This window comes from Rhizobium sp. PL01 (genome assembly GCF_033447125.1).
GTDB lineage: Bacteria > Pseudomonadota > Alphaproteobacteria > Rhizobiales > Rhizobiaceae > Pararhizobium.
This window is the reverse complement of the sequence record NZ_JAWQUM010000005.1, coordinates 395,610-439,837: the sequence shown is the minus strand read 5'-3', so window position 1 is coordinate 439,837 and position 44,228 is coordinate 395,610. Positions and strand designations below refer to the sequence as shown.

General features: G+C 57.9%; 43 protein-coding genes. 5 read left to right on the top strand and 38 right to left on the bottom strand.

What is annotated here, in order from left to right:
• Positions 1–94 precede the first annotated feature (94 nt).
• Together R6X40_RS15325 and R6X40_RS15320 are read left to right on the top strand one after the other, a co-directional pair.
• Entirely contained in the window at positions 95–304 is a 210-nt protein-coding gene (locus R6X40_RS15325; protein ID WP_318414639.1) for a hypothetical protein, read from the top strand.
• 96 nt (positions 305–400) lie between these two features.
• Positions 401–694 (top strand): hypothetical protein, encoded by a 294-nt coding sequence (locus R6X40_RS15320; protein ID WP_318414638.1) that lies wholly within the window; start codon positions 401–403, stop codon positions 692–694.
• Between the two features lie 33 nt (positions 695–727).
• Here R6X40_RS15320 and R6X40_RS15315 read toward each other — a convergent pair whose 3' ends face one another.
• From R6X40_RS15315 to R6X40_RS15270, 10 genes are all read right to left on the bottom strand, one after another.
• Positions 728–1,168 carry a hypothetical protein gene (locus R6X40_RS15315; protein WP_318414637.1) on the bottom strand — a complete coding sequence of 147 codons (441 nt, stop codon included), beginning with the start codon at positions 1,166–1,168 and terminating at the stop codon, positions 728–730.
• Positions 1,123–1,830 carry a hypothetical protein gene (locus R6X40_RS15310; RefSeq protein ID WP_318414636.1) on the bottom strand — a complete coding sequence of 236 codons (708 nt, stop codon included), beginning with the start codon at positions 1,828–1,830 and terminating at the stop codon, positions 1,123–1,125. Before R6X40_RS15310 ends, R6X40_RS15315 begins: the two co-directional genes overlap by 46 nt.
• Positions 1,831–2,068: 238 nt before the next feature.
• Positions 2,069–3,349, bottom strand: coding sequence for a virulence-associated E family protein (locus R6X40_RS15305; RefSeq protein ID WP_318414635.1), 1,281 nt, complete (start codon positions 3,347–3,349; stop codon positions 2,069–2,071).
• A gap of 926 nt (positions 3,350–4,275) precedes the next feature.
• Positions 4,276–4,641, bottom strand: coding sequence for a GFA family protein (locus R6X40_RS15300; protein WP_318414634.1), 366 nt, complete (start codon positions 4,639–4,641; stop codon positions 4,276–4,278).
• 94 nt (positions 4,642–4,735) lie between these two features.
• Positions 4,736–5,146, bottom strand: a complete 411-nt coding sequence (locus R6X40_RS15295; RefSeq protein WP_412178386.1) for a hypothetical protein — start codon at positions 5,144–5,146, stop codon at positions 4,736–4,738.
• Positions 5,147–5,288: 142 nt separating this feature from the next.
• Positions 5,289–6,377, bottom strand: a complete 1,089-nt coding sequence (locus R6X40_RS15290) for a sn-glycerol-3-phosphate ABC transporter ATP-binding protein UgpC (protein ID WP_318414633.1) — start codon at positions 6,375–6,377, stop codon at positions 5,289–5,291.
• A 64-nt stretch (positions 6,378–6,441) separates the two neighbouring features.
• The gene (locus tag R6X40_RS15285; protein WP_318414632.1) at positions 6,442–8,100 is read right to left on the bottom strand and encodes an alpha-glucosidase; all 1,659 of its coding nucleotides are present in this window, start codon (positions 8,098–8,100) and stop codon (positions 6,442–6,444) included.
• Positions 8,101–8,134: 34 nt separating this feature from the next.
• Positions 8,135–9,280 (bottom strand): carbohydrate ABC transporter permease, encoded by a 1,146-nt coding sequence (locus tag R6X40_RS15280; RefSeq protein ID WP_318414631.1) that lies wholly within the window; start codon positions 9,278–9,280, stop codon positions 8,135–8,137.
• A 1-nt stretch (position 9,281) separates the two neighbouring features.
• Positions 9,282–10,292, bottom strand: a complete 1,011-nt coding sequence (locus R6X40_RS15275; protein ID WP_318414630.1) for a sugar ABC transporter permease — start codon at positions 10,290–10,292, stop codon at positions 9,282–9,284.
• Between the two features lie 305 nt (positions 10,293–10,597).
• Positions 10,598–11,956: an ABC transporter substrate-binding protein gene (locus R6X40_RS15270; protein ID WP_318414629.1), complete on the bottom strand. Its 1,359-nt coding sequence runs from the start codon at positions 11,954–11,956 to the stop codon at positions 10,598–10,600.
• A 296-nt stretch (positions 11,957–12,252) separates the two neighbouring features.
• Between R6X40_RS15270 and R6X40_RS15265 the strand changes: the two genes are divergently transcribed.
• Positions 12,253–13,284 (top strand): substrate-binding domain-containing protein, encoded by a 1,032-nt coding sequence (locus tag R6X40_RS15265; protein WP_318414628.1) that lies wholly within the window; start codon positions 12,253–12,255, stop codon positions 13,282–13,284.
• Positions 13,285–13,299: 15 nt separating this feature from the next.
• Here R6X40_RS15265 and folD read toward each other — a convergent pair whose 3' ends face one another.
• Together folD and R6X40_RS15255 are read right to left on the bottom strand one after the other, a co-directional pair.
• Positions 13,300–14,199, bottom strand: a complete 900-nt coding sequence (folD, locus tag R6X40_RS15260; protein WP_318414627.1) for a bifunctional methylenetetrahydrofolate dehydrogenase/methenyltetrahydrofolate cyclohydrolase FolD — start codon at positions 14,197–14,199, stop codon at positions 13,300–13,302.
• Positions 14,200–14,416: 217 nt separating this feature from the next.
• Positions 14,417–16,480 carry a GumC family protein gene (locus tag R6X40_RS15255; protein ID WP_318414626.1) on the bottom strand — a complete coding sequence of 688 codons (2,064 nt, stop codon included), beginning with the start codon at positions 16,478–16,480 and terminating at the stop codon, positions 14,417–14,419.
• Between the two features lie 183 nt (positions 16,481–16,663).
• Between R6X40_RS15255 and R6X40_RS15250 the strand changes: the two genes are divergently transcribed.
• The gene (locus R6X40_RS15250) at positions 16,664–17,929 is read left to right on the top strand and encodes a lipopolysaccharide biosynthesis protein (RefSeq protein WP_318414625.1); all 1,266 of its coding nucleotides are present in this window, start codon (positions 16,664–16,666) and stop codon (positions 17,927–17,929) included.
• 5 nt (positions 17,930–17,934) lie between these two features.
• Here the strand turns inward: R6X40_RS15250 and R6X40_RS15245 are convergent, their stop codons facing one another.
• Genes R6X40_RS15245 through R6X40_RS15235 form a run of 3 tightly spaced genes read right to left on the bottom strand, consistent with a single transcriptional unit; the run spans position 17,935 to position 20,920 of the window.
• Entirely contained in the window at positions 17,935–18,813 is an 879-nt protein-coding gene (locus tag R6X40_RS15245) for a DUF6492 family protein (protein ID WP_318414624.1), read from the bottom strand.
• Between the two features lie 11 nt (positions 18,814–18,824).
• Positions 18,825–19,640 (bottom strand): WecB/TagA/CpsF family glycosyltransferase, encoded by an 816-nt coding sequence (locus R6X40_RS15240; protein ID WP_318414623.1) that lies wholly within the window; start codon positions 19,638–19,640, stop codon positions 18,825–18,827.
• Positions 19,637–20,920 (bottom strand): glycosyltransferase family 4 protein, encoded by a 1,284-nt coding sequence (locus R6X40_RS15235; RefSeq protein ID WP_318414622.1) that lies wholly within the window; start codon positions 20,918–20,920, stop codon positions 19,637–19,639. The genes R6X40_RS15240 and R6X40_RS15235 overlap by 4 nt, the downstream gene beginning before the upstream one ends.
• Before the next feature lie 160 nt (positions 20,921–21,080).
• Between R6X40_RS15235 and R6X40_RS15230 the strand changes: the two genes are divergently transcribed.
• Positions 21,081–22,070, top strand: coding sequence for a glycosyltransferase family 2 protein (locus R6X40_RS15230; RefSeq protein WP_318414621.1), 990 nt, complete (start codon positions 21,081–21,083; stop codon positions 22,068–22,070).
• A gap of 38 nt (positions 22,071–22,108) precedes the next feature.
• Here the strand turns inward: R6X40_RS15230 and R6X40_RS15225 are convergent, their stop codons facing one another.
• From R6X40_RS15225 to R6X40_RS15115, 23 genes are all read right to left on the bottom strand, one after another.
• On the bottom strand, positions 22,109–22,678 hold the full coding sequence (locus R6X40_RS15225; RefSeq protein WP_318414620.1) for a hypothetical protein: 570 nt from the start codon (positions 22,676–22,678) through the stop codon (positions 22,109–22,111).
• Positions 22,678–23,046 carry a hypothetical protein gene (locus tag R6X40_RS15220; protein ID WP_318414665.1) on the bottom strand — a complete coding sequence of 123 codons (369 nt, stop codon included), beginning with the start codon at positions 23,044–23,046 and terminating at the stop codon, positions 22,678–22,680. The genes R6X40_RS15225 and R6X40_RS15220 overlap by 1 nt, the downstream gene beginning before the upstream one ends.
• Positions 23,047–23,153: 107 nt before the next feature.
• Positions 23,154–23,717: a rod-binding protein gene (locus tag R6X40_RS15215; protein WP_318414619.1), complete on the bottom strand. Its 564-nt coding sequence runs from the start codon at positions 23,715–23,717 to the stop codon at positions 23,154–23,156.
• A gap of 121 nt (positions 23,718–23,838) precedes the next feature.
• Positions 23,839–24,252 (bottom strand): hypothetical protein, encoded by a 414-nt coding sequence (locus tag R6X40_RS15210; protein WP_318414618.1) that lies wholly within the window; start codon positions 24,250–24,252, stop codon positions 23,839–23,841.
• A gap of 4 nt (positions 24,253–24,256) precedes the next feature.
• Positions 24,257–25,009, bottom strand: coding sequence for a flagellar biosynthetic protein FliR (gene fliR / locus R6X40_RS15205; RefSeq protein WP_318414617.1), 753 nt, complete (start codon positions 25,007–25,009; stop codon positions 24,257–24,259).
• A complete protein-coding gene (gene flhA / locus R6X40_RS15200; RefSeq protein ID WP_318414616.1) occupies positions 25,006–27,093 on the bottom strand; it encodes a flagellar biosynthesis protein FlhA in 2,088 nt (695 codons plus the stop codon). Before flhA ends, fliR begins: the two co-directional genes overlap by 4 nt.
• A 164-nt stretch (positions 27,094–27,257) precedes the next feature.
• Positions 27,258–27,524, bottom strand: coding sequence for a flagellar biosynthesis protein FliQ (fliQ, locus tag R6X40_RS15195; protein ID WP_318414615.1), 267 nt, complete (start codon positions 27,522–27,524; stop codon positions 27,258–27,260).
• A gap of 6 nt (positions 27,525–27,530) precedes the next feature.
• Positions 27,531–27,938 carry a flagellar hook assembly protein FlgD gene (gene flgD, locus R6X40_RS15190; RefSeq protein ID WP_318414614.1) on the bottom strand — a complete coding sequence of 136 codons (408 nt, stop codon included), beginning with the start codon at positions 27,936–27,938 and terminating at the stop codon, positions 27,531–27,533.
• On the bottom strand, positions 27,929–28,378 hold the full coding sequence (gene flbT, locus R6X40_RS15185) for a flagellar biosynthesis repressor FlbT (protein WP_318414613.1): 450 nt from the start codon (positions 28,376–28,378) through the stop codon (positions 27,929–27,931). Before flbT ends, flgD begins: the two co-directional genes overlap by 10 nt.
• Positions 28,375–28,722, bottom strand: coding sequence for a flagellar biosynthesis regulator FlaF (flaF, locus tag R6X40_RS15180; RefSeq protein WP_318414612.1), 348 nt, complete (start codon positions 28,720–28,722; stop codon positions 28,375–28,377). Before flaF ends, flbT begins: the two co-directional genes overlap by 4 nt.
• 37 nt (positions 28,723–28,759) lie before the next feature.
• A complete protein-coding gene (locus R6X40_RS15175) occupies positions 28,760–29,833 on the bottom strand; it encodes a flagellar hook-associated family protein (protein WP_318414611.1) in 1,074 nt (357 codons plus the stop codon).
• A 4-nt stretch (positions 29,834–29,837) separates the two neighbouring features.
• Positions 29,838–31,280, bottom strand: coding sequence for a flagellar hook-associated protein FlgK (gene flgK / locus R6X40_RS15170; protein WP_318414610.1), 1,443 nt, complete (start codon positions 31,278–31,280; stop codon positions 29,838–29,840).
• Positions 31,281–31,302: 22 nt separating this feature from the next.
• Complete coding sequence (locus tag R6X40_RS15165) at positions 31,303–32,526, bottom strand: flagellar hook protein FlgE (protein ID WP_318414609.1); 1,224 nt, start codon at positions 32,524–32,526, stop codon at positions 31,303–31,305.
• Positions 32,527–32,629: 103 nt separating this feature from the next.
• Positions 32,630–33,301 carry a transcriptional activator Rem gene (gene rem / locus R6X40_RS15160; RefSeq protein WP_318414608.1) on the bottom strand — a complete coding sequence of 224 codons (672 nt, stop codon included), beginning with the start codon at positions 33,299–33,301 and terminating at the stop codon, positions 32,630–32,632.
• Between the two features lie 280 nt (positions 33,302–33,581).
• Complete coding sequence (locus R6X40_RS15155; RefSeq protein WP_318414664.1) at positions 33,582–34,133, bottom strand: lytic transglycosylase domain-containing protein; 552 nt, start codon at positions 34,131–34,133, stop codon at positions 33,582–33,584.
• Entirely contained in the window at positions 34,084–35,604 is a 1,521-nt protein-coding gene (locus R6X40_RS15150; RefSeq protein ID WP_318414607.1) for a flagellar hook-length control protein FliK, read from the bottom strand. Before R6X40_RS15150 ends, R6X40_RS15155 begins: the two co-directional genes overlap by 50 nt.
• Complete coding sequence (gene motC / locus R6X40_RS15145) at positions 35,601–36,914, bottom strand: chemotaxis protein MotC (protein WP_318414663.1); 1,314 nt, start codon at positions 36,912–36,914, stop codon at positions 35,601–35,603. Before motC ends, R6X40_RS15150 begins: the two co-directional genes overlap by 4 nt.
• Before the next feature lie 5 nt (positions 36,915–36,919).
• Entirely contained in the window at positions 36,920–38,143 is a 1,224-nt protein-coding gene (locus R6X40_RS15140; protein WP_318414606.1) for a MotB family protein, read from the bottom strand.
• On the bottom strand, positions 38,140–38,796 hold the full coding sequence (locus tag R6X40_RS15135) for a hypothetical protein (RefSeq protein ID WP_318414605.1): 657 nt from the start codon (positions 38,794–38,796) through the stop codon (positions 38,140–38,142). The genes R6X40_RS15140 and R6X40_RS15135 overlap by 4 nt, the downstream gene beginning before the upstream one ends.
• Before the next feature lie 506 nt (positions 38,797–39,302).
• The gene (locus tag R6X40_RS15130; RefSeq protein WP_318414604.1) at positions 39,303–40,280 is read right to left on the bottom strand and encodes a flagellin; all 978 of its coding nucleotides are present in this window, start codon (positions 40,278–40,280) and stop codon (positions 39,303–39,305) included.
• A gap of 338 nt (positions 40,281–40,618) precedes the next feature.
• Positions 40,619–41,584, bottom strand: a complete 966-nt coding sequence (locus R6X40_RS15125; protein ID WP_318414603.1) for a flagellin — start codon at positions 41,582–41,584, stop codon at positions 40,619–40,621.
• A gap of 274 nt (positions 41,585–41,858) precedes the next feature.
• Positions 41,859–42,821, bottom strand: coding sequence for a flagellin (locus R6X40_RS15120; protein WP_318414602.1), 963 nt, complete (start codon positions 42,819–42,821; stop codon positions 41,859–41,861).
• Between the two features lie 274 nt (positions 42,822–43,095).
• Positions 43,096–44,055, bottom strand: a complete 960-nt coding sequence (locus tag R6X40_RS15115; RefSeq protein WP_318414601.1) for a flagellin — start codon at positions 44,053–44,055, stop codon at positions 43,096–43,098.
• Positions 44,056–44,228 lie beyond the last annotated feature (173 nt).

The window sequence follows — 44,228 nt, the reverse complement described above, 5'->3', positions numbered from 1 at the left end:
TTGCCGACAGTAGCGCGACCATCGACAGCGTGGTTTCCAATCCGATCCGCCGCCTGAAGTTGATCAACTGGGTGCGCAATGTGGACATCAGCAGATGAAGCGCGTCCCGGACTTTCCCGTTCCCGGCCATATCGCCGGAATGATCCACGATCTCAGGAAATCCGGCCTGTCCACCAATGAAATCGCCGAGCAATGCCACCTGTCCCGCAACACGCTGTGGCGGCTGGCGCAAGGTGAAGCCCGCGATCCCGCCTATGCATCGATCGTCAAGATCGAAAAGCTTCACGGCAAGATCGCGAAGTAGGTTCACTATTCGGCAAGTTTGCTTATATGTAACAATGACTTAGCCATTTACCTTCAGGGTATATTCGGTATTCTGCCTTGGCAAAAGGAGAACACCATGACTGAAGAATTCACCGTCACTGACACCTTCGAAGGAATTTGTAACGCCACCCTTAGTCGTTTAGCTGATCGTTGCGTCGCAGCTAATTTCCAAAACCCGATCCGTATAGTTGCTGTCGATGCGGAAGGCGGGTTGATGTTTTGCCAAGTCGATTATTCGACCGATCCGCCATTGATGCCAACGATGGGGACAATCGCGGAAAAATTTCCTACGCGGTTCATCTCCACCGACTTTGACAGCAGTCAGCAGATCACAATGGTGATGACGAAAGAAGGTACTCGGATCGTTTGAAAATGAAGGTGGAGACTTTGGTTTCCACCTTTTTCAGTTCGGCCGACGCAACAGTCCACCCGGCCGACTTTCCCGCACCAGAACCGCCTGAACAGCCGTATCGATCCGCCTGCCAAGGGTTCGAGCATCGTCATTGCTGGCCGTCACCATTCCCGTCGAGACATCCACCTGAACATCGCCGAGATAGGTGTTGCCGCTGTTATTGCCGAGCCTGCCAGCCCGCGCGGTGCCTTTGGGAATGACCGTCTCGCCGCGCTGAAGGATCGCCGGGAATTCACCCGGTAGCAGACCGTTGTGAAGCCGTGGCGCGTTGGCAAAGATGGCCGGTGACACATTGCGGACCGCGTTCGAGCCGCCTGTCTTGGTGCCATGGTGCTTGACGCCAACGCCGACGCCCGCCACACCAGCGCCGCCAAAGAAGCCTGAGATCACCCCGCCAAGCGCGTTCTTCGCGAAGATGCTCTGGATCGCCATGTCGATGATCGTATCGACCACCCGGCCGAGCATGTTGTTGAATGCTTCGGCCGCCGAAACGCCATTCCTGAGATCGCTGACAAACCCGGAAACGGCATTCTTGGCAAGGTTGGTGTAGGCCTGTGGCCGTCCGCGTCCTGACTGATGATCATGGCGATGCCAGCGTTCACCAGAACGACCAGCGGCTCACCCGGCTTGCCCGCATGAACCGGGATGTCGTGGCGCATGCCGCCTGTCTCTGTCGGAATTGCTGCAATGGTGGTGCGGTTCATGATCAGCGTCCTTGTTTCAGTTCGTCGATGTCCAACTGAAGCTTGGCTATGCGCGACGGCGAGATCGGAATCAGCCGAAGTGTCCAGTGTGACGTGTTCCATGCCGCCATCCTGCATGGTGACGCCGATCCATGCGCGTTTGCCCTGATCTTTTACGCGCCAGATTTTACAGACGTTGACCTTGATGCCGTTGGCGGCGTGCCAGACTGCATGTCCCGCTTCATGAAGTGCGGCGTCGCGGCGAGGATATTCGAACGCCGCGTCGCCCTGCATCTTGAACGCAGTCGCCGCGAGACGCGACACGATAGTGTCAAATATTTCGAGCGTAGAACCGCTCATTCGATTTCTTATATCGCTGTTGTAACCGACAAAATCCCCGCTCATATCCATGCATTTTTCTCCCTGTTTTTTCCCTGCCAAATCTCTGAATTTTGCCTCACCCGCAAAAGTGCCCTTGAAAAAACACCAATGAAATCAATGGCCGCCAGAGCACAAGAGCACTTTCCGCGTTTTCACATAGGCTGTGTATAGGCGGGCGCGCACGTATAGTACTTCATTATAAATATGCTCTGAGTGCTCTGGTGGAGCATAAGGTATTGATTTTGCCTGATAAAACGAACAGAGCATTTCACAAGTGCTCTGTAATGTGCTCTGGCTGATCAAAAGTGCTCTGGTGATTTGGAGCGACAAAAGTCTGTCTCCCGTTGCTGTTAACCTTGCCACGTTTCCATCCCCAAAATTGCAGGATTGCCGATATCCGGCGCTGATCGGCAGTTCCAATTTTTGGCTTATCGATATCCAGCCCGAACTTGGCGATCTCATAGACGGTGGTTTCCTGACGGCCTTTGAGAAAGGTTTCCATCGGTACTTCCCATGCGTCCGCAACGCGCCGCGCGCTCTGTTCGGGCTTCATGAATTCGGCTTCAAAAGCCCGATCCGGCCACCAGTGAGCGCCGCTCCTGTAAAGGTGCACGGCTTCGGCAAAAAGCTGATCGCGATCCTTGGCGAGCGCGATCAGATCGAAGGTGGTTCCGCACTGTATTGGCCAGAAGCGACGGCCTCCGGTTCCATCCCTGAGATAGGTGTCATCGTTGGTGGTGCCGACGAAAGTGCACTGGCGCGGCTCATGCACTTCATCCCGGCCATAGGGCGGGCGATATTGCTCATGCTGGCGGGTGATGAAAGCTTTGAGATCGGAACTATCCGACTTCGACAGGGATGACAGTTCGGCAATTTCGATCAGCCATTTGTCCCTGAGATGGACGCTGCATTCCTTGTCGTTGGTGACGTCCGGCAAGCTGTCGCTGAAATAGTCGCCGCCAAGAACCTGGCACGCTTTGGATTTGAAAATACCTTGCTCGCCTTCCAGCACCATCATGTAGTCGTTCTTACATCCGGGCTGGTAGATACGGGCCACCATGCCGATCAGGAACATTTCACCGACTTTGGATGTGTACGGGCCATGTTTGGCCCCAAGGTAATAGTGCAGCCAGTTGAAGACGCGCGGCTTGCCGTCCCACTTCAGACTGTCCAGCCAGTCACGAACCGGATGGAAAGCAAAATCGCGGGCAACCTTTTCGACGCCATCACGCACATTGGCTTTGGACATTTTGGCGAGCCCCGCCAGCTGCAACCGGTTTTGCAGGATGAGCGTGTCGGTATCGTTGTAACGGCGAAAGGTGCCGTCATCGTCGATGACGACGGTTCGCAGCATCTCATCATAGGCATAGCGCCCGATCAGACGCGGATTTTCCTGAAGCGAGATGATGACATTTGCCGTGTCGAGATAGGGCTCGAACTTTTCTGGATCAAGCCGCCACTTGTCGCGCCAGTCGTTGCGCGCTCGCTTGGCCTTCTTCGGCTTGGATTTTTTGGCTACTTGCTGGATGCTATCGATCTTGCCATCCACGGCGGACTTCCTCTTCAGACAGCTTTGTCAAACCGAAGGAAGCGGCTACACTTGTAACCCTCCTGTCCCGCCTGCTAGTCACAGGCCACAGGAATGCTCCCCGGTTAGAACGGGTTGAGAACTGGCCGGTGAGCGATCACCGGCCATTTTTCGGTTTGGACAAAGCATGTCTGGAAACTAGGCCCGCGTTTTCGCGTGATCCGTATGATCCCAGTGTATCGCATTTCAAGCCGGGATGGAAACAGGATGCCACCCCGGCTCATTGCTCCAAATGTGCGGCCCATTTTCCAGATGAACCGCTGTGAGCGCTTCAGTTCTCACCTTGCCATCGTGGCGGATGTACAGGCAGCGTCAACCGTCGCAAAACTGGACGCGCGGCAACACTTGCCGACTGTTATCGATTGATGCTTGAGCATTGATCGATTGAATGGCAAGCCGTTCATTGTTGATTTGATTGATAATGAAGACGCAATCTGACAGCGGACGCATTCCGCCTCGTGTTAGGCCGCGTTTATAACCGGGTGAAAAGGGCGGTCGGTGGACGGAGTGACCGCGATTTTTCGGGTGGTCAAAATGACCACCCCAAAACATCCGAAACGCTAGCGGCTGAATACGGCGTCTCCGAGAAAACCATCCGACGCGCCGGAAACTTCGCGGCTGAGATCGCAAAGTCGCCGTTACCCCGCCGCCGACTCGATCCCTAGCGCGATCACGGCTTCCCCCATGGCTTCCCCCAAATTCAAATTTCAGTCTATATTCGTTGATTTCATTGACGAATAACTATGTACAATCTCTGTGACAAGCACAGAGATGACGGAAGATTTGGCAATCGCATGATTCCCAAATGACCTGCCGGCGGTGAGAGAATGACTTTCCCGGCAGTCTAGCCCTCGACCACAAGGCGGCGCGCTTTTGAAATCCTATGCTTACGGCAGCGGCCCCGGATGCATGTCGGTGCGGCCATCATAACGTTCGATGTTCAGCTCGAAGATATCGATGCCTTCGATGCAGCGGGCGTTGACCGACACCTTTTCACCGGGATAGCCGCTGCGCATCAGCGCAACGCCACATGTCGCGCAGAAATGGTGGCCTTCGGTGATGCTGCGCCAGACATAGGTGGAGATACGGCGCTTTTCGTTGACCAGCGTTATGCTGCTGGCCGGAACCTTCCAATGCAGGAAGCCCGAGCGGCGGCATGTCGAGCAGTTGCATTCGACCAGCTCGGAAATCTCATCATCGATTTCAAAGCAGATATCGCCGCAATGACAGGAAAGGCGATAGGGTCTTTTCATCGGTCATCGTCTCGCTTCAGTCACTCGACGCCTATCAATCCGCCTCTTGCGAGCGGTGTCAAGCGCGAGCGACGATCAACCGCCCCAAAAATGGTCAGCTGTAGATGTCGAGAACGCGGTTCCGATGATTGGGATGCGTCGAATAGACGAAGATGCGGTTGAGGTCACGCTCGGACATCAGGCGCAAAAACCGGGCTTCAATGATGTTGTTGGCGTGCACCCGCTTGACGATGCAGCCGACCATGCCGATGCGGGCACTGGGAACATCGAGATAGAAATTCTGCGGCAGCTTGAACTGCGTGGCAATACCGAGAACGGCGCTGCTTTTCGAGATTTTCAGGAGTTCACAGCGGCGGGAGGTGAGGTTGAGCATGCCATTTTCGGTATACTCGATCCGGGCATCGTTGCGGGTATCCTCCATCGGGAAATTGGCTTCCCGATCGTACATGAAGGACTCTTCCTTGCTGAGATATGTCGGTCTATCGGATGCCTGTCCCCGCATCATTCTGCTCCATGCACTTTGTTTTTTGAAACATTAGCGCTGGAGATTTAACAGAGCGTAAGCCGATGACCGATTCTGGCACAACACACATAAAAAACCCGCCCGGAACCACAGCCCAAGCGGGTCTTGAAGATATCACCCGATTCTACGTGCGGTAGCTTTTTCCGCTCGCATCGAACAGATGCAGCTTTGCCTTATCGGCGGTAAAGCGGACCTTTTCGCCGCGCTTGATGTCGAGGATGCCCGGCACCTTGGCAATGATCGGCTCGTTGGCAACAAGTCCTTCGATGTAGAGCAGTGTCACCTCGCCCAGGGCCTCGATGATGGCCACCGTGCCTTCGAACAGGAAGTTCTCGCCGGTCGAAACCCGCAGGTCCTCCGGCCGGACGCCGAAACTTGCCGCCTTGCCGTTTTCGGTCGCCGCCGTCGGAATGTCGAGAACGTCCTTTTTCCCGCCTGGCAACTCGACCGAGGTTTCTGCGCCTGTACCGACGATCTTGGCTGGAATAATATTCATAGCCGGCGAGCCAATGAACCGGGCGACGAAAAGGTTCGCAGGGCGCTCATAGAGTTCGAGCGGCGGCCCCACCTGTTCGATATGACCGGCCGAGAGCACGACGATGCGATCGGCGAGCGTCATCGCCTCCACCTGATCGTGGGTCACGTAGATCATCGTCGTATCCGGCATGGATTCGTTCAGCTTGGCGATCTCGATGCGGGTGGCGACACGCAGGGCGGCGTCGAGGTTCGACAGCGGCTCGTCGAACAGGAACACCTTCGGATCGCGGCAGATCGCCCGGCCGATGGCGACACGCTGGCGTTGACCACCGGAGAGTGCCTTGGGCAGGCGGTCAAGATATGCGGTCAGTTGCAGGATATCGGCGGCGGAGCGGACACGGCGGTCGATCTCTTCCTTCGATTCCTTGGCGATGCGCATGCCGAACGCCATGTTGTCATACACAGTCATATGCGGATAGAGCGCATAGGACTGGAACACCATGGCAATGCCGCGCTGCGACGGCGGAACCTCGTTGACCAGCCGTTCGGCGATATACATTTCGCCACCGGAAATTTCCTCGAGACCTGCGATCATCCGCAGCAACGTCGATTTTCCGCAGCCGGACGGGCCGACGAAGACAACGAACTCGCCCTGCTTGATATCCAGATCGATGCCATGGATGACATCCACCGCGCCGTAGGACTTGCGGATATTCTTCAGTTGCAAACCTGCCATGTCATCCTCCCCTTCATTCTCTCGTTTTTGGCCGGCTCATTGGTGCGAACCGGTTCGATCTCATTCATTCGACCCGGGCGAAAAAGCCGCTCCAGGCCGGTAATGTGATTGCATCATCCGTCAATTGTGATCCGAAGCCGTGACCTTCGAGCACGTCGAGCCGCTCAATCGGCCGCTTGGCAGTGACCGGCTCTGCGCTCATGTTGAACAGGCAAAGGATCGTCTCGTTGCCGAATGTCCGCTCAAAACCGAGCAGTGGCGCTTCGTAGGCGCGAAACTCGATCTCGCCCTTGGCAAAGGCCAGGTGATGTTTGCGGAAATCCAGGAAGCGGCGATAGTGGTTCAGCACCGAAGCCGGATCGTTCTGCTGTTCGGAAACGGCGCGGCCGAGATGCTCCTTGGGCACCGGCAGCCATGGCTTGCCCTCACCAAAACCACCATTGACGGCGTTCTTGTCCCAGACCATCGGCGTACGGCAACCGTCGCGGCCCTTGAAATCCGGCCAAAACTGGATGCCGTAGGGGTCCTGCAGATCTTCAAACGCGAGATCGGCTTCAGTCAGGCCAAGCTCTTCGCCCTGATAGATGCAGACGGAGCCGCGTAGCGTCATCAGCAGGCTGGCGAGGAACTTCGCATAGGCATCGTGATCGGCAATGCCCTGCCCCCAGCGGCTGACATGGCGCACCACGTCATGATTGGAAAACGCCCAGCAGGCCCAACCTTCCGGCGCTGCTTTTGCAAAATCATGCAGAACCTGCGCGACACCTGCTGGCGTCAGCGGATCGGGCGCCAGGAATTCGAAGGCGTAGCACATATGCATCTTGTCGTTGCCAGACGTGTATTGCCCGGCAATTTCAAGACCGATCTGACTATCGCCGACTTCGCCGACGGCGGCGATCGCCGGGAACTCGTCCATGACGGCACGGAAGCGCTTGAGGAACTCGAGGTTTTCCGGCCGGTTCTTGTCGTAGAGATGTTCCTGATAGTTATACGGATTGACTGCCGGCGCCGTGTTGGCGTTGCGGCGCTCCGGTGCCAGCGCCGGGTTGTCGCGCAGTTCCAGATCGTGGAAGTAGAAGTTGATGGTGTCCAGCCGGAAACCATCGACGCCACGTTCCAGCCAGAAACGCTCGACGGCCAGCAGAGCATCCTGAACCTCCTGATTGTGCAGGTTGAGGTCCGGCTGCGAGGTCAGGAAGTTGTGCATATAATATTGCAGGCGCGTTGGATCCCACTGCCAGGCCGAACCACCGAAGATCGACATCCAGTTGTTCGGCGGCGTGCCGTCCGGCTTGGAGTCCGACCAGACATACCAGTCGGACTTTGGATTGAAGCGGCTGGAGCGGCTCTCGACGAACCACGGGTGCTGGTCGGATGTATGCGACAGCACCAGATCGATCATCACGCGGATACCGAGGCGGTGGGCCTCCGCAATCAGCGCATCAAAATCGGCAAGCAGGCCAAAGATCGGATCGACGCCGGTATAGTTCGACACGTCATAACCGAAATCCTTCATCGGTGACGTGAAGAACGGCGAGATCCAGATCGCATCGACGCCGAGCGAGGCGACATGCGGCAGGCGGGCGGTGATGCCCTTCAGGTCGCCGATGCCGTCGCCGTTCGAGTCCTGGTAGGAGCGCGGATAGATCTGGTAGATCACCGCGCCGCGCCACCAGTCCCGATCGGCCTGCAATGTGGAGCCACTTGTCTGGGTCATGCTCATAATCAATCCTGTAGAAGTCTCAGTTTAAGAAGTCTCAACCGCCCTTGACCGATCCCGCCAGCAGGCCGCGTACGAGGTAGCGCTGCAGAGTGAGAAAGACGATCAGGGGCACAATGATGGTGATGAAGGCCGAGGCCGTCAGGATTTCCCAGTTGCCACCGCGCGAACCGAGCAGGTTGACCAGACGACCGGTGAGGACCAGTTCGTCATTGCCGGTTCCGAGGAACACCATGGCAACCAGCAGATCGTTCCAGGTCCAGAGGAACTGGAAGATCGAGAAGGAGGCAAGCGCCGGGAACGACAGAGGCAGGATGATCTTGATGAAGATGTCGAAATCGCTGGCACCATCGACGCGGGCAGATTCCAGGATTTCACGCGGCAAGCCGGCCATGTAGTTGCGCAACAGATAAATGGCGAGCGGCAGGCCAAAGCCCATATGAGCCAGCCAGATGCCGACATAGGTCTTGGCGGAAACACCGAGAAATGCACCGACGCCATTATAGAGTTTCAACAGCGGGATCAGCGACATCTGCAAGGGGACGACCAGAAGGCCGACAACAACTGCGATCAGGATTGCCCGGCCGGGAAACTTCATCCAGGCCAATGCATAGGCGGCAAAAGCTGCGACCAGGATCGGGATGACCGTTGCCGGGATGGCGACAGTCAGCGAATTGATGAAGGACGCACCGATGCCAGCGGCCCGCATGACTTCGCGGTAGTTGTCGAAGGTAAACCGCGGCGGGATGGCTGCGGTATAGAAGATGCGCTGACCGCGGGAGCCTTCCATGCGGGTCGGCGAGACGATCTCGTAGCTGCCATCGTCCTTGACGGTGAGTGTCTGGCCGTCGCCGATATCGGCGAGCGTGCCGGCCTCGAATGCTGTGGGTTGCAGCGGCCGGAAACCAAAGGCCGAAACCTTGGCATCGCCGCCCTCCAGCAGATTGCCGGCGATGACGAACTTGCCGTCACGTTCGACCTGCGCGTCAGGCGACGCTGCACGGCCGGTCAGGTTCTGCGACGACGTGGAGAGTGCCGTCCACCAGCCGGAAACAGCCAGCTGGTCCTTGTCGCGCAGCGACGAGATCAGAAGGCCGGCGGTCGGCAGGGTCCATAGGGTGACAAGCAGAATGACGGAAATGTGGACGACCCAGATGAGGGGCGAGCGGGAAGAAGCAATCATCTCAGTGGCCCTCCATTTCCTTGGTAGCGTTGCGGATATTCCAGATCATGATCGGGATCACCAGCACCATGATGACGACGGCGATCGCGGCACCGCGGCCGAAGTCACCGCCACCTCGGAACATCCAGTCGAACATCAGATTGGCGAGAACCTGGCTTTGCCACTGCCCGTTGGTCATAGCGAGGACAATGTCGAAGACCTTGAGCACCAGAATGGTGATGGTGGTCCAGACGACGGCGATCGTGCCCCACATCTGCGGGATCATGATCTTGAAGAAAATCTGCAACCCGTTGGCGCCATCGATAACGGCGGCCTCGATCGTTTCTTCCGGGATACCACGCAGGGCGGCAGACAGGATCACCATGGCAAAACCGGTCTGGATCCAGATCAGGATGACCATCAGGAAGAAATTGTTCCAGAACGGCAGCGTTACCCAGGCCTCTGGCGTGCCGCCGAAATAGACGACGATGGCATTCAACAGACCGATCTGCGCGGTGCCTTCGGCGCGGTAATCGTAAATGAATTTCCAGATGACGGACGCACCGACAAAGGAGATCGCCATCGGCATGAAGATCAGCGTCTTGGCGATATTGCCCCACCAGATCCGGTCGGTCAGCGCCGCGATGATCAAGCCGAAGAACGTGGCGGCAGCGGGCACGACGAGCAGCCAGAGGAAATTGTTGTAGATCGACTGGCGGAATTCACCGTCGTTGAACATCCAGATGAAATTGTTCAAACCGACGAAATTCTCGCCCGCCCTGTCATGCAGGCTGAGCCAGACCGAGGCAATCACCGGGTAGATCAGGTAAATGGTCAGCGACAACAGCGCCGGACCGAGGAAAAGCCATGGCCGGATGGCATTGGTGATACGCAGATTGCGCGAGGCGACGGCACCCGTCAGACCCTTCGACGGAAACAACTTGTCGAGAATCCAGTTCGTACCGAAGAAATAGGCGGCGCAGCCAAGAACCCCGGCGGCCATGATGACGATGGCGAATAGCAACTGCTGCATGGCAACTTCCTCCCCAGGAATGTAAGGCCGGACAAACGGCCTGCCCGCCCCTTGGTGCGTGGTTCCCGATGTGCCGGGATTAAACGCGGCCGAAACGATCACACCACCTGCCCTGCCCAAGCTTAAGTTGCAGCCGGCAGGGGTGTGTTCATTCAAAGGGACTTCTTTGTGTCAGCCTTCCCCAAACCGTTCCGCCTCACTCCCCTTCCGGGCGGTTTGGCAGACGGCGTTCCAGCCTCGCAGTTTCTTTAAGGGCGGCTCCGGAATTTTTCACCCGGAGCCGTCTTTCGAGTGTTGAGCGATCTTTACTTGATCGAGTCCCAGGCCTTCTGGATGCCGTCTGCAACGTCCTTGGCCGACTTGCCGCCGACATAATCGACCATGCCGGTCCAGAATGCGCCGGCACCAATCTTGCCGGGCATCAGGTCGGAACCGTCAAATCGGAAGGTCGTTGCGTTGAGCAGGATCTCGCCCTGCTTCTTCATCGGGCCATTGGCATAGGCATCCTTGTTGACGCTCTTCAGCGGTGTCAGGAAGCTGGTCTGGGCCATCCAGACTTCATGCGCGATCGGCGTTTCCAGGAACTCGATGAAGGCGCGAGCCGCCGGCGTGTCCTTGGTGATCATCGCCAGCGTGCCGGCACCGAGAACCGGATTACCGAGCTCGGGCTTGCTTGCGTAAGGCGGCATGTAGAAGAAGTCGGCATCTTCGCCAACCTTGGTGCCTTCCGGGAAGAAGGACGGGATGAACGACGCCTGATGGTGCAGGTAGCACTTCGGCGGCGAGGCAAACAGGCCCTTCGGGCTGTCGCGGAAGTCGGCAGAAGCAACGGCTGCAGCGCCGCCATCGACGTTCTTGTCGTTCTTGGCAAACCAGCCGAATTCATCAATCGCGCCGACAACAGCCGGGTCGTTGAACGGGATCGCGTTGGTGACCCACTTGTCATAGGTCTCGGCCGACTGCGTGCGCAGCATCATGTCTTCGACCCAGTCGGTTGCCGGCCAGCCGGTCGCACCGCCGGAACCGAGACCAATGCACCATGGCGTGCCGCCATCAGCAACGATCTTTTCGGTGAGCGCCTTCAGTTCTTCCATGGTCTTCGGAACTTCATAGCCCGAATCCTCGAAGTTTTCCGGCACGTACCAGACCAGCGACTTCACGTCGATCTTGTAGGGGAATGCGTAGAGAGCCTTCTTGCCGTCCTTGCCCGCATAGGTCGACAGATCGACCCAGGACTGGCCAGCGGCGTAATTGTCGAGCAGCCACTTCTGGGTTTCGTCGCCGAGCGGCGTCAGGTAGCCCTTCGAGGCGAGGTCGGCGATCAGACCCGGCTGCGGCAGGATGGCGACATCCGGCGGGCTGCCGGCCTGGGTATCGATGACGATCTGCTGCTCGTAATTTTCGGACGACGAATATTTCACCTCGACGCCGGTCGCATCGCGGAAATAGTCGAGCATGGATTCGGCCAGCGCTTCGTCTTCGCCGCGCCAGGGACCGAAGATCGTCAGCGTCTGACCCTTCAGGTCATGGCTCTTCTTGAACTCTTCGAAGCTTGCCCAGTTGAACTTGGAATCTTCGCCCGGCTTGAATTTCAGTTCGGCTGCATGCGTGGCACCCGCCACAAGCGCAAGCGCCGCCACTCCCAACAAGAATGTTCTCTTCACGTCATTTCCTCCCAAGAAAGACCCGACCCATTGATGCCGGGCGAACACCGCAGCGCCGCCTAAATTCAAAGCGCTTTGAGTTTGCTAACAAACCATTGCGACAGGCATCAAGTCAAGAGCTTTCCCGTAAAGGGCGAATGAAGGCACTCTTCGTGCAGTGCAGCGTAGTTTTGCGATGCAATGAAGCCGATTTTTGTGGTTGATGAGCAAACCCGATGATACAAAATCCGTCGCGCGTGGAGATGGAAAGCAAAAATAGAATATAAATCAAAGCGCTTTGGGAGTGTGCGCTTGCCATGAACGTGAATTTGAAGCAGCTGGCGGAGATGTTGAGCCTGTCGCAAACGACAGTCAGCCGAGCGCTCAACGGCTATCCCGAGGTCAACGCCGAAACACGCCAGCGGGTCTTGAACGCGGTGCGCGAAACCGGCTACCGGCCGAACCGCGCCGCTCAGAGGCTAGCGACGGGCCGGGCCGGATCGATCGGGCTGGTCATGCCGATCGCACAGGGCATCGATTCCGATGTGCATTTCGGTGAGTTCCTCGCCGGGCTCGGAGAAGAATCCGTCCGGCACGATTTCCATTTCGTCATCAACCCGAGCGCACCCGAGGACGAGGAGACCACATTCAAGCGGCTGGCTGCCAGCGGCAATGTCGATGCACTGTTCCTGGCCTATGTGCGTGCCAATGATCCGCGCATCGCCATGCTGAAATCCCTGTCGATCCCGTTCGTCGTTCATGGCCGGGCAATCGACCAACCGGCTGACTATCCGTTTCTGGATATCGACAATACCGGCGCCTTTTATGATGCAACGCGCCTGCTCATCCAGCTGGGACACAAACGGATCGCGCTGATCAACGGGCCGGGCAACCTCACCTTCTCCATTCGCCGCATGAAGGGGATGCGGCGTGCGCTCGAGGAAAACGGGCTGCATTTCGATGAAGGCCTGGTGCAGAATTCACTGATGACCGACGAATACGGCCACCGCGCCATGCAGCAGTTCCTCGAGCGGGATCAACCACCGACTGCCGTTCTCTGTTCCAGTACCGTGATCGCTCTCGGCGCGGTCAGAGCGATCAACCGGGCAAGTCTACAGATGGGGCAGGATATTTCGCTGATTGCCCATGATGATGTGTTGCCGATGTTGAAGCCGGAAAATTTCAGCGTGCCGCTGACAACGACCCGCTCATCGCTGCGGGCCGCAGGTTCACGCATTGCCACCCGGCTGATTTCGCGGATCCTCAAGACCGGAGAATACCCGGAACAGGAACTCTGGCGCACAGAGTTGATCGTCAGGGCCTCGACAGGCCCTGCTCCGAAATCGTAGCACGTTCCGCTTAAATCAGAACTTTGGCGCGACCTTGCCGGCCTTGCGAGACGCGGCGATCACCGTGTTGGCCATCAGCATGGCAATGGTCATCGGACCGACGCCGCCGGGCACCGGCGTGATGACGGCTGCGACTTTGGCGCATTCATCGAAAGCGACATCACCGACCAGCCGGGACTTGCCCTCGCCCTTTTCGGGCGCTGCAATGCGGTTGATACCGACATCGATCACCGTTGCGCCGGGTTTTACCCAATCAGCCTTGACCATTTCCGGACGGCCGACGGCGGCAACCAGAATATCGGCATTGCGGCAAACGGCGGCCAAATCTTTGGTGCGCGAATGGGCGATGGTCACCGTTGCGTTGGCTGCGAGCAGCAATTGTGCCATCGGCTTGCCAAACAGGTTGGACCGGCCGATGACGACGGCGTTTAATCCGGAAAGATCGGCCCCATGTGTGCGCTTGACGAAGACCATGGCACCGGCCGGTGTGCAGGACACAAGGCCGCCATCGAGATCGCCGGTCGCCAGCTTGCCGGCGTTGACGACGTGCAAGCCATCGACGTCCTTTTCCGGCAGGATGGACTGAATAATCGCATCGGAATTGAAGTGTTTCGGCAGCGGTAGCTGCACGAGAATGCCGTGAAGCGTTTCATCCTTGTTGAGGGTCTGAACCAGGGCCGCCAGTTCTTCCTGCGTCGTTTCCTCCGGCAGCGTATGCTGGACCGAAGTGAAGCCGCATTCCTTGGCCATCTTGCTCTTCGACGAGACATAGGCATGGCTTGCCGGATCGTTTCCGACGATGACGACGGCCAGACCGGTCTTGACACCGGTTTGTTCGGTCAATGCCTGCGATGCGGTCTTCACGGCATCGATCACCGACGCTGCAACTTCTCTGCCATCAATCACGGTCGTCACGGTGTTCTCCCAGATTCTCGTTTGTTGTGTTCATTGTAGTTTCAGCAAAAAATAGCGGTGGCCTCAATGCGTCCTATGCTGTTCCGATCGAATAAATTCAAGGCACATCCGCGAAAGGCGCGGCGCGACAACTGGCATAACAGCATTTTCCATCATTGCTGAGGGATGTGGCAGGAAGATCATCCGCCGTGAGCCAGTGCCTTCGGGGATATCGGTACTAATACCGCTGGCCGCCGGTTCGAAGCTTCGCATAGTGCTCCACACGCGATCGCAGGGCGCGCAGGTTTTCCTGCACCTCGGCCATATCGCCATTATCCTCGTTGTTGTCCTGCATCTCGCGCAGATAGTCCCGCAGATCCGCCGATGCCGCATCGCCCCGTTGGGGGAAGGCGTTGAGCGCTGCAGCTGACGCTGCCGCATGATGGGCCGATGGCATCCGCGTCCGATACTCGACAGGTGCCGGCAATGGCTCGTCGATATGCTGTGGGGTTCCCGGGCCATCGGGATGATAATCGTCCTTGCCGGGTGGATCACGCTGGGGAACCACGGCAACCGGGCGGTTCGACCGCTGCAGCAAGTCCTTCATGCTCCGATAGACCCCGAGCGCGATACCCAACCCAACCCCGGCCATGAAGCCGGCAATCATGCCGCCGATGGCGATCAGCTTGCGTGACGGCCCGGTAGCCTGAAGCGGCGGCTGCGCCGAGGCAATCACCCGGATGTTCTTTAAGGTCAGCTTCTCCTCCTGGCCGGTTTCACTCGCCCGCTTGAGGAAGGATTCGTAGATTGTCCGCGTCGCGTTGGCCTTGCGCTCCAGTTCCCGCAGCTCGATAAAGCCGGTCGATGAGTTCACCTGCTGCGCCTTCTGGACCGCCAGCTGCTGGACGAGATCTTTTTCCGTCCGGACCGCCCGGTCCAGCTCGGTCTGCGCCGTTGCCGCGATGCGGCGGAGTTCGTTGCCAATTTCGGAGCGTGCAACCTCCAGCGACTGGACGGCGGCCAGGCGTTGTGGATGGCGCGGCCCGAGGCTCGCGTCCAGCGCTCCCAGTTGCGCGCGCGCCTCGGAATACTGCTTGCGCAGCTCCTGAAGCGTCACCGAACTCACCTCTTCGGGGAATGCGCCACTCAGAACGTCGTTCAAGCGGATCCTGGTCGCAAGGTCCACCTTTGCCCGGGCATCGGCAATACGATTACGCACGGCGCCAACCTGATCGTTAAGGGCCAGCAATTGCTTATCGAAAATCAGCTCGCCGGCAGCACCGACGATATCGTGCTCAGCCTTGTACTTCTCCACGGCATTTTCAGCCGTATCCAGCTCCGTGCGCAGATCGGCCAACCGGCTGTCGAGCGCTTGCGTCGTCCGCTGGAAGAAGCCTGACTGAGCCGCCTGTTCCTCTTTCAGAAATGTCGCAACGAGCCGATTGGTGATCAGTGCCGACTTGGCCGGATCCCGGCTCTTCACATCGATAGTCACGATAAAGGTTTTCGGATCGCGCGATACGGTGACTGCATCGCTCAATTTTTCCAGCGTGCGCGGGTTGACCCCCGAGGCAGGCGCCGGTTGCGCCTTGCCGGGAGAGACGAGATCGCTGATGACGCCGATACCATCGGAAAGTCCGCCTTTTCCGGTGGAGACGCCGCCAAATTCGGAGTCACGATCCAGCCCCAGATCGATGGCGACCTTTTCCAGAACGGTCCGCGACCGCAGCACTTCGAGTTGACTATCGACCAGCGCCAGGATCGCTTCGGTGGCTAGGCTTTCCTTGGAAAGATCAGAATCGGTCAACCGCACTTCGCGCGGATCGACATAGAGCTTGCTTTGGGACACGTAGACACTCGGCGTCGCTATCGCGAGCAAAACGCCACCGATCGTGCCAGCCACCGTCAGTACCACAATGGTCTTTCGAAGCTGCCAGACAGACGTCATGATCGTGGCGATGTCGATCAGCGGCCGATCCTGCGGATCGCCATAATAGGCTTCCGCAGTGACGGCGGACTGAGAAAGCACAGCATCGGCCTGAGGCGTTTTTTCGCTCTTGAACCAGCCGGAAAAACGCCCGGAGGTTTTTTGCGGCGCCGCTTTGACGGGCTGCTGGTGATTGCCTGACACTTTAGGCTTGACCGTCGGACCGCCCAAGCGATCCAGCAACTCGCTGGCAGAACGCGCGACGGGCACTCCACTCCGCGCCGCCGTGCCGGAACGCGTGCCGGCCCCCTTCGACCCGAGGTCGGCCGGGGAGCGACGCACCACAGTCCTTTTGTTGTCTTCCGGATCGAACATCAATGCCTGCAAACGCCCGCATCGGGGCAAAGTGACGAATTGTGAACGAAGCTTAAGTTTTTGTGGAAAACAAACCGTTAACAGACAGCGGATTGCGCGTCGGAAACGCCGTCAATCCCCGAGATCGAACCGCTCATTAAGCTTTAGCGGCTAGAAACGGGACAGCACATCCGGACGCCGCTCGTGATCAATTTCGCCAAGACCCTTTACGCACGCAACGCCAGCGTCATTCACGCCTATATCTCGATGACGAGCGGGTCTGCGGGCAGGCTTGTTCTGTCGCTGGTCTATTTCATCTGCATCGCCAATGGGCTTTCGATTGCCGAATTCGGCCTGTTTGCCACGGCGTCGGCCGCCGGCATCATGATCTCGCGGGTGCTTGCATTCGGCTTCATGTCGCCGCTCTATCGGGTCGCGACCGTCAAGCCATTGCTGGTGGGAACCTACACCGCAGGTTTCGCCGCGGGAGCCCTGCTGTCCCTGCCTTTGATCGCGATCCTCTGCCTTGCCATCTATTATGCCGTTTTTGCCGGTGATATCGCGCTTGTGGTTTTTCTCGCTTTCATGGCCGCTGAAATCCTTTGCTGGCGCGGTCTGGAGATCGTCGTCATCGTTCTCAACGGTCTCGGCCGCTTTGGCCGCGCAGCTCTTCTTGTGGTGATCGGCACGGGCATCCGCACCGCCGCCGCACTGGCCTTTTCGCTGTTGCATACGGCCAACCTTGGCACCTGGTCATTGTTTTATTTGGGCGCAAACCTGCTTTCCCTCGTGATCGCGCTGGTATGGTTTTTTCCGAAGGTTCGGCTTCGCTGGCGCCCGGCGCTCTATATCCGCCGCTGGGCGGATTCAGTGTCTGTCGCCGGCGCCGAGGTGCTCTTCTATATCCAGTCGGAATTCGACAAGATCGCGGTGCTGGCAATCGGCGGGCCCGAAGTTTCCGGCATATACGCGATCATCATGCGGCTTGCCGATCTGACGGCGCTCCCGGTGCGTTCGTTCAACACGTTGCTGGTGCAGAAGATCATGCGCACGCCCGGAACGATTTCATCCTGGCGCACCCGGCTGACGATCGAGACACTGGTGGCGGCCATATCCTTCCTGGCGATATCAGCGATGGCCGTCTATCTGTGGATTTTCCCGCGCGGGCTGGGAAACAACGTCGCACAGGCAGCACCTTATCTGATGGCAGTCCTGCTGGTGCCGTCGTTCCGGAACCTTGTCGAATACCACTCCGAATTGCTCTATGCGACGGGCCGCACGGTGCGCCGGATGGTCAATCTGGTCATTGCGGGGATCATCAAAGTCGCCCTGCTCGCTGTGCTGTTCAAGACCAGCACGGACGTTGCCTATTGGGCGCCTCTGCTCAATGGCGTTTATCTGGCACTCTATGCCGCATCCTTTACCTTGACCTATTCCGCCTTGCGCCGCGAGACCAGCCGGGTCATCTGACGGGATCAGGCGGCGCGTTCAAGCACGACATCGCGGATGTCGGAGAGATCGTGGCCGACGAAGGACTGGACGCCGATGCCAATCTGGTGCGGCCCCATCTCGCGCATGAAATGCCTGAGCCCACCGATATCGCGGGCATAACTGTCGCCAGTCCAAAGCACGTGGCAAAGCCCTTCGGCAGACGCGACATGACCCTGCCCCTTCATCACCTCGTCGACGAAACGGCCATAGATCAGGCATTCCGAAAACTGGCGCGAGCGAAGGATGGCGCGAACCCAGTTCCGTCCATGAAGGGTCTCGATATAGTCGAGCAGAGCCCGGCAAGTGTCGGTGCGCCAGGCAATCAGCGTACTGATGTAATCATTGGCCGGCAGGCTGAAAGGACCGATCCCGAGCAGCCGGTCGGAATGGGCGAGCCACTCGAGATGATTGGAAGGCATACGCTCGCCGATCGCCGCATCCTTGCGATAGAGCGTCAGGCGGTCGCCTTGCCAGAGGTCTGCCGGATCGAAATCACGCAACAGCACCACGTCGGAATCGGCGGCGAACATCGCCGCCTCGCCGATATGCCGGGATAGCGCCAGACGGCGCAGTTGCTGGACATGCCATCCGCGTAGCGGCAGGCTGAAGGGGCTAACCCAGAGCTTGCGCCGGCCAGCCGAAAGCGGGTCGGGCATGGCATGCAGCCACCATGGAAGAAGATCGCTCTCGCTGATAACCTGCCGCCGCGAACCCTCCAGTTGCCGGAACAATGCGACGTCGAAAGGAGCCACCAGCAGATAGTGGACCCAATCGCCTTTCAGCCGCATATCCATGCTTTCGCACAAAAGCTGGCAGCGCTCGAAATCATTGGCGTAGGAGGCTGTAACGACAGCAGTGCGCATGATGGTTTCCGTCAGAACGTTCGTGATCCGGCACGATGACCGCCGACTTGCGGCGGCGGTTCACGCCCGCTCAATTTATGGCGGAGAATATAATATATGAACAACGGGTTTCCGAGCAGATAACGGCGCCACAGCCGGCGTGGTTCAAGGACCAGCCGGTGCAACCACTCCAGGCGCAGGCGCCTGACGGTGGAAGACGCGCGCGGGACTTCCTCGGCCATGAAGTCGAAGAGCGCACCGACGCTGATCACCAGCCGGGCATGGCCCGGGCCAACATGGCGATCGATCCATTTTTCCTGCTTCGGACTGCCCATGGCAATCAGCAGGATATCCGGCTTAACGGCGCGAACCTTTGCCATGACCTCGTCGGATTGCGCCGGGTCGAAAAACCCATCGGAGACGGCGATGAATTCGTGCCATGGCGCGTGTTTCTGAAAGTTTTCGGCAGCGCGCTTGAGCACGTCCGGACGCGCACCGACCATGGCGATGCGTCTCGGCGTCGTCATGTAAGTCATCAGCGCCGGAACGAAATCGGTGCCATTCAGGTTGGCCGGAAAGGTCTTTCCGTGGAACAGCCAGGATGCAAGATCGACGCCGTGCCCATCGGGAAGGACGATATGCCGGCTGAGCACAGCCCGGTATTCCGGATCATGCATCATCAGGTTGGCATTGTGCGCATTGAGGAACGAGATGACCGTCTGCCCGATCGGCATCGAAGCAACGTCGTCGGCGAACGCGAAGGCGTCGGCCCAGCCAAAATCGCATACCGGCAGGTCGAGGATCATGCGTTGCGAGGCAACGATCGGTGTACCCGGGGAAACATTCATCGGGATTTTCCTCCCTCATGCACTGCAAGGCCGTAGGATGCGCTGACAGTTCTGGTTTTCATTGCCGAGACCCGGAGTTCGTCTCTGGGAGAGACCGGACCCGGCGTGACTACAGGTTGGCTGAAGCGGGACAGGCCCTCTTCAAGCGTGGCGAGCAGCTTGTTTTTCTGCGCCTGATGAAAAACCGATCCGGACAGGCGCTGACGATCGCCTGACCGTACCTGTGCGACCTTCTCGATCAGCAGGTTTGCAAATTCAGCAGGTTCGTCACTCACCGCGCAATTTCCGGGAAGCGCGTCGATGCCGCGCAGCGATGCGCGCGTGGCGACGCTCGGCATGCCGAGTTCGAAGATTTCGATGGTCTTCAACTGCACTCCGGTGCCACCGCGGCTGATCAACGGCAGGACGGCGCCGGATTCGACGAAGGCGCGTGCGTCAGGCACCCGGCCAAGCAGGCGTACCCCGGGATGAGAAATCGCCGGCGCGTCCGGCAGCTGACCGGCAATGCCGATCGACATATCGGCCGGCAGCAGCGGCACGACCCTTGAAAGAAACCAGTCGAGGCCGATCCGGTTCGGCTGCCAGCTCCAGGTCCCGATCAGGGCCAGATCGTATTCCGGCGGTTTTTCGGCGCTGGACTGGGCTAGGTTCCATCGCGTCACCAGCGGCAGGACGGTTGCGCGGCTCGAAACAGCGTGGCCGAAACCGAGGCGATCGGCCTCCGCAAAAGTCCAGATCGCCGAGGCGGCCTGTGTCAGTCTCCGCTCAAGCTGTTCGAGGTAATGCGCTTCGCGCTTGAACAACCATCGTCCCAAAAGGCTAGACGCGGTGGCGGCGTTTTCACGCGCCGAACCTGCTTCGACATTATGCGCGACATAGATCGTCTTGTGCTTCTGGAAGACGGACGCAAAAGCACCGGGCAATTGTACGGAGTTGAGGACGATACCGTCAAACGGCTGTAGACGCTTTAACAGGGCCTCAACATGGTCGCTGCTGATCTCAAGCATCTTAGCCGACGACAGCGTCGTGCGGTGGAGACATGCCTTTGCCAGCCAGCGCAGCTTGGTGGCAGCGCCAACCTTCGCATTGGTAACTTCGATCTCTCCTAGAAGATGCACATCTCCGCCCGAAGCCGCAGTCTGCCCAGGCTGCAGATAACCGATCACGCTCACCCGGTGGCCGAGCGCGCGAAGGCCATCAAGGACGGCGCGATTGGCGATATCGAACCCCGATGAAGGGTTCTCCACCGGTACCAGCGAGGAAACGAAGACCAGATGCATGCTGCCACACGAGACTTGAGAACAATTGCCCCGACTGTAGCAACACGCCGTGAAACGAGCTTTAAACCATTCATTCGAAAGCGAATTCGGAAATTCAGCATCTGTTTAGGAAGATTTGCTTTAGTGCCTTTCAGATCTTTGCCTTCAACACGGTACCGCCATGACCCCGCCTGCCCAGGATGTGACTGTGTTTTACCGGACGGCGGTCGATAGCAATGAAAGCATCGAGCTTGTCGTCACGCTGCCGACGTTCCGCCGCCCCGAACACCTGATCAAGACCCTGAAAACCGTTATTTCACAGGCCCCCGGCTGCCCCTTCGCAATCGTGGTGATGGAAAACGACGCGGATGGACTGGAGGGCGCGAACGCGGCAAAAATGTTCTTTGCCGACCACCGGATCAACGCGCTGGTGGTGATCGCGCATCAGCGTGGAAATTGCCACGCCTACAATGCCGGCTGGTCGATGGCGCTTGCCGCCTACCCCAATCTTCAGACCATCGCCGTGATCGATGACGATGAATTGGCAGCGCCGGACTGGCTCGACAGTCTCGTTTCGGTACACCGGCAGACACGGGCAGATCTGGTTGGAGGGCCACAGCTTCCCGATTTCGAGGACAAGAGCCGCAATGACCGCAAACGGCATCCGGTCTTCATGCCGCATTATGATACGACCGGCCCCGTCCCGATCCTATATTCTTCAGGTAATGTCCTGATAACCCGCCATGTACTCGACGCGATGCCGAGACCGTTCCTCGATCCGATGTTCAACTTCATCGGCGGCGGAGACAGCGATTTCTATCGCCGGTGCAAGGAAAACGGTTTTTCCTTTGCCTGGGCAGCGGAAGCCTGGGTGGCCGAGAGCATTCCGGCGCGGCGGACGGAACTGTCTTGGATCAGATCGCGCAGCCTGCGAAACGGGGCGATTTCAGCCTTGCTCGAACACCGCGCTGCCCCGGGCTTTGCCAGGCGAGCGAGGACAATCGCCAAATCTCTGGCCCTTTTGGCTGCCTCACCGTTTCGCGGTATTTCGCTTTGGAAATCATCCGGCCTGCCATCGGCTGGCCTCTACCATTTTCACGTGGCGTGCGGGCGGCTGATGATGGAGTTCGGGTTCGTCAACGAGCAGTATCGCAACCCGGAAAAAAACTGAACTGCACACCTACGACTGAATTGCACATAGGCGCCGGCTCAATGGCCGGCGGCAGCGGCGCGCTTTTCGCTCTCGGGCATCTGATCGTGGGCAACCTGACCATTCTTGTCGACGATCGGCACGGGCTTGCGCTGTTTTTCATTCGCCGAATTGGCAAGCCGGGCCACGTCGGTCTTCGATAGATATTCAAGCTGCTCGACCAGAACCTGGAAAATAACCTCGTCACGCAGCTGCTTGTTCAACTGATCCTTGACGATCGTCTTGAAGCTGGCGAGGTCGAAATTGCTGGTATCGGCAACATTGATCAATTTCTGGCCGACCAGAATGTCGAACAAGGCGTTCGTCACCGATTCCTTGAACGGCACTTCCATAGTCTTGGCCTTGGCCTTGTCGACAGAGAACGATAGTTTGGTGAGGAAGTAACCCTGCACCGCGCCATCGGTGATCACCGGTACGGTGATCAACTCACCCGGCAGATATTCCTGCAATGCGCGGCGTTCTGCCTCCGCATCCGATTCCACCGGTGCCGACGCATGCTGGATCGAAAAATAGACGGATCCGAGCGATACGGCGCAAATCCACACACCGGTGAAAATAAGCTTGAGCATCAGAAATCGCCGTAGCGGAACTGCTGTTCGGTGTAGATGCCATCCGCGTCGGCGTCCTGAACAGCAGCCTTCAACAGGTCGACAACCGACCGGCAGGCTTCCATATGAGCGTTCACCTTCTGCGAATTGGTCATCAGCTTGGTCTGAATATGTTTGGTCTGCGAGACGAATGACTGCGAAATTTCGTCCGGCGAAGCATCGCGATGGAGCATCGTCAGTTCATAGAGGCAACGGCTCTTGCGGGCGTTCGATGTCTTAAGGTCGAAGCTCGGATCAACACCAATCCGGGTATTCTCGTTGTCGAGGATCATTTCGAGACGTCCCAAAACGTTCTGGATACGCACGTCACTCGATGCTGCAACTTCCATCATTTGGCTCCCATTGGCGCTGGCGGCACGCGGGGTCCAAGCCCTTGGCGTGATGTATGCGCGAAATTTCTAAGTTAAGGTCCGTCCGGCCTGTTGCCGGCAGCGCCTCAGGCTTGTTCGTTATTGTCCGGCGTGCCCATGAAGTTGGCGACCGCCTTGCGTTCGTATTCCTGCACCATGCTCAGCGCGACATTGCTGCTATTGCCGTCGAGCGCTGCACTCACCCGGTTGGGGCCTTCGCCGACGATGCGGTCCGTCACCATGCGTTCGGCAATACCGACACCGTCGCCCTGCGCCATGACGTTGCCGATCTGCTCGGCCATCATGCTCTTCCACATGTCGCCGGACGTGCCCTTGCCGTAAACCTCTTCACTTTCGGAGGGCAGCATCGACTTGACGAAGTTCTGCAGCACCATGGCTTCGAACTTGCGGTAGCTTTCCGGGATCTTCTTGGCTTCGGCCCGATTGGTAATGTCGCCCAGGCTGTTGGTCGGGCTGTCCTGATTGAGAACTGCGACCGTATTGGCAAAACCGTTTCCGTTTTCGGCGAGGCTCGTCGCCTGAAATGCAGCACGATTGGCCTTCAGCCGCGCCTGCGCCTCCTGCACTTGAGCCGGATCGGCGGCACGCACGACATCCATCACCAGGTCGCTTGGAGGAGAAATGGCCATGCGAGGTCCTCTCGGTCACGGAGTCCAAGGCGGACGCCTTTATCGGCGCCAGCAACAACTCCATAAAATCAGCAATTTAGCGAACGGTTCGGCCGCAATATTCGACCGTTCCTACCCTGCACTATGACCGGCCAACCTTACCGGAAGCTGGTGATCCGCTCATCACATGCTGATCGACGAGATCGTAGATGGCGTCGTCCGCTTCGGTCCGGTCTTCCAGAACGCGGGCATCCTTCATGTTTTCTTCCAGCCGGTCACCCTTTGCCCGTTCCTTCAGAACCCGGGCCTCGTGGCCCTGCTGGATATCCAGAAGCATCTGGTCCTTCATGGCAAGGCGGCCAAGCTGCGAAGCATAGTGCCCGGAAAACATTGCGTGCAACGGGCTTGCCGACCCCATGGCATCGACAACGACGTCAATGGTTTCGGCGAGATCGCGGCGCTTCCTGGCGGTTTCGGCCAGCTCGTTTTCCGCCATCTGTTCCAGATGCCGCTGAACAACAACGAGGCGCTTGAGTTTTTCGGAGCGGCTTTTCATCGGGCTAGATCCCTTGCATCATCGGGCCAAAACCGTCGGCAAACAGTTTCAGCATCGCGGCGATGCCGAGATAGAGCAGGAACATGCCGCCCATGATCAGATAGGGCAGCGAGATGAAGTAGAGCGGCATCTGCGGCGCCAGCTTGTTGACCATGCCGATCGCGACGTTGAACAGCAGGCCGTAGATGATGAAGGGGCTTGCCAGCCGCAGCATGATGTAAAACGTGGTCTCGAGTGCATTGGTGAGCGTGATCAGCACGCCCTGCGGATCGAAGCCGACGCCGAGCGGCATGACCTTGTAGGAATCGACGATGCTCGACAGGATGACATGGTGGAAATCCAGCATGAAGAGGACCATCAGACCGGCAAAGCTGATCAGGTTGGTCAGCTGGTTTTCGGCGGTATCTTCCAAGACGTCATTGGCCGGGGGAGCGTTGAAGCCCATCATCATCGTAATGACCGTGCCGGCGAACTGCAGCCCAAGCACATAATAACGTGCGATCAGGCCGATGACGCCGCCGATAACGGTTTCGGTGGCGACGATATAGATATAGGTGTGACCCTTGCCGGAAATCTGCGGATAGATCTCGTTCCACATGATCGGCAGGATCGCCATCGAGATTGCCACGGCAACGAAGATGCGGATCTGTACCGAGACGCGGGCCGTGGAAAATCCAGGCATGACCATGATGCAGGCGCCGATCCGGCAGAATGCGGCGAAAAGCGCCAGCACTGTGCCTTCAGGGTCGGTGATCATGAAATCGAGCCGATGATCTTTATCTCGAGGCCCTTGGCGAGCTCGACATGCGAGAGAACCGGCAATGTTGCAAAAAGACGCTCGATGATCATGCGCACATAAGACCGGGATTCGGGCGAACTTACCAGTACGAACGGCATGCCACGGTCAAGATTTTCACGGATAACCTTGGTGGCCTGCTCGCTGAATTCCTCCAGATGGCGCGGATCGATGTCAAATTCGACAATATCGCCCTTGGCATCGCGCTTCAGCGCCTGGTGGAACACCATGTCCCATTTGCTGCCGAGGCGAAGGACGCGCAGCGTGCCGTTATCTGCGAGGTCGCCACAAAGTTGCTGCGACATGCGCACGCGGACGTGCTCGACGATCTGCTCGGTCTTCCTGACATGCGGTGCCAGTTCGGCGACAGCTTCGAGGATCAGATGCAAGTTGCGGATCGAGACACGTTCGGCAAGGAGAAGCTTCAATACGGCCTGCAGGCCCGAATAGGACATGTGCGAGGTACAGATTTCGTCGGCCAGCTTGCGGTATTCCGGATCGAGCCGCTCGATCAGTATCTTGACGTCCTTGTAGGACAAAAGCTGCGGCAGGTTGTTGCGGATGACTTCGGACAGATGTGTCAGCACAACCGACACGTTGTCGATCGGGTGGAAGCCTTCGCGCTTCAGATCCTCGGTAAAGGTTTCAAGGATCGACACGGCGGGCATGCCGAATGCCGGCTCGCGAATATCATCGCCGGGAACGCTCGGCCTGCGGCCGCCACCGGTGACGACGATGACTTCGCCGACGCGCACGGTGTTCGAGGCGATCGTCGTGCCATGAATGCGGACGTGATAGGCCTTGTCGGGGATGCTGATATCGTCCGAAACCTTGATTTCCGGAACGATGAGACCGTATTGCCCGGCGAACTTGCGGCGCATCTTGCCGACGCGGAACGCCAGTTCCTGATGGGCGCCGAGAAGACGTGTTGAGACCTGCTTACCGAGCAGCAATTCGATCTCGGCCGTCTTCAGGACCGACTTGACCGAGTCCTTTTCGCTGTCGGTCTTCATCTGTGCCGTCTGGTGGTCCTGGTCACGCTTCAGCTTGTTGGCTGCTTCCAGCTGACGCGGGATCACCCAGCTGAGAAAAGCCATGCCGCCGCCGAGGACGCCAAATGGCAAGAACGGAAGCCCTGGCATAAAGGCGAGCATGATCATCAGGCCGGACGCGACCATCAGGGCACGCGGGTAGCCGCCGAGCTGGTTGACGACGGCCTGATCGGTGGAGCCAGACGTGCCGCCTCGCGAAACCAGCAGGCCGGCTGCCAGCGACACGATCAGGGCGGGAATCTGGGAGACAAGACCGTCACCGACGGACAGCTTGACGAAAACGTCGGCCGCTTCACCAATCGACATATCATGGCGGACGTAGCCGATGATGATGCCGCCGAAGACGTTGATGGCGGTGATCAGAAGGCCGGCAATCGCATCGCCGCGCACGAACTTGGACGCACCGTCCATCGAACCGAAGAAGGAGCTTTCCTCTTCCAGCTCACGCCGGCGCCGTTGCGCTTCCTTCTCGTCGATCATACCGGCCGAAAGATCAGCGTCGATCGACATCTGTTTGCCGGGAATGGCGTCCAGCGTAAAGCGTGCGCCGACTTCAGCGATACGCGTCGCACCCTTGGTGATAACGATGAAGTTCACGGTGATCAGGATCAGGAAGACGATGAGACCGATGACGAAATCACCGCCCATGACGAGCTCGGCAAAACCGGCAATGACGCCGCCGGCGGCATTATGCCCTTCATGCCCATGCGAAAGGATCACGCGCGTCGTCGCGATGTTGAGCGACAGCCGGACCATGGTCGAGATCAGCAGAATGACCGGGAAAGACGAGAAATCCAGTGGCTTCTGGATCCACAGGGAGACCATCAGGATGAGCACGGAGAACGCGATGGAGAAAGCCAGCCCTATGTCGATCAAAAACGGCGGTATGGGCAGGAACAAGATCGCAAGAATCGCGACGATGCCGAGCGCGAAGCCGATATCGCGGCCCTTGGGCGCGACTTTCGGGATGATCAAAGCAGGAGGTTGTGCCATCGGAAATTCCGTCTCGTCATGAGAGGCGGACAGCATTCATACCTGCTGCCCAAACTAAGCAGCAGCCCTAACGCACCAAACTTGCGCGAAGGTGGCATCGATGTCGAAAGAGGCAGCAAATGCGCTTTTCCCAGCGCCAGTCTCGCTCAACGTTCGCCGAATGGTCAGAATCCGGTTTGAATGCGGGAAAAGACCATGTCGGTGAAGATCGAGATCTGCGCACCCACGAAAGAAGCCGAAAGCGCGATGGTGATAAGCACTGCGAGGATTTTCGGGACGAAGGTCAGGGTCATTTCCTGGACCTGGGTCAGCGCCTGGATGAAGGCGATGACGACGCCGACAACCATGGCGGCAGCGACGGCGGGCCCGGAAGCGACGACCACTGTCCAGATCGCCGCCTGCACGATATCGAGGGCATCCGCCTCATTCATTGGCTATCACTTTATGGTGACACCCGGGCCCACGACAAGTTCCTTGCCGCTATCAAGCACCGCGATGATTCCATCCGAGTATAGCTTCACTTCCTTGACGACACCAGTTGTCTTGCCGTCGGCGCTGGTGACCGTCTTGCCAATCACGGCATTGGCTTCACTGAGCGACGTGCGCTGCAGCAGGCTTTCCAGATTGGTGTTGGTCTTGATCGTCTGCTCGACCTGTGAAAAAGTCGCGAGCTGGGCGATCTGCTGGGTCGAATCCATCGGCTGGGTCGGATCCTGGTTCTTCATCTGGGCCACGAGCAGCTTCAGAAAGCTGTCATAGTTCAGACTTGCCTTGGCCTTGTCGGCACCCGATTCCGCGCCGGACGCTGTGGGAACATAACTGTTGTTGACGCCACTTACCGCCATGGTGCGATCTCCTTGCGAATCTGTTCGATCGTTGCCGGGGTGATTTCCTGATTGTTCAGGATTTTGTCTTCGAGGGCATAGAGACCGCGGATCGCCTTCAAAGCGTCGAAGGCGCGGCCCTGCGTCACCATTCCGTCGACTTTCTTCAGCTCGGCAACGATCTCGTCGTTCTTGAAGCAAGTCAGAAGCATGACCACCGACTTGCGGAACATGTTCGTCGATTGCTCGGCGCCTTCCGGATTGATCAGGATCATCTGAGCGATGAAATAGAGTTGCTTCAGCGGGGTGGTCGCATCTTCCGGCTGCAGAACATGGTTTTCAAGCAGGAATGTCACGTCATTCAGGAACTCGACGGCGACCTTACGGTCGACACGCAGCACTGCCCCGTTGACAAAAATCCGTTCGCCAGACTTCAGCGAAATACGCAGTGTGCTTTTCATTTGAGTCCATCCCTGATGATGGTTGTGATATCGATTATGCCCTGGAAGTTCGAGGATTCGCGTTTGCGGATCTTCTCGGTCTCACCGAGAATCCAGATGGCTATGGAAATAAGATTGGCGCGCAGTTCGTCGTTCAGCTGATTGTCTGAAGCGCGAAGATCCTCGATGAACCGGATCCAGACCCGCCTTGTGTAGTAAATCGCCTCGATCGCCTCGCGCGAGTAGCCCTTCTGTCGATTTGCGGCTGCGAGCAGCGCAATCGAGCGGTCGAGCACCTGCCGTTCGCGATCCTTGGAGTCGGCAACGCCATCCTCCATGATCTCGGCGTATGAAAACTGATACATTCAGACATCCTTCATGTTTGTCCTGGTCCTCACCGCATCAGAGGAAATTAAGCAAACTCATCTGCTGAAGCCGCGATGTTAGCGTGTAGGAGGCCTCAAGCTGGGTCTGCAACGTCTTCACCATGACCCCCGCCGCGACGGTATCAATCCCCACAACGTCCAGCTGGTATGTCTTGACGATCTTGGTTTGCGAGTCGATCGAGGTATTGGCTTTCTTGACGCGCTCTTCGGACAGACCAAGATTGCTTTGCATGCTGATAAGGCCGGTGACGGCTTCGCCCATGTATTTGACGGCTTTGTCAGTCACCTCGCCGCGAACGGCATCGCTCAAATTGGCGCCGAGAAGCTCTTTGGAAATCACACTTGCCAAGGCAAATTTCCGCGCGCCTTCCGTGTTGACGTTTGTTGAACTTTGAACGACTTCGTTGACGCTGACACGGCTCGTCATGTTCTGGCTGGATGCGCTCGACCAATCCGTCCATTTCGACCCGGCGACAGACGGGTCGGCATACATCGGCTCCAAGGTGTTTTCGATGAAATCGGCCATCTGTTCCTTGGTGAACTGGCTGACAGACGTCAGCGGCGGCACCTGAACTGGTTGTGCACCGATAAAAGTCGTCAACGCCGCGTCGTAAGACGCCTTGGCTGCGGATGTAGCCGTGTAGTCTGCCATAGGCTTGACATCGGTATTGATGCCGGAGAACAGATATTCGCCGTTCAGGGACGTGTTGGCGGACGATGTGTACGTCGTCATCGCTGCCGTATTCTGATCCTGCGCGATTTTCAGAAGGTTATCGGTATTGCTGTTGCGAAAGGCCATCAACGACGACAGCGACTTTTGCGCAGCATCCAGCGTCGTCTTCAACGCTTCCTGAGATCCGGAAAGCCTTTGCGTGACGATGGAATTGGTGCTTTTCAGCGTTGCAAGACGATCGATCTGGGACGAAATATTGACCGAGCGCGAGGTGGAACCACCAAGAGCCAGACCATAGTCTGCGTGAACTCCTGTCGATATTTCGTCGTTCAACTTGATCATATCAGCCTGACTGCGTTGAATGGTCAGGCGCATGGCATTTTGAATGGCCAGATTGGAAACGAAAGACGTTTTCATGATTTTATCCTACAGCTTGCAGAAGGGCCGCCATCATGGCGTCCACCGTACTGACCAATTTTGCCGATGCTTTGTAAGACTGCTCGAGGTCGAGCAACTGTGATAATTCCTCATCAAGACTGACGCCTGTGGCGCTGCTCAGCGACTGTTGCGTACGCGACAGCATGGCCGTCTTGTTGTCGTTGGCGGTCGATGCAGTCTTTCGCAGTTCTTCCAGCCAGCCGATCGAGGAAGCAGAAAAGTCCAGGATGCTACTGGAACCGTCGAGCCCCGTCGTGGGATCGAAAGGCATGTCTGCGCCGAGCGATGTCACAAACTTATCCAGAAGCGCCGTGTACCCCGAACTCCCTGCCGTATTCGACTTATAGGTGGGACCATTAAACCCGCCGTCGCGGACAAGCGACGGATTGCTTGCGGCCAACGGGTTGATTATGAGCGAGGCCGCCATGCCGGGGACGGTCGCTCCAGTCGGGGGAACGGTACCACCAGCCCAAGTGAAGAGACCCGGCTTTGCCGTGGTCGCGGGCGATGTATTCTCCTGAAAGAGCGTCACCAGGCCGCGGGCTATTTCATCGAGTTGCGACTGAAATTTCGGCGCAGTTTCGTCGCGCAGTTGAAGCAAGCTGGCAAGCTTGCCTTCACCGGACGTATCGGCACCTTTACCGGCCTTCAGCGCCACGCCATCGACGTAAATCGCATTTCCGTTTGTGGTCGCACCGAAGCCGGCCGTCGGCTGAAACGTGACCGCACGTGGGCCGTTCTCGAACAGAACCGTGCCGTCTGACGTGAAAATAACTGTATCGTTGTTGGCGCGCGTGACCGTTGAAATGCCGACAATCTCGGAGATCTGACGAAGCAGCTTGTCGCGCTGATCGAGAGCGTCGCTCGCATCCGCGCCACTGGCCGTTGCGCCCTGTACTGCGCTATTGGCCTTTTCGAACTCGGCAAGCAGTTTGTTCAGCTGCTGAACCGAAGCGTCGATTTCTTTGTCAGCATCGTAGCGAACGTCCTGGACGGAGGCAGACGTCCTGTTTAGCGACTTAGCGAGGTCCGAGGCGCTCGACACCGTTGTCGCCGCAATGGATGTGTTGCCGGGGGCCGCCGCAAAGGTTTGCAGGCTGTCACGGAACGACTTGAGATAGTTCGCCGGCGAGGTTTCATAACTATTGCCGCCAAGCGCCGCCTTCATGGCTTCCAGCCCGGTCAGAAGTGCGTCCTGAGCGGATGACTGCGAAATGCTGACGGAGTGCTGTTTCATCAGCGCGTCGTTCTGGGCGCGCTGAATGGATACGATCTGCGCTCCGCCGCCACTCGTACCGAGCATTGCCATGCGGCGCGAATAATCCGCATTGCTCACATTCTGGATATTCTTCGAAACGAGCGCCGTTTGGGCGGCCGTGTTGTTGAATATCGTCTGTGCGGTGTTGATGGCTGATGACAGCGACATGACGCAGACCGTACCTTTTCAATTATCGCTTCAGGTTCACAAGAACGTCCAGCAGGTCGGCGCCTGTCTGGAAGACTTTCGAGTTTGCCGTGTAGCTACGCTGGGATTCGATCATCGCCGTCAGTTCGTTGGCGATATCGACATTGGAGCCTTCAAGGGCGCCAGACTGAATGCTGCCAAAATCGCCGGAGCCGGCAAAGCCGGTTATGATGACACCGGAATCCACGCCTTGTGAATAGACATTGCCAGATTGCGGAATGAGATTATCCGGGCTCTGTACCGTGGCCAATGCCACGCGGTAACGTGGATCGAGCGTGCCGTTTTCGTACTTGACGTAAACGACACCCTCCTTGTCGATCTGATATCCGGCCACCTTGCTCGGAGCGCTACCATCAATCGTACCGGCTTCCGGAGTAAATTCACGGCCAAGCTGCTGAGTTTTAGTGAAGTCGATCGTTATGGCGCCGAGATTGGCGCCGGTACCGGGAAGATTACTGATCGCCGCCGTCGTAAGCGTTGCCGGGGTAGTCGTCAATTTGCCGGCGGCATCGAAAGTAAGCGCCTGGGTCTTCAAGACACCGGTGCTCGGTGCAGCGTAAGTGGCCCGGTCCCGGACTTCGACTGTCCAGGCATTCGGGCCGGTCTTCTCATAGACGAAGTCAAGAAGACGCGCATTGCCTTGGCTGTCAAAAACCTTGAGCGAGGTCGTGGATTCTGTACCAACCGCATCGCCCGAGTTGAGGGTCGCACCCATCGAACCCTTGGTTGAACCCTTGGCCACCAGACCATCAGAAGCAAGGTTGACTTTTTTCAAGCCGTCAAAACCATTGACGACGACCGTGGGATCGACGCCTTCCTTGTACTCGTAGCCCATCAGCGTGTAGCCGGCGGAATTGACAAGATCGCCGTCGCCGTTCTGCGTGAAAGCACCGGCACGTGTTAAGAAGTTTGCCCCATTGGCACCCTCAACGATGAAGAACCCCCCACCATTGATGGCTAGGTCGGTGCCGGATGTCGTGTAGGTCGTCGGACCCTGCTCCGAAATGCTGTACCGAACCTTGGTTTCGACACCGCCGGAATTGTAAGCGCCGTTGCTGGTCGGCAAGATCAGCGAAGAGAACTCCGTCGAGGCGCGCTTGTAGCCGGTGGTGTTGGCGTTGGCGATGTTTTCAGCGACCGTGCCAAGGCGGTTTGCCTGGGCGTTCATGCCGGAACCACCGGTTCTCATCATTCCGTAAAGACTCATGTCCGATCCTCGTTTTCGTCGTTATGGCGAGACTATGGGGTGGGCCTTGCGTGAACCTGTCTTGGGGGTGCCGGATGCCGCACATCCGAAGCCCCAAACGGGATCAGCTCCAGTCGATGCAGTAGCCAAGAAAACGCTTGGAATCGATCGGGTCGAAGCCGAGCCGCTTACGCAGCTTCTTGCGCAACTTGCTGATATGGCTTTCAACGACGTTTTCTTCGACGTCCTCATCGAAAATGCCGTAAATCGCGTTGAAAATCTGGGACTTGGAGACGCGGCGTCCACGATTGGAGACCAGGTATTCGAGAATGCGGCGCTCGCGGCGCGGCAAGGCGAATACTTCGCCCTGGACTTCCGGATCCCGGCCGTCGGAGAACACACGGATCGGTCCGATGTCGGTAAAATTCACCAGCGACTTCAGGCGGCGGCGGATTGCTGCCGCACGCGCCAGAATTTCGCGAGGGTGAACCGGCTTGCGCACAACGTCATCGACGCCACAGTCGAAGAACGCCAATGTCGTTTCGAGTGAAGGGCTATCGCTGATTGCAATGACCGGGGCCGTTGAACGGTCCCGGATAGCACGCGGAAGGCTCATCGCCTTTTCGCCCTGCCCGATCAGGAACGCCTCGACAGCGTCGATATCGCTATCGGCCGCCTTTGAAACCCAATCGCCAAATTCGCTTGGATCGAACCCCTGAGAGGGCACGCCCTCCCGTCCAAATAGTGAAGTATATCCGTCTTTCACGAGCTCACGCTCATCAACCACTACGATCATTCGTCCGCCTCCGAATCAGTATGGTGCCTCTATGGTTAAGAGATACGAATCGAGGGATTCACGAACAACTATGGGAAGTTAGTGGCTGAAATTAATAGTAGATTAAGATTTGTGTGCCGATTTGAACTAGATGTAGTGGCACCCGTCACATGCGGCACTAAATTTCATGTGGAAACGTTAACGTCATATTTAGAAATCGCTTGTGGTCATTTTTCTAACTCAATGTTGACGCAATCGTCCTAAGCAATAAAAGGACATTATAATTCATCTAATGGTTGAGCTACTGGCAGAAATTCGTCGCGTTCGGCGTCCATTTTCCATAGCCGGTCGCCACCAGATTGGCGATGACACGGCAGACATATTTCTTCTGCGCCGGATCATTGTTCGGTCCGGCGTGATAACGGGCTACCGCCATTGTCCAGGTTTCATGCCGCGCATGAAGTCTGGACAGAAACTGGGCCGCATATTCGACATTCTTTCTCGGGTTCAGCATCTCGTCTGGCGAACTGAAATTCTCGCCATGGAAGTAGTAATTGATCTGCATGCAACCGAGATCGATCAGCTTGGCCCCCTGCGCCCGCGCCGCAGCAAAGCGCTGCAGAACCTCTCCGGCGCTGTTCTCAAAGTAAGCCTTGCCCTCGATATTCATCGCAAACGGCTGAAGCGATCCCTTGCGGCCGGTCTCGGTCAACCCAACTGAATAGAGGATTCCTGCCGGTATCTGATACTTCGCCGCCGCTGCCGTGATCTCGCTTTCGCACACGCCAGCGCTCGCCTGCGCATTACATATAGACGTCACCAGTGCGGTTAAGCTCAGCCCCAGAAGACGCATCGCCCGTACCGTCATTGCCCGTCCACCTTTCGCGGCCCTGTCCTTGACCGCCATTGTCATTGCGCTGCCCCTTCGCACCATCTCCGGCCGCTTCGCGGCCCTGCTGACCTGTCTGTGCCTGCTGCTGCGCGTTATTGCTGCCGGACGTATCCGAAGCGTTGAAGACAATATTGACCTGATCGACGGCAAAACCCTGCGCGCGTAGAGCCTTGACCATGGCGCTCTGATCGTCGCTCAACTGCCTGAAGGCGTCGCCGGTTTCCACCTTGATCTCGACATGCAGCTCGTCGTCCTTGAGCCGCAACGTTGCCGTCACCATGCCGAGGTCGATCGGGTGCATCTGGATCTTCAAGGTGTTGAGCACCTTGCCGGTGGACGCCTGCGTCAATGGCGCCTGAGCCTCGGCGGAGCCTGGCTGGAGTGCGCGAGCCCATTCCGGGTTGCTGGCGATCTGGCTGGTCACGGCCGATGCATTGCTGGAAGGCGCAAGGCCGAGATAGCGGCGCGCCTCTACGACGGTAACGGTTTCGGTCTTGGCTGCAGCAGCGGCCGCCTCGTTCTTGGCGACAGCCTTGTCTCCGTCCGAAGTAACGCTCATCGATACTGCCTGCCCTTTGCCATCGGCACGCGCGAAACGGAACACCTGATCGGATCCAGCCTGGGTGGCATTCTTGACCGCGTTCGCATCGCCGGCCGTCCGCCCCTCGACCTTCGCCGCATCTTTCTCGGCAGGTTTCGCCTTGCCAGCCCGTTCAGCGAGTGCCTGGAATTCGGACATCTCCGGGGGCGTCTCAGCCTGAGCCGCAACCGGCTTCTGTGTTGCATCCAAAAGACTAAGCAACTGGCTCACATCGCCCGTTACCACGTCTGCCGCCTCGTCCGTCGGGTTCGCCGCTGATGTATCAGCAGGATTTCCAGCTTTGTCGCCATGTTTAGCGAGGCGTGTCCCGGCATTTTTCGTCAGTTCGGCGATCTTCTCACCGAGAGGCTCGTCGACGGTTTTATCCGCGTCCTCGCCAATCCCGGCGAGACTGGCCTGCATCAGCGAGAATTTTTGCGGGTGATCGCCCTTAGCAGCGGCCGAAGAACCCTGCCCCAATATTGTCTTGCCGAGGACATGAGGGTCTGCAGTGCTGGAAGAACCGATTGAGGGTTTCATGAAGCTGCCGTTTTCCGTAGCAAGATCCCGCAGGGACCGAAGGTCCTTCGCTTCGATGTCAGGAGCCAAAGCCCCCGCAAGGAGCGCCTCGGCGGCAGAAGACTTGAGGTCCGGCGTGAGGCTACCCTCAGCCGCCGGTTTTCCGTTGATCGAGATCTGCGGCTGCTTTTTCTTGCCGGCGTCAGCAAAGGCGTTTTCGAAGGCGGACTTTTGATTGGCGGCGTCCATATCCGACTTGCCCGCCGACTTGGCTCCAGCCTTGCCCGATCTTACGGGAGTTGCTCCCAGCAGATTGTCATCTACGAATGTCATTTTTGGTCTTCCCCCTTCAGGAGAGAATCGATCTCGTCGAGCTTCGAGCGGCCCGTGCTCAGAAACGCGTCGAGAACGGGGTCAGCCGGGGCTTTCTCGGACGACGCCGCCTGCGGCACCGCATCGGGTTGAGCCGCCTTCAAGGCCGCTTCCGACGCCGGTGTTGCAAACGGGCTGTCGCCACTGCCGCTGGCTTCTGCGCTCTTCTCCGTGGCAATTTCGGATTTGACACTAGAAACAGTTGCTTGCGTCAGGCTTTCCGGATTGGGCGCGCGCAGCACTTCCTCCGCCACCACGGTTGCCGCTTGGCGCAATGCGCGATCCCTTGGCGATAGCTCCGCTTCTGGAATGGCGCTGATATCCTTGACCGCTTCGAGAATACCTTTGGAAGGAATACCGACAAGACCGGAATAGAGGCTGGCCAAGGCCTTGGGGCCTGCATCCGCGACATCGGAAAGATCCTGGGCCCGCGCCGACGCGAGCGTTGCCAGTTCCTGCATGCCACCGATGGCAGCACGGCGGGCAATACGCAGATAGACCTCGCGCTGCCGTGGTTTGTCCATGAAGCCGAGAATTTCCTGGATCTTTGTTTCCGTCTTCTCGTTGTAATTGGCCACCGCCAATTCAACGAAGACATCGGCGAACTGGCTGGCATAGGGAGACGTCAGGAACCGCCGGGCATAGGAAAGCGAATAGGCAAAGCCCTTCTCCGGCATGCCGCCACGGGTCGAGAGCGCGATCGACCGCCGCAGGGCGGCTTCCTCGATATTGGTACCGGGCGCCGTCAGGCGCGCCCAATCGTAATATTCCACCGATTTCGCCGGGTTCTGCTGAGCGGTCGCATTGCCGAGGACTAGGTAGAGATAGGGTCCGACCCGCGAATTCCGGTATTCCGGAATGGCTTTCGCCAAATTTTCGACCATCAGCCCGCCTTTGCCCGCAAGATAGTGGCTCAGGGCGTCGATGACACGAGTATCGAAATTGCCTTCAATGTCGTGGTTGGCGAGATAGGACAAGGTCTCCGGATTGCCGCCGCTCATCGCGTAGATGAACGCTGCATCGACATTACGCGTGTCGTTGAAGACCGCAGGATCGGACTCCCGCAGCCGCTTGTCGATCGCCGCCAGCATGAAGCGCTGCATTTCAGCAGCAGAATGATCGCCCAGTACGATGGCGTCCTGGATAGCCTGCAGCGAGCGCAGCATCTTGTAGGGAGGCAGGTCCTGCGGATCTTGCGCATGCGCCGCCACCGCCGGGATTGCCCCGACGGCGCAGGCACAGAGAAGGAGAGTGCGGATCGCCTTCAGCATTGCCATCAGCCCTGGTTCGTCTGCAGCAGGATTTCGATACGCCGGTTGGCCGGCGCCAGCGGATCTTTCGTATCCTGGAGACGTTTGTCGGCAAAGCCGCTGATCTGGCTGACACGATTCTCGGCAAGACCGCCTCGGATAAGCATGTAATAGGCACTCTGGGCACGATCGGACGACAGCCGCCAATTGTCATAGGCACCCCTCTTGAAGGGCCGCGCGTCGGTATGGCCACGAATGGCGATGGCACCTGTGCGGGCCGAAAGAAGCTTGCCGATTTTCTCCATGGCAATGACCATGTCCTTTTCAGGCACGGCTGAGCCGAGACCAAACATCGGCGTATCTGCCTGCTCGCTGATCGTCACCAAAAGCCCGCCCTCGGTCGGCGTGACCAGCAGCCCTTCGGCGAGTTTGCCGGCGGAGCCGCCGATTTCCTTCTCGATCTCGGCCTTCAGAGACTTGGCGGCATCTTCTGCGGCCTTGGCCGGTGTGGCATTCTCGGAGGCTGCAGGCGTCTCAATTGCAGTCTTGTCGGATGTATCCTTCTTCACTGCTTCGGATTGATCTGCAGAAGCCACGGCTTTTTCCTTGGAAGCGTCTTCCGGGCCGTTGCCAGCCTTGGCTTCGAGACTGTCGCCGCCCTTTTCCGCGTTCTGCAACTCGACCTGTTTCGTCCAGAAATCCGGGTCGAAAGGGTCACGGTAGGCTTCGCCACCATCTGCGCCAGTCGCAGGGCCAGACGTCGATGCGCCCCCCTCGCCCTTGGCGCTGATATTGGCGTTCCGGCCGACTTCATTGACGATTTCAGACATGACCGAGTAGGGATTCTCGAAGAAGTCGGCGTCTGAGTACTGGGTTTCCTCTCCGGAGGTCGCGGTCATGTCATCACCGCTCTTGGCAGAGCCGCCGGTCTTCGTCTCGTTGCCGTCGACCTTCGACTTCATCTGGTCTTCTTCACCCTTGGCGTCCTTGGCCGGCTGCTTGACCCCCTTTTCGGACGGCTTTGCATCGGTGAGTTGCACAGGGTTGAAATAGGAAGCGAGCGCTGCCTTCGTCTGCGGATTGGCCGCATTGATCAGCCACATGACGAGAAAGAATGCCATCATCGCCGTCATGAAGTCGGCATAGGCAATCTTCCAGGCACCACCATGATGCCCCTCGTGACCGCCGCTGTGACGCTTGATGATGATGATTTCGTTCTTGCCGTGGTGGTGGCCGTCATTCTCACTCATGCCAGCACCTTACCAACGGTATCGGCCCAAGCGGCCATGCGCGTCACCAGGATCGAATCACCGAACTCGACGGAAAGGTCGATGTCGGCGGTCTCCTGGTGACGGAAAATCAGGGTTTCGTCATCGAGATGACGCTTCAACGCGTGGAACAACGCAGCCGGGCCCTTCACAGTGATCTTGGCGCCCTCGCCTGCGCCGATCGACAGCTTGATCATCCGTGCGAGATCGGTGATGGATTTCTGCAACAACACGTCGTCCATGACAGGTGCCAGCACCCTTGCCGTCTGATCCGACAGCATGGTCACAAGCTGCGAGCCCATATCGGAAAAGCGATCATAGATCATCGCGGCAACTTCGTTTTCGCAACGCACCCGCATGGCTTCAAGATCGGCGGCATGACGCGCGTTCAGCGCAGTAATTTCGACTTCGTGAAGCGCTCTCTGCTCGCCTTCCGCCTCCCGGCGCCCTTCAGCGAAGGCCTCGCGGCGCTCTGCGTCGATATCAATTTGGGGCTGGACCTGCGGCTTCATGGTAAAACCACCGTTGGCCGGAAAGTCGTCGTCCAGATCCGGAAAGTACCTTGGCGGGACCAGCGACAGATCGACTTTCGGGGCGCTGAAATCCTTGAGATAGCGGGAAATGGACGCGCTCATCGGCAGCCTCCCATGACGCGGGCCACGGTCAAGCAGGCCGCCCGTTTGATCGCGGGCGGCGTGGGGCTAACAAGCCTGAAAACATAAGACTGTGACACTTCCGGAATGTCTCCTTCAGGACCCTGCGGAGCGGGAGTGCCGCACGGCCCGAACATTTTCAATCCGTACCAGCCCGACACCGGAGTGACCGGCAGTACAGGCAGCATACAACGGCAGCACAATAATCATGTTGGCTGGCAACCCGGATAAGGATGGCTGCGGTTGGAGACTAACCGTTCAAACTTGTGCGAAAATGTAGGTCACTGATATATCCGGCCCCGGTGGGAAATCCCCTTCAGACGAGACCGGTGTAAGGTGTTGGACCGCGCCTGGGCAATGGGCGCGGTCCAACCGTTTCCACCTGCCGATGACCACGGCCTGGTGGAAAAAAGTTCGCAGCCCGCGAAATGGGGCGGCGAAAGGATGCCCGAACCGGTTTCATGCCCGCCGGTCCGGCGTGTTGGCGCTTATTGCTGGAACAGGCGCAGGATGTTTTCGGAGTTGGTATTGGCGATCGAGAGCGCCTGGATGCCGAGTTGCTGTTGTGTCTGCAGCGCCTTCAGCCGGGTCGATTCCTCGTTCATGTCTGCATCCACCAGGCGGCCGACGCCCTTGTCGATCACATCCATCAGATTGGCGACGAAATTTTCCTGCATGTCGATGCGGCTGGTAATAGCGCCCAGTGTCGAGGCGGAATCGGTCAGGTTGCTGAGGATCGCATCGACGGCTTTGATCATGCCCTCGATATCATCGTAGCTGGTGCTGGACGTGAGCTCGACAAGATCCGAGCCTGCAGGTGCAGTGCCACCAGCGACCGCAATCAGGTGATACGTCGCGTTGGCAGTTGTAGCGGCCGTTGCACCGTTCGGCTGGGCAACTGCAACTGCCTTCGTCAGCTGGCCGAGCGAAGCATTCTTGGTATCGATCAGGATTGATGCGGCTGTGTTGTAGTCCAATGTAGAGACCGAAACAGTGCCGTTCGTCGACCGGTTGAAGGATGCCACGATAGACTTGGTACCCGCTGGCGTCGCGCTGTCATTGTACAGCCAGTTCTCGCCCGAAAACGAAGCGGATTCGGCCGCAGATGCCAGCTGGTTCTTGAGTTCGGTCAGTTCCTTGTTGATCTTCGTCTTGTCCACGCCCGGTTCGCGCGCTGCGACCAGCTTGGCCTTGATCTCGGACACGACCTCGATGGAGGAACTCATGCCGGCATAGGATGTGTCAACCTTCGCGGCACCCAGCCCGAGTGCGTCCTGAACGGTCGAGAGGGCGGCGTTGTCCGAGCGCATAGTGGTCGCGATCGACCAGTATGCGGCGTTGTCGGCTGCGGTTTCGACGCGGTAGCCGGACGAAATGCGATTCTGCACTTCCTCCATGTTCGAGTTGATCGAACGCAATGTCTGGAGAGCCGCCATAGCGGCGGAATTGGTCAAAATGCTGGTCATGGTCATTGCCCCAGTTCGAAATTAAACGGAACATTCCGGATCGATAACCGGTAGCGACGGGACCAGCGTCATGCAAACCGCCCTATGTTTAGCCCAAGGACGGCCTATCGCTCTTAACGAACACTTAACAATCATATGGTTAACAAATCATTAAGCGCGTTAGCAAGTCAGTAATCAAAGTGAACGAAAATAAACTTCAATTGCTGTTTCGTTAACGGCGGCATTGCCAAACAGGCAATCACGAAAAAACCGCGCCCCTTGCGGGACGCGGTTTTCGGAATATCTGCTGCGTCGATGACGAAATCGGTCCGCCAGCACAATCGTCTTGTCTGTTCCGATTAACGGAAGAGCGAGAGGATCTGTTCCGAGTTGGAGTTGGCGATCGAGAGCGACTGGATGCCAAGCTGCTGCTGTGTCTGCAGAGCCTTAAGGCGGGTCGATTCTTCGTTCATGTCCGCATCAACCAGACGGCCGACACCCTTGTCGATCACGCCCATCAGGTCGGCCATGAAATCGTCCTGCATGTCGATGCGGGTGTTGGTGGCGCCGAGCGTTGCTGCAGCATCGGTGGCTTCGCCCAGGATCTTGTCGACGACGCGGATCATGGCTTCAACGTCGGCGTCACTGGTCGACGCAGTCAGTTTGATTTCAGTACCGGTCGCAGCGGTCGTCGAGCTGGCATCGATCAGGAAGAAGTTCTGAGCGGTAGAGGTCGGTGCCGCAAGCAGTCCGTCGGCGTCGTAGTCCTTCGTCAGAAGGCCTTTGGCGGCATTCTTGGTGTCGATCAGAACCGATGTCGATGCATCGAATTTCAGAACGCCGACCGAAACGTTACCGGACGCGTCACGCGTGAACGACCCGACCATTTCCTTGGTTGCAAGAGGCGTCGTCGAGTCGTTGTAGAGCCAGTTTTCGCCGGAGAAGGAAGCCGACTGGGCTGTCGAAGCCAGCTGGTTCTTGAGTTCGGTCAGTTCCTTGTTGATCTTCAGCTTGTCAACGCCCGGTTCGCGGGAAGCGACCAGCTTGGCCTTGATTTCGGAGATGACGTCGATGGCTGCGTTGAGACCGGTATAGGCTGTGTCTGTCTTGGCAGCGCCGAGACCGAGAGCATCCTGAACCGTGCCAAGAGCCTTGTTGTCCGACTTCATGGTCGTTGCGATCGACCAGTAAGCAGCGTTGTCTGCGGCGGTTTCGACGCGCAGGCCGGAGGAGACGCGGCCCTGCGTCGTTTCCATCCCGGAGTTGATCGAACGCAGGGTCGAGAGTGCTGCCATCGCAGCCGAATTGGTGAGAATGCTTGTCATGGTAAAACTGCCCCTTTTGAACAGATGAAATGGAAGGGACATTCCGGTCGGTACCGGGAAACAGCGGCCAGCTTCATGCCTGTCAACGCGTTAATTTTCTTGGTTAACCCGCTGTTTCGATGACCATAGAAAACACCAACATAGTTAAAGAAAACCTAAAATCTGAAAGCTTTTTCAAAGACAAAGAAAAAACCGCACCTCTTGCGAGATGCGGTTTCCGATAGGTCGCGGTAGCGGCCGTTTGGGGGGATGGCCGGCCCGCGCCGTTCTTCGATTAACGGAAGAGCGAGAGGATCTGTTCCGAGTTGGAGTTGGCAATCGAGAGCGACTGGATGCCAAGCTGCTGCTGTGTCTGCAGGGCCTTGAGGCGGGTCGACTCTTCGTTCATGTCGGCGTCGACGAGACGGCCGACACCCTTGTCGATCACGTCCATCAGGTCGGCCATGAAGTCGTCCTGCATCGAGATGCGCTTGTTGGTCGCACCGAGCGTTGCAGCCGAGTCCGTCAGGTTCGTCAGCATCTTGTCGACGGCACTGATCATGCCTTCGATGTTGTCGTCGCTGGTCGACGCTGTCAGTGCGATTTGCGTGCCCGTCGCGCCGGTCGAGCCAGCCGTGGCGATCAAGCGGTAGGTGGCGTTGGCCGTTGTTGAGCCGCTCGGCTGGCTAACCGTGATGTCCTTGGTCAGCTGGCCGTTCGAGGCAGTCTTGGTGTCGATCAGAACCGATGTCGATGCATCAAATTTCAGAACGCCAACCGCCACGTTGCCGGAAGAGTCACGCGTGAACGAACCAACCATCTCCTTGGTGCCGAGGGCGGTGGCCGTGTCGTTGTAGAGCCAGTTTTCGCCAGAGAAGGAAGCCGACTGGGCCGTTGAAACCAGCTGGTTCTTGAGTTCCGTCAGTTCCTTGTCGATCTTCAGCTTGTCAACACCAGGCTCGCGGGCAGCAACCAGCTTGGCCTTGATTTCGGAAACGACGTCGATGGCTGCGTTCAGACCGGTATAGGCAGTGTCTGTCTTGGCAGCGCCGAGACCGAGAGCGTCCTGAACCGTGCCAAGAGCCTTGTTGTCCGACTTCATGGTCGTTGCGATCGACCAGTAGGCGGCGTTGTCCGCTGCGGTTTCGACGCGCAGGCCGGAGGAGACGCGGCCTTGCGTCGTTTCCATGCCGGAGCTGATCGAACGCAGGGTCGAGAGTGCTGCCATTGCAGCCGAATTGGTGAGAATGCTTGTCATGGTAATACTGCCCCTTTTGAACAGATGAAATGGAAGGGACATTCCGGTCGGTACCGGGAAACAGCAGCCAGCTTCATGCCTGTTAACGCGTTAATTTTCTTGGTTAACCCGCTGTTTCGATGACCATAGAAAACACCAACATAGTTAAAGAAGACCTAAGGCCCGAAAGCTTTTTCAAAGACAAAGAAAAAACCGCACCTCTTGCGAGATGCGGTTTTCGATAGGTCGCGGTAGCGGCCGTTTGGGGGGGATGGCCGGCCCGCGCCGTTTTCGATTAACGGAACAGCGACAGAATGTTCTGCGAGTCCGAGTTGGCGATCGAGAGAGCCTGGATGCCGAGCTGCTGCTGTGTCTGCAGGGCCTTGAGGCGGGTCGACTCTTCGTTCATATCGGCATCGACGAGACGGCCGACACCCTTGTCGATCACGTCCATCAGGTCGGCCATGAAGTCGTCCTGCATCGAGATGCGCTTGTTGGTCGCACCAAGCGTTGCAGCCGAGTCCGTCAGGCTCGTCAACATCTTGTCGACGGCGCTGATCATGCCCTCGATGTTGTCGTCGCTGGTCGACGCTGTCAGTGCGATCAGGGTGCCCGTCGCACCGCTGCCACCAGCACTGACCAGGCGGTAGCTGGCGTTGGCCGTTGTTGAGCCGCTCGGCTGGCTAACCGTGATGTCCTTGGTCAGCTGACCCTTGGTGGCGTCCTTGGTGTCGATCAGAACCGATGTCGAAGCATCGAATTTCAGAACGCCAACCGCAACGTTACCGGAAGCGTCACGCGTGAACGAACCAACCATCTCCTTGGTGCCCAGGGCAGTGGTTGTGTCGTTGTAGAGCCAGTTTTCGCCGGAGAAGGAAGCCGACTGTGCCGTCGAAACCAGCTGGTTCTTGAGCTCGGTCAGTTCCTTGTCGATCTTCAGCTTGTCAACACCAGGCTCGCGGGCAGCAACCAGCTTAGCCTTGATTTCGGAAACGACGTCGATAGCTGCGTTCAAACCGGTATAGGCTGTGTCCGTCTTGGCAGCGCCGAGACCGAGAGCGTCCTGAACCGTGGAAAGAGCCTTGTTGTCCGACTTCATGGTCGTTGCGATCGACCAATAGGCAGCGTTGTCGGCAGCGGTGCCAACCTTCAGGCCGGACGAAATACGACCCTGGGTCGTTTCCATGTCGGAGCTGATGGAGCGCAGCGTCGAGAGTGCTGTCATTGCAGAAGAGTTTGTCAGGATGCTTGTCATTGGGGTTGTCCCTCTAGATACAAAATACAAGATTGGGGACATACCGGACTAAAATACTTACCGGTGATAACGGCTCGGCATCATGCCACTCGGTTCCTGTTGGTCAGGAAATCCAAATCCGTTATGTGAGGGTAATGTCGCAGGCAAACGTTGCGATATGTTTAAATGCGATG

Bases quoted from the DNA above. Each gene is read 5' to 3' on its own strand.
- R6X40_RS15325 (WP_318414639.1), top strand. From the start codon at position 95: ATGAAGCGCGTCCCGGACTTTCCCGTTCCCGGCCATATCGCCGGAATG.
- R6X40_RS15320 (WP_318414638.1), top strand. From the start codon at position 401: ATGACTGAAGAATTCACCGTCACTGACACCTTCGAAGGAATTTGTAAC.
- R6X40_RS15315 (WP_318414637.1), bottom strand. From the start codon at position 1,168: ATGGCGATCCAGAGCATCTTCGCGAAGAACGCGCTTGGCGGGGTGATC.
- R6X40_RS15310 (WP_318414636.1), bottom strand. From the start codon at position 1,830: ATGGATATGAGCGGGGATTTTGTCGGTTACAACAGCGATATAAGAAAT.
- R6X40_RS15300 (WP_318414634.1), bottom strand. From the start codon at position 4,641: ATGAAAAGACCCTATCGCCTTTCCTGTCATTGCGGCGATATCTGCTTT.
- R6X40_RS15295 (WP_412178386.1), bottom strand. From the start codon at position 5,146: ATGATGCGGGGACAGGCATCCGATAGACCGACATATCTCAGCAAGGAA.
- R6X40_RS15290 (WP_318414633.1), bottom strand. From the start codon at position 6,377: ATGGCAGGTTTGCAACTGAAGAATATCCGCAAGTCCTACGGCGCGGTG.
- R6X40_RS15285 (WP_318414632.1), bottom strand. From the start codon at position 8,100: ATGAGCATGACCCAGACAAGTGGCTCCACATTGCAGGCCGATCGGGAC.
- R6X40_RS15280 (WP_318414631.1), bottom strand. From the start codon at position 9,280: ATGATTGCTTCTTCCCGCTCGCCCCTCATCTGGGTCGTCCACATTTCC.
- R6X40_RS15275 (WP_318414630.1), bottom strand. From the start codon at position 10,292: ATGCAGCAGTTGCTATTCGCCATCGTCATCATGGCCGCCGGGGTTCTT.
- R6X40_RS15265 (WP_318414628.1), top strand. From the start codon at position 12,253: ATGAACGTGAATTTGAAGCAGCTGGCGGAGATGTTGAGCCTGTCGCAA.
- R6X40_RS15255 (WP_318414626.1), bottom strand. From the start codon at position 16,480: ATGTTCGATCCGGAAGACAACAAAAGGACTGTGGTGCGTCGCTCCCCG.
- R6X40_RS15245 (WP_318414624.1), bottom strand. From the start codon at position 18,813: ATGCGCACTGCTGTCGTTACAGCCTCCTACGCCAATGATTTCGAGCGC.
- R6X40_RS15240 (WP_318414623.1), bottom strand. From the start codon at position 19,640: ATGAATGTTTCCCCGGGTACACCGATCGTTGCCTCGCAACGCATGATC.
- R6X40_RS15235 (WP_318414622.1), bottom strand. From the start codon at position 20,920: ATGCATCTGGTCTTCGTTTCCTCGCTGGTACCGGTGGAGAACCCTTCA.
- R6X40_RS15230 (WP_318414621.1), top strand. From the start codon at position 21,081: ATGACCCCGCCTGCCCAGGATGTGACTGTGTTTTACCGGACGGCGGTC.
- R6X40_RS15225 (WP_318414620.1), bottom strand. From the start codon at position 22,678: ATGCTCAAGCTTATTTTCACCGGTGTGTGGATTTGCGCCGTATCGCTC.
- R6X40_RS15220 (WP_318414665.1), bottom strand. From the start codon at position 23,046: ATGGAAGTTGCAGCATCGAGTGACGTGCGTATCCAGAACGTTTTGGGA.
- R6X40_RS15215 (WP_318414619.1), bottom strand. From the start codon at position 23,717: ATGGCCATTTCTCCTCCAAGCGACCTGGTGATGGATGTCGTGCGTGCC.
- R6X40_RS15210 (WP_318414618.1), bottom strand. From the start codon at position 24,252: ATGAAAAGCCGCTCCGAAAAACTCAAGCGCCTCGTTGTTGTTCAGCGG.
- fliR (WP_318414617.1), bottom strand. From the start codon at position 25,009: ATGATCACCGACCCTGAAGGCACAGTGCTGGCGCTTTTCGCCGCATTC.
- flhA (WP_318414616.1), bottom strand. From the start codon at position 27,093: ATGGCACAACCTCCTGCTTTGATCATCCCGAAAGTCGCGCCCAAGGGC.
- fliQ (WP_318414615.1), bottom strand. From the start codon at position 27,524: ATGAATGAGGCGGATGCCCTCGATATCGTGCAGGCGGCGATCTGGACA.
- flgD (WP_318414614.1), bottom strand. From the start codon at position 27,938: ATGGCGGTAAGTGGCGTCAACAACAGTTATGTTCCCACAGCGTCCGGC.
- flbT (WP_318414613.1), bottom strand. From the start codon at position 28,378: ATGAAAAGCACACTGCGTATTTCGCTGAAGTCTGGCGAACGGATTTTT.
- flaF (WP_318414612.1), bottom strand. From the start codon at position 28,722: ATGTATCAGTTTTCATACGCCGAGATCATGGAGGATGGCGTTGCCGAC.
- R6X40_RS15175 (WP_318414611.1), bottom strand. From the start codon at position 29,833: ATGAAAACGTCTTTCGTTTCCAATCTGGCCATTCAAAATGCCATGCGC.
- flgK (WP_318414610.1), bottom strand. From the start codon at position 31,280: ATGTCGCTGTCATCAGCCATCAACACCGCACAGACGATATTCAACAAC.
- R6X40_RS15165 (WP_318414609.1), bottom strand. From the start codon at position 32,526: ATGAGTCTTTACGGAATGATGAGAACCGGTGGTTCCGGCATGAACGCC.
- rem (WP_318414608.1), bottom strand. From the start codon at position 33,301: ATGATCGTAGTGGTTGATGAGCGTGAGCTCGTGAAAGACGGATATACT.
- R6X40_RS15155 (WP_318414664.1), bottom strand. From the start codon at position 34,133: ATGCGTCTTCTGGGGCTGAGCTTAACCGCACTGGTGACGTCTATATGT.
- R6X40_RS15150 (WP_318414607.1), bottom strand. From the start codon at position 35,604: ATGACATTCGTAGATGACAATCTGCTGGGAGCAACTCCCGTAAGATCG.
- motC (WP_318414663.1), bottom strand. From the start codon at position 36,914: ATGCTGAAGGCGATCCGCACTCTCCTTCTCTGTGCCTGCGCCGTCGGG.
- R6X40_RS15140 (WP_318414606.1), bottom strand. From the start codon at position 38,143: ATGAGTGAGAATGACGGCCACCACCACGGCAAGAACGAAATCATCATC.
- R6X40_RS15135 (WP_318414605.1), bottom strand. From the start codon at position 38,796: ATGAGCGCGTCCATTTCCCGCTATCTCAAGGATTTCAGCGCCCCGAAA.
- R6X40_RS15130 (WP_318414604.1), bottom strand. From the start codon at position 40,280: ATGACCAGCATTTTGACCAATTCCGCCGCTATGGCGGCTCTCCAGACA.
- R6X40_RS15125 (WP_318414603.1), bottom strand. From the start codon at position 41,584: ATGACAAGCATTCTCACCAATTCGGCTGCGATGGCAGCACTCTCGACC.
- R6X40_RS15120 (WP_318414602.1), bottom strand. From the start codon at position 42,821: ATGACAAGCATTCTCACCAATTCGGCTGCAATGGCAGCACTCTCGACC.
- R6X40_RS15115 (WP_318414601.1), bottom strand. From the start codon at position 44,055: ATGACAAGCATCCTGACAAACTCTTCTGCAATGACAGCACTCTCGACG.